We start from the raw sequence: 44,240 nt of genomic DNA, 5'->3' as shown, positions 1-44,240 counted from the left end.
CTATCGGCTTCGCGCAGGATCCGGACTATCTGCTCGTCGCTGTATCGCGTCTTCTTCATATGCCTCTCACTCTCTGAGAGGCCATTGTCTCAAGTTACCTTGGATCGAAAAAGCCGGGACAGGTCAGCCCAGCACGCCCGCGGCAACCCCCGTTTCCTCAATAACCCCGTTCTGGCTCAGGATTGCGCTGACCCACCGCAGATCGGCCTGTTCGGGTCGAATAGGGTTGCCCCCAAGTATCACCCCCGCATTTGCCGCGTTATCGGCAATGGTATCCAGCACGCTTCGTTGTCGCCCAGTGTCAGGATCCGTCATGAAAGCGCGTGAATCGATGATCTCGAGCGCAGGCACGACATACTGTGTGGCATCCAGTACGTCGAAGACCGACACGTTAGGGCCTTTCAACTGTTTTCCCAGGACAAAAGCGAGTTCCACTTCGAGACGGGGCCCAATAAATCGATCGGAGGGAATGGTTTCACCGCTCTCGAAAAACATGTCTTCCAGTAAAACACCATGATCAGGCTCGCTGATCCCCACGGCCATTTGCATCGCACGTGATGTCAGGCCAATCTTGAATCCCTTAATCGGATTGCCACTGGCTATTTTCATCTCCACCCAAGCGTTCTGGATAGCATAAGCATCAGCCATTGTCAGATCTGGATACCTGACAGACGGTGCACGCACTTGCACGCGACTCTGTTCGGCTTCGTAGAAATCACGCGCCAAAGCGTGAATGAGGTCATCGGATAACAAAGTAATTCTCCATCAGGACGCAGCGGTAAAGGAACTGTGTCGAGCGAACCGCCTTATGCTTCCGGCGGCATGATGCGACGGCTTTCCTTACGAAGAATGCGCCAGCCGCCCTCTTCCAGGCGCAGGTCATCAACGCAGTCACGCGTCCCCAAAAACTCGGGTTTCTCCAGACCAGAACGCATCTCATACGCCGTCATGTAGAAGCGAACCCTGGCTGTGGTCGGAGTCACGTTCTCGACCCACAGGTTGGTGACGATATGAGCCGTATAGCGTTGTGGGTCGCGGGTTTCCAGCGCCTTCTGGACGGCCGCCTGCCCTTGCAGCTCTGACCCTTGACGGACCCATACACCGTCGCGAGCCATCAGCGCCGCAACTGCTTTGTTATCGCGATTGTCCAGCCCTGCGAAGAACTGGTAGACAACCGACGCCAAGGTATTGATACCGGGGTTTGACATGAATTCTCCCTATTCTTTCTTGTAAGTGCTCAAAATCCGCCGCGGACGTCAAGCAACGCCCCCGTTACGTATGACGCCGCCGGCGATGCCAGCCACATCACCGCCTGGCTGATTTCATCTATTGTTCCCATTCGGCCCAAGGGAATCGCATTGATCATTGCCTGCAGTTCGGCTGGCTCGCGCGAATGATGAATTTCCGTATCCACCACGCCGGGACGGACAGCATTCACCCGGATGCCCTCCTTGGCCACCTCCTTGGACAAGCCCACGGTAAAGGTATCGATCGCGCCTTTGGATGCCGCGTAATGGACCCAGTTGTTCGGGGAACCCAGGACTGAAGCGCCGGAAGAGATATTCACAATGCAGCCCCCCGACCCTCCCGACCGGCTAGACATGCGACGGATCGCCTCGCGTGAAGCCAGAAACGGCCCCGTAATATTGGTTCGAAAAACTGCGTCCAATACATCAGCCCGAACATCTTTTACCCTCGATACGCCGCCCGTTATAGCGGCATTGTTCACCAGCACTTCGGGTCGACCCAGGTTGTCGATAAGCGTGAACGCCCTGACGACATCCTGCTCATCACCGATGTCCACCTGAATGCTATGCGCCTCACCACCGCTGGCGTTAATTTCCGCAACCATGGCCTGGGCCTGATAAATATCGGAGCGATACATCATGACCACCGGCCAAGACCGGGAAGCCATTCTGGCAATCGCGGCACCGATGCCCCGCGTGCCACCGGTAACGACGAATAAACCTTTTTGTGCCATACTCATCTTGTCCGGTTATACGCTCAAGTGCGTGCTCAGCACTGCCTCATTGCCTCGCAGAGAGTCCGAATCCCCGCAGAAACAGACTTCACCCTTAGACAGCACATAATGCATATCACCAAGCGCTAGCGCGAATTTCAGGTTCTGCTCGATCAGGAGAACGCCCAGCCCCTCGTCTTTGAGATGCTGCAGAATCGTGCCAATTTCGTCCACAATGAGAGGAGCGAGTCCTTCGGACGGTTCGTCAAGAATGATCATCGTGGGGTTGAGCATGAGCGCACGGGCGATGGCCACCATCTGCTGCTCCCCCCCCGACAGCTGAAACCCACTGTTCTGACGCCGCTCATACAGCCTGGGGAAAGTCTCATAGACACGCTCAAGCGTCCAGGCTCCATCTTTTCCGGGCCGTGCAGCGACGGTCAGGTTCTCTTCGACAGTCAGACTCGGGAATACTCCCCGTTCCTGTGGAACAAAGCCTACCCCCATACGGGATATTCGATGCGAAGGAAGGCTGTCCAGACGTTGATTGTTGTAATGAATAGAGCCCTGGCGCGGCTTCAGATAACCCATGATCGACAGGACGGTAGTTGTTTTCCCTGCACCGTTACGACCAAGAACGGACGTCACCTTTCCTGGTTCAACCGAGAGCGAGACGCCATGAAGAATATGGCTGTCATCGTAATAGGAATGAATATCTCTAACCTCGAGCATTAGTGCTTCCCTCCGAGATAGACCTCACGCACTTTCTCGTTGCTCTTGATTTCATCTGGCGTACCGCTGGCAAGCACCTCGCCGTAATACAAGACAGTGATCGTATCCGCCAGGGAAAAAACCACTTTCATATCGTGCTCTATCATGAGAATGGTGAGCGACTCGGGCAAGGTACGAACCAGGTCAATCATGCGATTGGTCTCTGCCGGAGACATACCCGAAGTCGGCTCATCCAACAGCAAAAGTTCCGGCTCTGCCGCCAACGCAATGGCGATCTCCAGTTGGCGCTGCTCGCCGTATGACAGGTTCGATACCCGTTGATCCGCAGAATCAGTCAATTGAATCTGATCAAGAATCTGGTAGCTCCGTTCCCAGTGCGCCGCCATCGAATCAATGTTGCGCAAAGCCTGATACCAACTACCTTGCTTGGCCTGCACCGCCAGACGCACATTCTCGGCAACGGACAAAGAGGGGAACAGCGTATTCTTCTGAAAGGTTCGGCCTATCCCCATCTGGCATATGGCCTCGGGTTCCATTCCGGTGATGTCCCGTTCCTTGAAAAGAATACGCCCGGAAGAGCATCGCAATTGTCCGGTCAGTTGGTGCACCAGGCTTGTCTTACCTGCGCCGTTGGGCCCGATGATGACATGCCGTTCCCCGGGGAAGACCGATAGTGAAACATTGGTTGTTACTTGCAGGTTTCCGAAGGACTTGCAGAGATTCTCTGTTCTCAGGAGGGTCATAATTGCTCTCCCGTGGTTACCGGCGCAACGACCGGTTTCCTAGATTCCCTCTTACGGAAGAATTGTTTTGAGAAGTTCTTCATGATCAAACCCCAAACACCTTCCCGGAGGAACATCACACAGAAGATGAAAGTAACGCCGACCCAGAATGCCCAGTACTCGTTGTACGAACTGATGTAGTTCTTGAGCAGCAGAAAAAGCGCGGCACCCAATGCAGGACCAAATACGGTTCCACTGCCACCCAGAATCACCATGATCATGGCATCGCCGGAAAGATGCCAGTGCAGAATATCCGAGGATACATAAGAGTTGAACAGTGCGTACAGCGAGCCCCCGATACCTGCCAGGCAACCGGATATCGTGAAGGCGATCAGCTTGAAACGTTGCACTGGGTAGCCGATCGCCCGCATGCGTTGCTCGTTATCTCGTATCCCGATAAAGATCGAACCCAGCGGAGAGCGCACCAGATACCAGAGGAACACCAACACTGAAAGAAAACCGATCACAATGACGATATAACGGGCAATCGCATCAGACCCCATGTTCCAACCGAAGAGATCCGGCGGCATGAAGCCGATCAATCCGTCCGTACCTCCAGTGACCGACCTCCATTTCAATGCTGTGGCAAACAACAACTGAGAGAAGGCCATGGTTAGCATGAGGAAAGGAATACCTTTGACCCGTATGCAGAACAGACCGATGAACGCCGCCAACGCGGTGGATGCAATGACGCCGGCAACAGCGCCAAGCCATCCGGAAATCCCGAGATGGACTCCGAGTCCGATTGCAACATAGGTTGCTACGCCAAAAAATGCGGAATGGCCAAATGACAACAATCCCGTGTACCCAACGAGCAGATTTAAGCTCATTGCAAAAATGGCGAAAATCAGAATCTCAGATACGATCCCAAGCAGATAATCTCCACCAAAAGGCGCGACAACAAGTAAAAGGATCAGGCCCAGAAAGCCAGGAAGATGAATAGATTTACTCATGTTTATCCTTTCACCATGCCAAACAACCCGTGCGGCCGCATCAACAACACAACCACCATCAACAGGTAAATGAGAAATAACGCGTAATCTGGAAAGTACGCTTTTCCGAAGGTATCTATCGCTCCGACGAGTAGACTGGCAACGAGCGCACCTTTCAAACTACCCATTCCGCCAACCACCGTAACAATAAACGCAGGAATAAGGATTTCGATATCCATTCCGAGATAGGTCCCCATAACCGGCCCAGCAACAATTCCGCCAATAGCCGCCAATGCCGCGCCAAGAGCAAAAATACAGCCAAAAAGAAACGGTACATTTATTCCAATACCAGCTGCGGTCGCTGCGTCGTCGACGCCCGCCCTGATCATTGCCCCAACCCGGCTGCGCTCCAGGAAAAACCAAAGCAGCACGGCAAGCGCCACCCCGAAAGCCACTAGAAACAATCGATACTTTGGCAACACTGCTCCCGCCACCATGATCGCGCCTTGCAATGCTTCAGGCGGAGCGATGTTACGGATATCCGGCCCCCACAAGTACTTGCAGATATCCCCGAAAACAAAGATAAAGCCGAAGGTAAGAAGCACTTGGTCGAGATGGCTGCGCGAGTACATCGGCCGGATGAACACACGTTCCATCAGTACGGCAGCAGCAGCCGCAGGAACCCAACCGGCGGCCAGTGCGATCCAGAAATTCCCCGACCACTGCGCAAGGGAGAAGGCAGTAAACGAGCCGATCATGAAGAACGAGCCGTGGGCAAGGTTTACCACGTTCATCAAGCCGAATATCAGGGACAAACCGGCCGACATCATGAAAAGCAGCATACCGAAGACAAGACTGTTCAGCAGCTGTGAGATTAGAAAATCCATGGCATCATCGAAGCGAAACAAAGGGCGCCGATCCAGCGAAAGCCGAATCGGCCGGAAGAGTCGTTCCGTCAGGTCGGCAACTTGTCCGGATCAGTGACGTCGTTAATAGTGTGAATCACTTTATTGGTGATACGACCATCCACCTCGGCCACTTCCCGGATGTAGACGTTATGGACTGGACCTTGGGTCTTCTGGTTGAACTTGAACGGTCCCCTTGGGGCATTCAGTTGCACCGCAAGCATTGCCTCACGCAACTTTCTTTTATCTGACGTATTGCCATCAACAGCTTCAACGGCGGCGTGAATAACCGCTGCGGCGACATAACCGTATTCAGCATAAACGCTGGGATACTCGTTATGTGCGGCGCGATAGGCTTCAACAAACTGCTTGTTGGCGTCATTTTGCAAGGTGTCGGCGTAGTGCAGTACATTACGTATCCCAAGCGCAGAGTGTCCTTGGGCAGGCAAAGTATCACTATCCAGCATGAAACCCGAACCGGTAATTGGAATGCGGTCCTTCAACCCGTACTCGGAATACTGGTTCACAAAACGCACCGCGTCCGTACCCGCATAGAAATGAAAAGTGGCAGCCGGATTGATGTTCCGCATGTCCGCAAAATATGGGCTGAAGTCGTTGTTGCCCAATGGGGGATAAATTTCCTTAATTATTTTCCCGCCGCGGTCCTGGAAGCCATCCTTGAACTCGTTCAACGAGCCACGACCGCCCGCAAAGTCGGATGCGCTGATCAGGACTTCCTTGCTGACGTTATCGTATACCCACTCGCCCATCGCCGCATGAACAGGATAGGTATTAACAGAGCTGCGGAAGAAGTATGGCAAGCCGGTAAATGCCAGGTTCACCAGGCCGGCGCCTGAGCACACCATGAAGGCTTGGCTCTGGCGCAGGTACTGGACAGCCGCCATCGCCACATTAGATGCCTGAATACCCGTCACCAGATCGCATTTGTCACTTTCGACAAGCTTCTTCAGCTTCTGCAGTCCGACCTGAGGGTTGATTTCATCATCCTCTCTGATGATTTCAATCGGTCGGCCTGCGATTGAGTTTCCGATCGAATTGAAATAAAGCGCCATCCCCTGGATATTGGCATTACCCAAGGCTGCGAACACCTTGGAATAGGAGTTCAACGCGCCGATCTTCAAAGGTGCCTTCGATTGTGCCAGCACGGCCGGTGCAGAGCCTCCAAGCATGGCGGCAGCGCCTGTCAATCCGGCCACTTTAATGAAACCCCTACGGGTGATGCCGTTACCGGCTGATAATTGTAATTTCTTCATTGTCTCCCCTGATGATTCAAGAATAAGGAACTCTTAATAAAACTGAACCAACTGTTTTCCAACATTCTTCCCTGCGAGCAAGCCTAAACAAGCATGCGGCGCAGCCTCAATCCCGAACGCACGAGTTTCTTCGGATCTGAGCAAACCACCGTCCATCAAATCGCTCAGTTCATCTACGGCACGGCCCCACTCACCCACGTGATCCCAAACGATGAAACCTTGCGCCGTAAGCCTTGAAAGCAAAAGAAAGTGATGCGATAACAGCTGCATCGACCTGTTTCCATAGCGGCCGATCATCCCACACAGGGCGATACGTCCACCCAGACTCATGGCCGGGAAGGCCGCATCAAGCACCCAACCATTGACGTTGTCGAAGAACGCATCCACCCCGTCGACGGCATGCTTGAAAATCTCCTCCGTCAACGCCTCTTTTGAGGCAAGCGGCCGGTAATCGATGCAGGCATTGGCTCCCAAGACGCGTGTCACGTAATGACATTTCTGTTCGCCTCCGGCAATGCCGATAACCTTGCAACCCTTGGCTTTTGCCAGTTGCACGGCGACGCCACCTACTGCCCCTGCAGCGGCACTGACCAGTACCGTGTCACCCTCGACCGGACGGCAGATTCTGTTTATGCCGTACCATGCGGTAACCCCCGTCATGCCGAGCATGCCCAGATACGCCGACAGCGGCGCCCGCTGTTCGTCAACCCTGCGCAGATTGGTGCCGTCAGACACACCGTACTCCTGCCATCCCAGGGCGCCGACCACTGCGTCCCCAATCTGGAAATCCGGATGCTGCGACGCAATTACATGCCCGGCCGTTTCGCCTACCATCGTTTCACCCAGCGCTTGAGCAGCTGCATAAGACTGCGTCGTGTACATGCGACCCACCATATAGGGGTCAATCGAAAGATAGCGATTTCGAACCAGAACCTGCCCCGCAGCCACGCCGGGCATCCCGACTTCCTCCAGCCGGAAATGCGTGGTGTCCGGCTTGTCTACGGGACGGGACGCGAGCACCATACGCCTGTATCGCTCAGGGACAAGCCCAGTGGCGGTGTGCGGCCCCATGTCAGAGTCCCATCAGCTCGCGGTAGTGCTTGTAGAAAGCCCGGATCAGCACTTCTGTGACCATGTGATCCTGCGGCTCAACGCCCCGCCCACCCATCTCAACGACCGCCGATCGATGTGCGTAATGGTGCGTACCCAGTTGAGACTCACTGAGCACTTCACCGTCTTCCATCGCAACGAACCCGGCCGGTCCGTACAGGTTGGCGTGACGTACACGCAGACGAGTCATCTCTTCGTCGTCGTCTTCATAGCCGAAGAATGTCCAGGCCAGTTCGAAAGAGTCGGGCCCCTTGGGAATCACATGGCGCATGCCGAATGTATTGGCTTGCTGATGGATCACAACACTTGGAAAGTGCGTCACGGCAACGACTTTGCCATCGTCGAACTCGTTTCGCGGTGTCACGGTATCTTTATCAAACAGTTCAAGCTCTTCCTTGAAACGCTTGATTTCGGAGGCAGCTTCAGTCTTCTTCTTACCCACGTTCCGGGACACCATGATGCTGTGTCCTGAATCAGTCGGAATCGACTCGGACTGCGTATCCGCACGCCAGAGGCCGAAGGTAATCAAGAAAGAATGCAGCAAGGTCGCATGATAAGGATCTTTCAGATTCTCGAAATACAGCTTCCAGTTGCTGGGGATACGCTGCCGGTTGTAGCCCAGCAAACGCAAGCCCTTGCCCGAAAACTGCCGGCGCAACGCTGTCAGGACTTCTGCGCCACAGAATGTTTCAAACGGCGGAGGGTCGTCATGAAAACTGGCCCAGATCGAGCCGCCTTCCACATGGACCCGCAGGCGCTTGAGCCCGTGATCCGCATTATCGAAATCTGACGGCATTCCGCCCTTGCGCAATACGCCACGTTTTAGCGGAACACCTTGCAGACTGCCGTCGAGCGCAAAATTCCATTGGTGATAAGGACAGGTAAAGGACTCTTCCTTGCCTTTGTTTTTCCAGCAGACGCGGGCACCGCGATGGGCACAACGATTCTCCCAGACAAAGATCTGGTCGTTCTCGCCCCGAACGACAATCACCTGCCGTTCGCCTATCCAACTACGTTTGTAGCAACCCTGCTCAGGGACTTCACAGTCCAGCGCGACATAGTTCCAACTGGGACCATAAAAAAAAGTGTCCAGCTCGCGCTGATAAATTTCCGGATCGGAATATACCCAATACGGAACGCGCGTCCACCCTTCTTCTGGCCAATGACGATTCTTGATAGGGCTGATGATCGTAGCTTGCTGCATATCCATTTCTCCTGTCCCTTATACCGGTGCGATGAGCGATCTCGATATATGATGGTTATCAAATACAGCAAGCCGTTGCTTGAATCTGAAACTATCGCCGTCTCGCACAACAATATCGAGATACGTCCCTACAAGAAAGACTGTTGGGTCGTTGTCCGATGTAGCCTCGGTAATCAGGAAATTGGCGCGCGCATGAATTTCATCTCCTTCAATGGCCGTGACCCGGACGCCGCTGATAAAATGTCGCCAGACCCGCGGGACATACACTTGAGTTTCGCGCAAGGCAATGACACGGTCGCGTACCATTGCCACGCCGTCACAATAGATTGCTGCTTGCGGAAGCTTCTCGGTGTAGTTCTCTCGCGAAACGACCTGGTATATGCAATCGTCCAGGAAATAGGCCGGAAACTCTTCCACCAAGTCCTGATCGAGCAATTCGGCGACCTCTTCATAGAAGTGGCGCAACTGGTTCTCAAGCAGCAGCAGCTCTGCGTCAGGCGCGAGCTTGCGCACAATGGGTTCGATACGATCTCGCACCTTCTACCCTCCAATAGCTGTCAGATTGGTCTCGATTCCCTGTTCCGAGCCGAGCTTGGTAATGGGAGATTTCAATGTTTCCTGCCACAACAGCGATTCCATCGCGATGTGCAGAGGATGGTCCTGAATCGTGAGCGCCATGAATCCTTGTTCACGCGAAGCATGGTTATGAATTGACCAGCCCGGTGCGGAAAAGTGCAGATCGCCTTCTTCCCATTCGATCCGCTCGCCGTTCACCACGCTCTTGCCGTGTCCCCACATGATGTAGTTGATCGCAGCAGAGGTATGGCGATGCGGCTTGTCGACCTTGCCCGGCGGCAGCTTTGCGATGGTGGCGAAGAAACTATGGGAGGTACCGATCCGGCGCTCTGTAGCCGGGTTATAGAGCACATATAAGTGCCGGCCCGTATAGCTAAGGTCCAGATTATGCACCTGGTCGAGATGAGGAGCGACATCCTTCCATGGCCAGTGCAGCACCTTCGAATCGATCGTGTCGATATCCACCAGCCACTCATAACCCATCAGCTGGGCGCCATCCTGCCCAATGGGAATCGGCACGGCAGCATCGCGGGCACTGCGTTGCACCACATGCGGCTCACTGGGGCGATCACCGTTCTGCCGAGCGCCCTCGACCGGGCTACTGTAATGTACATCGAGCCGCTCCAGCAACGGAGTATTGCTGTAGGAAAGCCTGACAAACAGGTCGTTGCCGTCGTTACGGTAAACAACCGGGTGCATCGACGGTGTATTCCATACGTCGTACTTCTCGACCTGAAACGGCATACCGCCGTTGGATACGGTCGCTGAACCGCGGATGCACATATCCACGGAACTGGAATTGCGCAATACAGGAACAGTCTCCTCACCCGGTTTGAGCACCACAATATGGACGTCGATTCCGGGAGCAAACGCAGGAACCGGACCGGTATTCATTGGATGGTTGACTGCCGCAGCACGCCGACCGTCTACTGGGCGATCGATACTTGCCAAGCGCTCGATCTCGGCTTCAATAATCGCTCTACGAAGCACTACCGTCGGCCAGAAAGTCTGCTCTCGCGCGGGTTGGCCGCTGACATCGATCAGGGTAATACCGTTATTCATTTCGTCTCCTTGTCTATCCTTGTCGTCTCTGTTCTGGCGGCGCTGAGATGGGCGCACGCTACGATTGCTGGGCAGGCGCGGCCCAGCGCACAGGTGCATTCTGCATCAGGGGAATGCGAAGACCGAGGTTGCTTTGCAAGGCGCGTTGATAAGCAAGCGCAGCCACCGAGAGATCGGAAATCCCCATACCCATGGATTTGAATAAGGACAAATCCCCGCCTGCCGGCTTACACTCATTCCCGGCAATCAGTTCGCCCAGAGGGCGAACTCTACCCCAGTCCCTACCCTCTACATCGAAGTGATCCATGAACTCTCGCGAAGCTTTCTTGGTGTTGGGTACATCGTCGACAGCCATGATGCTGACACGCTCGAAGACGTCCTGGTGGAATTCTGCATTCGAAGGCAGGATGGCGCCGACTGCATTGTAGTGCGCGCCTTTTGCCAACAGATTGCCGTGCAGAAAGGGGGTCCGGGCACGTGTGACCGTGGTGACGATCTCGGCACCATCAACTGCCTCTTCAAGAGAATTGGCATTGATGACTTCCATAGCAAACTGCTCGCGCACCTTCTCGCAGAAGGCAGATCGCCGCTCTGCCGTCGGGCTCCAGATACGTAGACGGCTTAAAGGACGCACAGCGTCCACCGCAGCAATCTGTGCAAGTGCCTGCCGACCTGAACCGATAACAGCCATGTCACTGACGTGTTCAGGGGCAAGCCACTTAGTACCCAAACCGGTCATGGCTGACGTGCGCAACTGCCCCAATGCATTCGCTTCCATGATTGCCAGCAAACGACCTTCATCGGCGTGGAACAGTATGAAAACCGCCTTTGCTCCGCGGGGCGTGTTCACCCAGTTCTTGTAGCCACAAAATCCAGCCTCTACCAGTGCAGACCCAAGCGAATGCATGGAGGCAGCTTCTCCAAGTGAGCCGAGCGCCTTTGGGATATTGAACGCCGTTCCTTGTCCCAACTGGCGCAAACCCGTCTCCAGTTCGCTGATCGTGTCATTGAGTGTGACCAAGGAAGTAATATCCTCTTCGCTTAGCCAGATTGCCGCATCCTGCATATCCATATCCTTCATCAATTACCCTGGGAGACGGTATTACTCAACCGCCCCACTCCTGAAATCTCCACTTCGAACCTGTCGCCCGGCTTTAGATAACGAGGTGGGTCATACGCCAGCCCGACGCCCGCCGGTGTTCCCATCGAGATCACGTCTCCCGGAAGCAACTCGGTGAAAGTCGACAAATAAGAAATCGTGTATGCAACGGAGAAAATCATGTTTGCGCCGGTATCTCGTTGCACCAGCTCTCCATTCAGCCAGCCGGAAATCACCATCTCCTCGGCAGGCCCCGACTCATCCGGCGTAACCAGCCAAGGGCCGAACGCCCCGGAGGACATGAAATTCTTCCCCGGTGTCGCCTGATTAGTATGGCGCTGCCAATCACGAATGGAATTCTCAGCGAGACAGGAATAACCCGCAATGTAATCCAGCGCTTCTTCCTCCGAAACCTGATAAGCAGGTTTGCCGATGATGACTGCCAGCTCAGCTTCGTAATCAAAATGATCGGAAACAGCAGGACGCACCACCGGAGTGTTATGTCCGACGAGTGAGGATCCGAAGCGCACAAAAATTGAAGGCCGAACCGGAACTGCCATACCGGCTTCCTCGGCATGCTTATAAAAATTCAGACCCACGCAGAGGATTTTGTCGGGATTCGGAACGGGGGAAAGCCAGGTAACTTCTTCGCCCTTGAGCCCATCTCCCTTCGCAATACGATCAACAGCGCGACGATTTAATCCATCCAGGCTTTCCCATTCCAACGCAGCTCGTAAATCAGGTAGCGCTGGCGTCGCCAAATCGAAAACAAACCCCTTATCAACGACACCATAGAGCGCCGCCTTCTTCTCACTACCAAACGGGATGTAGCTTCCGTATTGCATGCATGCCTCCGATTACAGCGCCATCCAGAATGACGCGATCTGTTTTTATGCCAGCAATCATAGACGCATGAAAAAAGCGTCACAACACAGAGAACGGAACAGCACTTGTTCCAAATGGGATCAGGCATCCGAACAAAAGCCCATCGTATCAACCAAATATTTCTTGAGCCCCTCCTTGCAAAACATGCCGCCCGTTTTGATAGATTGGAAATTCTGTACGGAACCGGCTTCGAGTCCTTTTCACAGGACGGCGAAGGTGTCAGCTTGCGCTGTCTTCGTCTTGCAAGCAATGAGCCGCTAACCATCAAGTGTCAGTTCATGATAGGTTGCGACGGCGGAAAGTCCGCGATCCGTAAACAAATAGGAGCCCGCTTTGAAGGAGACCCGGTCATACAGCGCTGTCAGTCGACCTATATACGCGCCCCGAAATTGTTGTCCATGATGCCGGAAGGCCCGGCCTGGGCGATTTTCTCGCTGAATCCGAAGCGATGCGGAAATATGTACGCCATCGATGGAAGCGAGCGCTGGCTTATCCATAACTATTTGAAAGACGATGAGCCGGACTTTGATTCCGTGAACCGGGACAAATGCATTCGGGATATTCTCGGTGTTGGAGCGGAATTTGAATATGAAGTGCTCAGCACCGAAGGGGGTATGGACGACGTTTGGTTGCAAACCGTTTCCGCAACAATCGAGTATTCCTGTGTGGGGACTCGGCGCACATCTGGGTTCCTTATGCGGGCTATGGCATGAATGCAGGCATTGCAGACGCCGCTAATCTTGCCTGGCTGATAGCGGCTTACCTGGATGGCTGGGGAGACGAAGGCATACTTGATGCCTACGAACGGGAGCGCCAGCCAATCACGCAGCAAGTATCACACTTCGTGATGAATCACTGCATTGAAATGGGGCGGCAACGCCGTGAGGTTCCCGGCACCATAGAAGAAGATAGTGCCGAGGGGGAAGCAGCGCGCAGTGCGCTAGGCAAAAAAGCTTACGAATTGAACGTGCAGCAGTACGCATGCAAGGGCCTCAACTTTGGGTACTTCTACGATAAGTCACCAATCATCGAATACGATGGCGCGGCTCAACCAGCCTATAGCATGGCCGAGTACACTCCTTCAACGGTACCCGGCTGCCGTACGCCTCACGTCTGGATGGCCGACGGTCGTTCACTTTACGATGCCATGGGCAACAATCATGCACTACTGCGCCTTGACCCGAAAATCGACGTTTCGCCTCTTTTGTCGGCGGCGAGTGGTAGAGGAATGCCTTTGAATGTGATCGATTTGGACCCTGACGAATCAAGCGGACTTTACGACTGCTCGCTGGTTCTATCCCGGCCAGATCAACATGTAGCTTGGCGGCTACGCGCAAGGCGTGCGCCATACCGTTCAGCCCGCCCTAAGCACTTGGCGCGCAGTTTACCCAGAACAGTGTCGGCATCGACATACCGTCCGGTCTGACGCGCCAGGAACTCCTCGTTTGCCTTGTGCAGGTCGACCTTGCTGCGTACGGCCTGCTCGATGAACTGAGACAAGCTTTCGCCTTCGCGCAGGACGCTTTCGGTGTCCCGGCGCAGCTGCGGATCCACCCTGGGCGGCGGGAACGTGGCGGTTTTCATGAGCAGGATCCTTGCATGGCATTTGCGATGCATTGCAGTCGAAAGCTGCCCATCGCATCAAAAGTGATCGAGCGGTCATCCAATAATCCCCAGGGGGGGGGCAGTATTACATCGGCGCCGTTGGCAACGCGGCCTTCAAAGCGCTGACGTAGGCATTCCGCGCCGTCTGCATGGCTGCCACCTGCGCTTGCAGGCGGGCGAGCTCCTGGTCGACGAACTGGATGCTCTGCAACTGTGCCTTGGCGTCGTCGGACAGGCTGTCCAGGTCGTAGTCGATGTTGTCGATCTTGATGGTTGGCATGATTTGTTTCTGGGTTGGTTGTCGTGTCGAGCGGGTTTCCCGGTGCCAGCGTACAAGCTGCAGGTTGATCTGGTGTGCCTCGTGGACGACTTGGGTGAGCTGTCCGAGCTCCAAGTGCCGGCGCTTGGCTCGTTGTTGGCGACACTGCTGCATGGCGAGTGTTCGGCCGTGTCCGGCGTTGCGGGGCAGGCGGTAGCCGGCATCCTTGAGGGCCAGACAGGCTTGCTCGAAGACCGCTGAGGGCATGGCGGCTTCGCTCAGGACGACCTCGCTGGCTGCAAAGCCGTGCCTGCGCGTCATCGCCAGCATGTATTGCGTCGCTTCATGCAGCGTGATCCGTCCCTGCGCGTTGACATGAATCAGCGGGCAATGCGGCGCGAGTGCGGGCAGCACATGGTTGGGATACACCGCGTGCTCCCAATAGCTGCCGGCAATCTGACGAAAATGCGCAAAGTCCTGAATGGGAATGAACTGCGCCTGGTGGAAGGGCAGGACTTCCACCTTGGGCTTGGTGGGGGTGACCGTGTCATTGGCCACGTCGATGTACAGCGTGCCGACCTGGTAGGCGTTTTGGAAGTATTGACCGCGCAGGTCGCCCCACACCTGACGGAAATCGCCGCCCGCGCGCTGAAATGCCCGCAGCGCTCGCAAACCGATGGCGGCGTCTGCCGGCAGGTCTGATTCCCCCACCGTGCGCAAACGCGCCTGCACAGCCTCGGCGATTTCCAGGCACTGACCCAGCGGATAGGGTTTTCCCAGCTTTACCGGCTGCAGCCGCTTCAGTTCGGCGTCCAGTTGACGGCGCACAGCCAGTAGACACGCCTCAAGCTCGGGCAACGCCGGCAGCAGATAACGCTCAGTCAGCGCGGCTTGCCGGACGGGATCGGAGATGCGTGGCTCGTTGGGCAGGAGCGGGGTGAGCCAGCTGCCGATGCTCTGCTGCGCCCCCTGGGTACCCTTCGCAGCCGGGAATACGGCACAGTCCATACGGAATTTTCGAATAAGGATTTTCTTTCGAGAGGGCATTCTACTCGAACACACTCAAGAAATGGCCGCGATGAGAGATCGTGCAGGCAGTGAAGCGGCTTCGGTGAATGCATTACGAATGCTGTACGCCACCTGCTAGTGCGGCGTTTCGCCCGGCCAGTCGCCCCGATGTAAACGCCCACGCCAAGTAATGCCCGTGACCGGCAACGATCAAACCGCCAAGCCCGACGTTTCCGACGGCGTACAGCCCTTCGATCCAGCTTCCATCGGCCCGAATCACTTTATGCTGACAGTCTACTGCCAGCCCGCCTTGTGTAACGACCAGCCAGCTATAAACGGGACCAAGCGCATGGAATGGCCCCTGGGTAAGGCCACCACCCTCCGCTTTTACGCGGTCTTCCGCGTTATATTGAGCAATGGTCTTGGCCAATGAGCCTTGAGGCAAATTCAACTTGTCCGAAAGCTCTTTGAGCGTAGCCGCCGAAGTATATATGTCCTTACGATATCGAGCGTAATCGGACATATAGGCATAAGCCACCCCAGGTGCGGTCGAAATATAGTATGGATACTTGCTGAACATGCGGGCTGTTTTGTCGTCCAGCACGATGTAGGCGCACTTGCCCGGTTGCTGGTGCAAGTCATGCTTGCGCGCGCTGCGTTCATCGATAAAGCGGGTTCCATCCCGGTTTATCAATATGGCTCCGGCCGAGAACAGGGATGGCTCCGGTGACAGATAGCTGGTAAGGGTGGGAAGCAACAATGGCCGCGACAGCCATTTCGGCGCCCAACGGAATGCGAAGCGCATGATCTTTGTAAGGACGGGGTATGCCGGCAGATTGGCCAGCATGCCCTTTGAGCATGGCGGCTTGAAGCGAAGCTTGGGACCGGCTGCAAGCTCTCCTTTACAAACAATGGCGTCCTCGTCGATGGCCATACGGTGGCCGTCTCCGGTGCTCAATGGGTTGATGGCATCGACGTGCCGCAGCGCCGGCATGAACCGCTCTTTAAGATCGTCTGCTGCAGAATAGTCGCCGGTTGCCAATATGATGCTGTTGGCGATGAACTCTCTTTTCTCGCCGTTTACAGTGGCTTGAACGCCTATCGCCTTGTTGTCGCGCATCAACAACCGTTCGGCCGTCGCCTCGGTAACCACTTCTATCGGCAATTCCCTGCAACGCCGTTCCAATAGAAAAACGAATGCCTTGGAGTTCGGAAGGACTACGTGCATTCTTGGAACTCGATGCGGCTCCTCGCTGAACGGACCTAGAAAAGTCAGTCCGAGCGACTCCAGCCACGCAATGACGTCCGGGACGTTTTCGGTGAGCACACGACGCAGCGCGAGATTATCATGTTGATGCTGGGCACCCAACAGGACCGTAATGTCATCAAAGTGCGCCTCCGGGGTATCCCCTTTTATCCCGTTGCTTCGCTGAAGCCGTGTTCCCGCCGCCGTGATGGATCCGACGGATAACGCCGTGGTTCCGCCTATCTTTGAGCCCTTTTCAATGAGGGTAACCGACGCGCCGTTCTCAGCCGCTGCAATGGCGGCTGCCAAGCCTGCTCCGCCTCCGCCCACCACAATGACATGCACGGACCTACCGGCAGGCTTCTTACTCGATTTCAAATTCATCTCCGCTGTTGAGAGCTATAAAGCTGGATAAGGCAATGGCGTCGATTGGGCGCCAAGCCGGCATTAAATGATGGACTCGCCGCCATCGACGAACATCGATATGCCGGTGATATGGCTTGCGTCGTCGGAAAGCAAAAATTTAATGGCGTTTGCGACTTCAACCGGTTCCGCTATCTTCCTCATAGGAATTCCGGGCCGAAAACGTTCAGCCGAGCCGTAGATTCGTTGTTTCAATAGGTCGCCGGAATCCTGTGACTGTGCCAGTTTGAACATTGCGGTATTTACCGTGCCTGGGCAGACGGAGTTCACCCGTATGCCAAATTCGGCCAATTCCAGCGCCAGGGCGCGGCTTAGCTGATTTGCCCCTGCCTTGCTGGAACAATAAGCAACCTGCCCAACTCTTGAAGAAAATGCGTTCAGCGACGATATGATGACCATGGCGCCCGATTTGTTTCGAACCATGATTCGAGCCGCCTCACGACAAGCGATGAAAACCCCGCTCAGGTTGACTCGAATGACTTTGTCCCATAATTCATCGGGAGTATCGATAAACGGAGTCAGCGGCACCCGAATTCCGGCATTGGCAACAAATTTGTCCAAAGCCCCGAAATGCTCGACTGTTTGACTGATCGCATTCGCCATTTGCCTGGAGTCCGTGATGTCCGCCGTAATGGTCAGAAGATTGTCCGCGTGATCTTCAAGGGACTCTTTGGCAGTATGGAGAGCATCCGCATTGATGTCGATCAAGGCAATTTTGTAGCCGGCTTGCGCAAGAACTTCTGCCGTGCCCAGACCGATGCCGCTGCCTCCTCCGGTAATTGCAACCACTTGGTTATTAGAACTGTTCATGTTGTCCTCAGACAAGTATATGAAATATGAATTTGTTAACTAGGCATGTGTCGCGATGCCTATCCCACCAGATCGCAGGGGCACCGATAGTGCCCCAACGGCGATGAGCGTCTACTTACTTGGCTTCATAGTTAATCGCCTTTACAACCTTTGCCCATTTCTCGATCTCTGCCGCCTGATAGCTGGCAAGTTCACCCGGCGTGCCACCGTAGGTGACCAGCCCGACCTTATTGAATACTTCCAGTAAGCTCGGTCGTTTCAGGCTTTTGTTGACGGCAGCGTTCAAGGTATTGATCACTGCTTCAGGCGTGTCCGCGGGGGCGTATAAGGCAAGCCAGGATTCAGAATCAAAATTCGGATAGCCGGCTTCTTTCAATGTAGGCACGTCAGGCGCAAGCGGAGACCGTGCCTTGCCCGTCACGGCCAACGCGCGAACCTTGCCCGCCTGCATAAGGGATACCGCGGAAGGCATGTTGTCCAGCATGACTTGCAAGCTTCCGCCCAATAGATCCGTCAACGCGGGGGAGCTTCCCTTGTATGGCACATGAACCATCTCGATACCCGCTTCAAGGGAAAAAAGCTCAGTGCTCAGGTGTATTGAGCCACCGGCGCCGGGTGTGCCATAGAAAACCTTGTCAGGACGGCCTTTGGCATATTTGACAAATTCCGACACCGTGCGTGCGGGCACCTTGTCGTTGACTATCATCATGAATGGTGACGCCGCAAGTAAAGCGACGGGCTCGAAATCCTTGGCCGGATCGTATTGCAGACTTTGTTGGGTGCTGGGATTGGTACCGTTCGTCGTGCTGGTTCCAACGAATAAGGTATAGCCATCCGGATTGGCGCGTGCGGCGGCAACCGCTCCAATGACACCGCTTGCCCCCACCCGATTGTCGACGACCACCGGCTGTCCAAGCTCCTGCGACAGCCCCTCTGCAATGGTGCGACCCACGATATCTGTAATTCCACCGGGCGGGTATGGCACGATGATTTTTACAGGCCTGGATGGAAAGGTCTGAGCATAGGCAAGTGTGGTAATGGTAAGTGCAGCGATCGCCATGATCGCATTAAATGTCTTCTTCATGTCGTTGTATCTCCGGTTAATGGTTCCTGCCGCCGGAACGGCGGCTCAAGATTTTTTGGTTTGAAAATTTCTTGATCTGAAAAAATAATTCCATTTATTGTGCCCGCCTCAGATCGCGGACGGCTCCCTCATTAAGTCACTAATCGCACTGGCCCGATAAACCTGCGCGTCAGAAGCAAATTCGACGCATGCGTTTCCGACGCCTTCGGGATGATGATGCAATTGAATCGAGCAAAACGGGACAGGCGCCGTGCTTGCCTGAATGGCGCTTGCAGGTGCCGTCAAAACTCGATCCGACGCGCCTATTTCTTGTGAATTACACAGGGCAAACAGCAGGATCGGGATTCGGCACTGGCTTTCAATTTGCTCCAGACCCATATCGAAAATGCAGGCAAGGCTTTGGGCCCTGTTCACAGCAGGCGAAGACTTCAGGCGTTCCGTCCCTCGTCGCGCGATAATTTCGGATACGGCACGCCCCACATCGCTCAACCCGTAAAATGCGGCAAATCGAGGCAAAGCGACGGCCGGCATCTTGCTCGATACGGAATATCGCCGTGCCAACGCCACGCCTGGCACTGCTAGGATGTCGGGAAGATGTCGGGTGTTGTACCAATGATGATATTCGTCCTCCATATCTCGATATGGCGCGGTAAAGACAACGTACAGTCCCTGCATGGCTCACCCAAACGTTAGTTGGCGCGGTCTTGAACACGTTTTGTGCTCTGAATTGGTTTTGATGCTCTCACTGGCCGGCACTGCGCGGGCCGCCAAGTAATCAAACGTCGATAGTGCTTTCTTTGAGCATTCCAGCCGTGATCAAAGCAGTCCTGATCGACGAGATTTCTTGTTCTTTCAGTTTCATTATTGGCGGCCGCACCGCAGCGCATTTGAAGCGCCCCAAGAGCACTTGCGCCTCTTTCATGCGATTGTGCTGATCAATAAACGGCGGGCGATAAAACACACGTGTAATAACGTTCATCCGTTCATTGATCTCGCGCGCAAGCAGCAAGTCACCATTCCGCATGGCGTCGAACAATTCCACCTGAAGAGAAGCGATCGTGCTGCCGGCACCCGACAGGATGCCGTCACACCCCAGAGCAAGCGACTGGAGAAGCCATGAACTGTGCGAGCTGAGCATCGCCACCTTGTGCGGGCGATTCCGCAGCTGACGCACCACTTCCTCATGCAATACCGGATCGCCGCAGTAGTCCTTGATTCCCGCAATGGCGGGGACTTCTTCGATCAGGCGCATCAAGGTATCGAGCGCATACCCCTGGCCGCCTCCCAGCGGGTACTGGAAGATGATGAGAGGAAGTGACGAAGCCCCAGCGATACGCCGATAGTGCTCGAGAACCATTTCCGGGCGCAGCTGCGCCCCTTTGCCGAATACCGAAGGAGGAAACACAAGCAACGCCGAAGCGCCTGCATCTTCCCAGCGCCGTGCCAGATCAGCGGCCATCAAGCTGCTTTCTGAACACACGCCTGAAACGATGGGCAACTTGTCTCCGACCGTCTCGCATGTCGTGGCCAGTATCTCGGCCTGCTCGTCTTCCGTGCAGGAGCTCACCTCAGAGGCATGCCCGTTCACGCACAACGCAGACACGCCCGGAACACCGGCAATATCCAATAAATGCTGACGCAGGCCCGACAAGTCCATCCCCAAATCGGGTGTCCAGGGCATCAAGGCGGCGGGGATGATGCCGCGGGCTTCGAACTTCATAATGAACTCCATTGTTAACTTACATGCAAGTAAGTATTTGGGCAAAAAAAAAATGGGTGACGATAACTATTTCCAAGTGATTGCATTGCTGTATGAAACGCTGGATAGCTCTAGCCTCCTTGTATTTCATACAGTTTTCAGCCTTGGTACTTGCTGTTCCAATCCAATCGAAAGGCCGATCTCCCGCAAAAACTGACTTACATGATAGTCAGTAAGCTGAAGTTGCGAAACTCAGTATTTACCCTTAGGATCACAGGCCGGACCACACAAGCCTGTGCACACCAACTGGACACATCCGAATTCATCCTTCATTCTTATCGCACATCACGGTTACCAACGACCTCGGTCTAAAGCTTGCTTGGACGCGCAAGCCCAAGCAGCGAAGCCGCAGCCTGTTTACTTTCGATTTACGGATCTTCCGTTAGCCTTTGAGCCATGAAAGAAGAGATCAAACGCCTCGCCATCAGACTGTTTACCCTGAAAGGTTACCGAGGCGTCAGTTTCGGCGACTTGACAGATGAATTGGGCACGACCCGGGCCAACATCCACTACCATTACGGCAGCAAGAGCGGCTTGGCGGAGGCTGTCCTGGATGCCGCCGCGGAAAACGTGGTGGAAACTTATAAAGCCATCTGGACAAACAAGAAAATCTCACTGCGCAAGAAGCTTGAGCGATCCTACGCCTTCAACGCTGGACGATATGGCGAGTACAACAGCGATGGCGAGGGGGTAATCTGGAGTCTGATAACACGCTTTCGCATCGACCGCGACGTCATACCGCCTCGCATGATTACGCGATTGAACAACGTCACCTTGTCCAACGAGGAATCGGTAGCCGAAGGCGTACGCATCGCCATAAGCCGCGGGGAACTGCGCGCCGATGCGCCCCTGGAGGAAATAGCGTGTCTGATCTCAAACGTGCTTCATTTCGCCCCGCTCATCAGCCAGGCACCCCACGACTTGAGCCGCCTCCAGCAAACATATGAGGCGCTGAGCAATGTGATCGAAAGGGCTTATTCGGCCAAACCAATGTGAGATCAAGAAGGCCGGCGCCATGGTCCGCCACGGGTGTGCTAATGCGCTGCGAGCGGCGAGGCGATGCTAGAATCCTTCGGCCCTTGCGGCCACGCATTCGTGCCCGCAAGGCCCAATGCCACGGAGTACTGATGCGCCGACTTCTCCAGTTCTTGTTGTGTTTCCCAATTGCGGCCCTGGCGGAAACCGTCCGCATTCCCGGCCCGCAGGGCCCGCTCGAAGCCGAGGCCATCCGGATGGACGGCGCCGCGCATGCGGTGGTGATCATTCCCGGCTCAGGCCCGACGAATCGGGATGGCAACTCGCCGCGGATGGGCCTGGCCTCCGATACCTACAAGCTGCTGGCCGAAGGCCTGGCGGCCTGGCGGCGCTGGTAACGGCGCGCAAGCCCCCGCCAGCGCTGTGCGGACTGCTGTTGCTGTCGACAGCGGGCCGCCCCGTCGGCGACCTGATGATCGAACAGCTCCGGGCGCAGCCCGGCAACGCCGCGATCCTGCCGGAGGTCGAGTCACTGGTGGCGGACCTGGCGGCGGGCAAGCCGCGTGATCCGGCAACGATATCGGAAGGGCTGCGGCCGCTGTTCAGCACCGGCCTGCAGCGCTACATGATGGACCTGTTCGCCTACGACCCTGTGGTCGAAGCCGGCCACTGGCCGGGCCCCGCGCTGATCGTTCAGGGCGACGCCGACGTACAGGTGTTGCCGCGCGACGCGAACCTGCTGCAACAGGCCATGCCCCAGGCGAAACGGGTGAACCTGCCCGGCGGCACGCACATGTTGAAGACCGGCGTGCCCAACGCGCCGCTTGCCACCTATACCGACCCAACGCTGCCGTTGCACCCGGCGCTGGTTCCAGCCCTGGTCGACTTCATGGACGCCCACCCGCCCAAGGCGCGGTGAGCATGCTGGGACTGCGGAGGATCGCCGCGTCGATCTTTAATGGCCGCATCCGGATGGTCAACGTGCTGGCCCATTCCAATTCCGTACGCTTCAGTGCCACACGCTTCAGGTGCCGCTCAGTATTTGCCGGAAAAAAGAGCGCCGTAGCCAGGGATGCCTGTCGGCAAACCCAGTTTCTTCAGCATTTGGTAAGTGGTTGCCACGGAAGAAGAGATGACTGGCAGGCCCGTCCGATCCTCAATAGGCTGCACGGACGGAAGCGACGGCATCTGCACACATGCGGAACAGACGATCGCATCGACGTTGGCCGTGTTCAACTTCTTCGTGATTTCAACGGGCGCCATTGGGTCTTGGCGGCCGACCTCGAGGTTATCCGGTATTTCAAGCGAAATGCTGTCGACCACCTCGATACCTTCATGCTCGATGTAGTCAATCACCAGCTTGGTCAGCGGCTTCATGTAGGGCGCAAGCAGCGAAACCTTCTTCGCCCCGATGATTTTTAGACCGTCGACCAGTGCGCCGGCACTTGTCACTACGGGAGCGGGCCCCCCGTTCTCCATCGTCCGCTGGTGAAGCCGTGCCTCGGAGACGCGATGATATCCGACGCCCATGCTCATGATCGCAACCAGGCAGGCATAGCCCAGCACGTCCACCCGCGCATCCGACAATTCGAGCGCGCAGCGGTCGCTGTCGGCATCCATTGCCGCGAGCTCCTCCTTCGTCACGTTCTTCATCCGCATCCGGCTGGAATGAAAGGTGAAGCGCTCCGGAGCGGTCATTTCGCGCGCTCTCAACATAGCGGGGATCTCTGTCTCCATCGTCGTATTCGACGATGGAACGATTTGCCCAATGCGGAAGATGCGTGGTTGAGTCATGCCTGAATTTCCTGTTCCAACTGAGCCATGGCGTCGCAGTTGAGGTCGTCCTCAGCAGCGAAATCCTCGAATCGCGCAGCCTGCAGCGGCTTGCGGTTTACTCGTAAGTCAAAAACATCAAAGCGGTTGTAGTGGCCGGTGATGTCATGCATCTGGCGTGGCTGGATGCAGCGCGACAGGTCAATGTCGGCGTATACGATGCCCTCGTCGTCGATCAGCGGTTCGCCTATCATGCGCCCGTCCGGCCCGATGAAGCCGGAGAACGCGCTGTTTTTCCGGACCAGAAGCTGCCTTGCCTCGGGAAAATCAAGCTCCAGGGCCGAGATGATTTCTTCGGAGATCGTTGAACAAGAGACGATGGTGAAGATTTTTCCTTCGAAACTATGGGCCGCGGCACGCACTTTAATGGCGTCCGCCATGTCATAGTCGGGAGGGGCGACCGGTAAAGAGATGTAGCTCGCGACATGCACCATCTCGCCTTGAGAAAGCAGCGCAAAGCGTGCGAGCGTGTTGGTGTTCTCTCCGCATGCCAGGGACCCCAATGGGCCGATCGAAGTGTTGTGGACGCGCAAGGCGGAGCCGTCACCAGGCGCCCAAATCAGCTTCTCGGCCCAGGTTGGCACCAGTTTGCGATGCCGTCCAAGAATCCGCCCTTCGTCAGAGATGGTAACCAAGGTGTTATAGAGCGTACCCACACTGTGTTTGCTGCGCTCATTGACGCCAACGACAACGTTGATTTTGTTGCGCCGCGCCGCCGCGGCGATTTTTCTAATCTCCGGCCCGGGAACTTCAATCGCCGAGCGAACCAGCCGCTCAAACCATGGAGATCCTTGTACGGGATTGCCGACCCAACTCCAGTATGGATATCCGGCGACAAAGACCTCGGGAAACGCTACCAGGCGGGCGCCATTGGATGCCGCCTCCTCGATGAGACGTAGGACCTTGTCGACGGTTGCGTCAGTATCCAGGAACACGGGAGCCGTCTGTACGGCCGCCGCTTTGAAGTTGTGAAGTTCTAACATGCGATTCTCCGGTTAAGATCGATACAGCTGATTTAGTAGGAAGGGTCATGATCGACCGCTTCAGCACGCGTGTTCGGCAGCAGCAGGCAGCCCAGCACACCCACGATTGCCGTCACAACGACCGGATACATCAAGCCTCCGAAAATGTTCCCGCTAGCTTGAGACAGATAGGTCGCCACGAAGGGCACGAGCCCGCCGAAGATGCCGGCGCCGATGTGATATGGGAAGGACAAGGCGGTATAGCGAATGCGCGGCGGGAACAGCTCCACCAGGTAAGCGGCCACTGGTCCGTAGATCATCGCCACCACCGCTGTCATCAGGATCAGGATCGCCACTATCGACACCCGATCGATGCGCGCCGGATCCGCTTTGGAGGGATAGCCGGCTTGGGCAAGGGCTTCCCCGTATGCCTTGGCATCAAAGCCATTGACCGTCACACCTCCTACGGACATGGCTATTGGCTGGCCGGGGAGCGGTGCGGCGTACTCGAAGTTAATGCCCTTTGAGACAAGGAATTTCTTTGCCTGAACGCAGACTTTCTTGTGGTCGGAGTGGGCGCTCACCAATGCGGCTTGAAGGCCAAAGTCGCAGCTGCCGCCACTTGCGTCAGCGTGGATGCTCACGGGCGTGGTCTTCATGGCCTCCGCCAGGGCCGGATTACCCGCCGACAGCAGAGCGCCGAACATGGCGTGATAGCCGAGCGCCGACGCGAACAGGCCCGCCATCATGAGCCATTTACGACCGATTCGGTCAGACAGCCATCCGAACAGCACAAACGTGGGCGCACCGATCACAAATCCAATAATCAAGAGCTGATACACCGTGGCCTGGCTGATCTGTACGGCCTGCTGCAAGAAGATCATTACGTAGAACTGGCCCGTGAAATAGGTCGAGCCCATGCCCGCGGTCGCCCCGACCAAGGCGATCAGCACCAGGCGCAGGCTTCGCCACTGGCCGAACGTTTCCTTCACGGGGTTCCGGGAAAGGCGCTTCTGCTGCTTCATGCGGGTGAACACCGGCGACTCGTTCAGCTTGGCCCGTACGTAGATGGAAATTGCGAGCATCACGATCGACAAGATGAAAGGAAGGCGCCAGCCCCAATGGCGGAAGTCCTCCGCGCTCATGCTGGCTTGCGTGATCAGAATCACAACGAGCGAAAGGATCAGCCCGGCCGATGAAGTGATCTGTATCCAGCCTGTCAGCAGCCCCCGGCGTTTCGGCTCACAATGTTCTGCGACGTAGATGACGGCCCCGCCGTACTCGCCTCCGACCGCCAGCCCCTGAATCACGCGCAGGGTCAAAAGCAAAATCCACGATAAGTGTCCGGCAGTTTCATACGTGGGCAGGCAACCAATCAGCAAAGTCGCTCCACCCATCATTACGACGGTGGTGAGAAACGTGATTTTTCGCCCAAGCTTGTCACCCAGGTACCCGAACAGGACCGCTCCGATCGGCCGGATGATGAATCCCACCGCCAATGCGCCGAGCGCCGCCAACAGCGAAACGGTGGGATTGTCTGGTGGAAAAAGGACCTGGCTCATGAACACCGCCAATGAGCCATAAATGAAAAAGTCATACCACTCGAAAAGCGTACCGACGGTGGACGCAACCACCACCTGCCGCTCTTCGCGGCGGGTCAATGTCGCCGGCTCCGCTTCGTAATTCGATTGGTTCGCTATCGCTCCCATCTCGCCATCTCCTCGATCAAGTTCACGTTGTTTTTGATAGGGTCAAATTATCACTACAGTATCAAACAATGTCAACTTGCTGACGGCCGCACACGGAATTGAAGCCGCAAGCGAACGTGCCGGCCAGGGTGTTAGGCGTTATGATCTCGACCTGCATTCCCAGACAGACGTTGATAGGTGATGAAGAAAAAGCCAACGACATCCGCGACAAAAGCGCCTGAACTACCCGAGAAGGCGAGGAAGGGCCACGGAGGTGGCGCGGCGCTCAAAGCCGCGTCTTCAGAGAAAACCGTTCGGCGCGGAATTCAGTCGATTGAGACGGGATTCACCATTCTGGACGCACTGCGGTCCGCGTCCGGCCCGGTCCCGCTTGGCAAGCTTGCCGAATTGACCGGACTGACCACTGCCAACACTCATTACTATCTCGTCAGCTTCCAAAGGGTGGGGATCGTTCAGCAAGACGCCGATACGGGCCATTACGGTCTTGGTCCATATGCCCTGAAGCTCGGCATTGCCGCCCTGGAGCAGTTTGATGTCTACAAGCTGGCGCGGCCCTCTATGCTGGACATCAGCACGCAAACAGGACACACCGTATTCCTGGGCGTTTGGGGAAACAAGGGCCCGACCATTGTTTATCGTGTCGAAGGCAGTAAAAGCCTGCCTTTGCTCGAATTGCGAGTCGGCAGCGTTCTACCGCTGCTGTCCTCCGCCCTTGGGCGGAACTTTCTCGCGCATCTGCCGGCTGCGGAGACCTCGGGAATGCTCGAACATGAGCTGAAGCTGCAGAGCTCGGGATACACCGTGCCGCATGCCGATATTCCACGCACGGCCGCTGCTGTCGACGAGATGAAATCGATTATCCGAGATCAAGGCTATAGCCGGTGCCAGAACACCCTCTTGCCCAATTTCACGTCCCTGTCTGCTCCAATTTTCGATTTGTCGGGCGGCATCGTTGCCGCTCTGACCATCATGGGGCCGGCCCACATGCTGACGGAAGAAAATGAGGCCGACGCCGTGCGGCTGCTCAAGCGGCACACCGCCGAAATTTCACAAACGGCGGGAATGTATGGCTAGAGGATTGCGGCGCCGTCCACCGCTTGCCAGGGACCTTGGCCGTCGCCATCAAAACCGATAGGTCAGCCCAAGTACCGGACCGCGCATGCGCACATCATAGACGTGTCCGCCACGGTCATAATCGACATTGAGCGTCTTGTAGCCCACTGAGGCGGACAGGCGGTCGGAAAAGACATAGTTGACCGCCGCGAGCGACGACCACGTGTGATTCGAACCCGCACCGAAGCCGCCGACATCCGCCTGCACATGCAGAAACAGCCTTTGCGTAATGGGGAGGAATGCGCGCACGGCGGCCAAAGGATCCACCCAATGGAAGCTTTCACCGTGTTTGGCTGTCAGGGACTTGATGGCGGGGTGGCTCGCCGTGACCGTGACGTCATTGGAAATATGCCAGATGCGCGCGCCGGCCAAGACGTCGAGCGTGAACGCGGGCGTGTCGACGACGCGGTATCCGCCTTGCAAGGCTGCCGTGAACTGCTTGCTGTCGACCTTTGCGTCGACGCTGGCTCCCGGCGGAATTGCGATCCCGATGCCGGGTAGCTGGAATGCCGGCAACGGCCCCTCGCCGTGGGCATCGGTCGTGCTCACGTACATGACATCGGCCGACAACACGAAGCGATCGCGGCGGGCCCATACATTGACGAAACCGCCGCCATTGAGGTCTCCGAGCACGTCGGAGAACGACTTCTCCACCCCCAGCGTCGGGGCTTTCTGGAATGGGGAAACCTTCCCGCTGAGCCCTGTGGCCCAGAGATAGGGCGTGATCTGCGCCGTCCATGCCGCCGCGTCTCTGGGAACGCGGGTCGGCTGTTCCGGCCGGCCCGCGGCGGCGCTTTCGGCATGGGCGATTTGGGCGCCGCAAAACAACAAGGCAAGGGCGCACGCGTGTTTACTCAAGACATATGCCCCCATGAAGGACTGCTCCTGTATATGTTTTTCATCCGCCCCGCAGCGCGCCGCCGAGACACCGGGCTGGGCCGCCGCGCCGGTTTCAAGCCGCCCCGTGTCGAGCCAGGGTAGGGATACTTTCTTTTCGCCGCTGCGTTCCACGCGGATTTTATCGAACCGCCCTCTGAATCTCAATGTTTCCGGCAACCCGATCGCAGGTCGAGTCCCACGCCTATAAATCCAGCACGATGGACGCGCCCTTCGACCTGGAGCAGCACGGCGTCATCTGCGTGTTCCGGGCCTGCTCTTCGGGCGTCAGGTATTGATCCCGGTGATCGATTTCGCCTTGCAGCACGCCGGTCAGGCAGGTGCCGCAGACGCCTTGCTCACAGGACACGGGAATGTCGATGCCATGCTCCGCAAGCACCTGGACAATCGATTTGCCGGCGGGCACAAGGAAGGTCTGGCCGGTGCTCTTCACCGTCACGCTGAACTCGGTGTCGGCGGATGCGTCGTCGCCCGCCGGTTCCGCGCTGAACCTCTCGAAATGCAGTGTATCGTCGGGCCATGCCAGGGATCGGGCGCCGGCCTGCACATGGTGAATGAAGCCGGGCGGGCCGCAAAAATAGACCGCCGATGCGCGCGGCGCCGCCGCCAGCACCTGGACGGGGTCGAGATGCTCGCCGGGCTGATCGTCGCGATGCAAAAAGACCTTGTCCCTGAAGGGGGCGGCGGCGAGCCTTTCCCGGAAGGCGGTTCTTGCCGCGCTGCGCGCGTAATAGTGCAATTCAAAGCCGCGGCCCTGGGCATGCAAGCTTTCGGCCATGGCCAGCAAGGGCGTGATGCCGATGCCGCCGGCCAGCAATATGCTGTGTTCCGCCCGGTTCAAACGGAAAAGATTGCGCGGTACACTAATCTGCAGCAGGTCGCCTTCGCGCACCTGTTCATGCATGTGGCGCGATCCGCCCCTCGAAGCCGGTTCGCGCAGCACCGCGATTTCATAGCGGCCGGCCTGCTCCGGCGCGTTGCACAGCGAATACTGGCGCAGCGCGTCGCCGGCCTGCACGTCGATGTGTGCGCCCGCTTCGAACGGAGGCAGCGGCCGCCCGTGCTGTTCAGCCTCCAGTTCGAACAAGGCGATGTCGTCGGTCAGCATCGTTTTGCGCTTCACGAGCACGTTGATGCGGTTCTGGGGTGTGGGTTGTTGCATGGTGTCTGGGCCATTCAAAGGGTATTGATGTTGAAAAACAAGCATTCACGGCCATCAAGCGCCGCGGCGGGGCGGCGGGTTCCGGTTCGAGCGCGCCGGCGGGCGGCCGGGCCCGCATGAATACTTCTCTTCGCCAGCTGCAGGGCTTCGTCCTGGTTGCAAAGCTGGGCAGCTTCACGCGCGCCGCCGAGCAGCTTCACATTACGCAGGCCGGCCTGAGCTCCATGATCCGCGATCTCGAAGCCCAGTTCGGCTGCCGCCTGTTCGACCGCACGACGCGCTCGGTGTCCTTGACGCCGGCAGGAGCCAATCTGGTGGCTTCCGCCAACCTGATCATCAGCGAGATGCTGCTCGCCAAGACCCGGGTGACGGCGGCCTCGGCGCAGGAAAGGCGGCTGCTCAAGGTGGCGGTCACCCAGGTCGTGGCCGCCAGCCTGATGCCGCACGTGGAGAACGCGTTCGCGCGCATCCAACCCATGGTGCAACTGCGCGTTTTCGATGTCGCGCAAGGCCAGATCCAGACGCTCGTGGAAACCGGCGAAGCCGACATCGGCTTCAGCATCTACCGCAAGCCGTCCACCAGCATAGAAACGCGGGAAGTGATCCGCTTTCCCATGCTGTACATAGCGCCCAAGGGCTTGCTGTCGGCGCCCGGCGGACCGCGCGGCGCGGCGCTCAGTCTTCATTGGAACGACATCCCCGATATTCCGCTCATTTCGCTTGCCGCCGAATTCCCCCTGCAGCAATCCATCGATGCCGCGCTGGGCGCGTCCGGCCGCTCCTTCACGCCGCGCGGCGCCTACAATTCGATGCAGACCATGATTGCCATGGTCGCCGCCGGCCATGGCGCCGCCCTGCTGCCCTCGGTGATCGAGCCGCTGTGCGACTTGCGCCGGGTCGACATCGCCCGTGTGGTGGAAGACTCCGTCATGCAGCCGTATTACCAGATATGGAAACGGGGCCGGCGCCTGCCTGACATCGTCACCCCGTTCGTCAATGCGTTCAAAGAAGTGGCCTACGAACTGTGCTCCAGGTGATCAGCTCACCGGATCCAGGCTGTCCCGCTCGACTTCGGCCAGGGGCGTGTTTTCGGGCTCATAAGAGAACAGCCATTCGTATCGGGCCCGCACCTTGTTTTCCTCCCATTCGCGCGCGATGTAGCGCTGGGCTCCTTCCGCGTCGGCGAGCTCCGGGTTGTGGAAGCGCTTGGTGTTCTCGGCGGAGCCGATGACGATGCGGGTGCTGCGCTCGATGCGCGTGGCCTGGTAGACCTGCAGGGCGCGCGGCAGATCGCCGCTGTGCGCCTGCACCGCGCGGGCAAGCACGCAAGCATCCTCGATGGCCATGCCCGCCCCTTGCGCCAGGAACGGCAAAGTGGGGTGGGCGGCGTCTCCCAGCAGGCTGATCCGGCGGTTCGTCCAGTTGCCCAGGGGATCGCGCAGCATCATGGCCCAGCGCATGGGGGTTCCCAACTGGTCGATCAAGACGTGCACGTCGGGGTGCCAGCCGGCGAAATCCTCATGGCATTCGTCCACCGATCCTTGTTCCGTCCAGGATTCCTTGAACCAGCCTTGCTTTTCGACGATGCCGGTGAAGCTGACGAGCCGGCCCCCATTGACCGGGTAGTGCACGATGTGCGCCCCTGGGCCCACCCAGTTCACCCCTGAATGCCCTTGCATGCTGGCCGGCAGGGTATGAATGGGAATGACGCCGCGCCAGGCGATGCATCCGGAAAACTTCGGGCTGTCCTTGGCGATGACGCTTTCCCGCGTGATCGAGTGCACGCCGTCGGCGCCGATCAGCGCATCGCCTTCCAGGCGGGTGCCGTCTTCCAGCTCGACGTATGCGTTTTCGGTGGTTTGTCCGACCGCGCGCACGCGCGCGTTCATTCGAATCGAGCCCGGGGCGCGCTGCCTCAGCGCTTCCAGCAGTATGTCGTGCAGATCGGGGCGGTACAGCATCATGTAGGGATAGCCGTAGCGCTGCACCGACTCGTTGCCCAGGTCGAACAGGTTCCACTGCTGCCCGGTGTTCCAGAGGCGTATGCATTTTTCGCTGGGCTTGATGGTGACGCCGGCCAGCGCGGGCCCCAGGCCCAGGCCGTGGAGCACGCGCGTGGCGTTCGGCGAAAGCTGCAGCCCGGCGCCCAGCGCCTTGAGCTCTTTCGCCTGCTCCAGGACCAGCGTGTCGATGCCGCGTTCGATCAGGCACAATGCGGCGGTCAGGCCGCCTATGCCTCCGCCTGAAATGAGGATGCGTGGTGATTTCTTCATCGGTGGGGTGTGTCAAACGTAGTAGAAGTCCAGCTTGGACTCGAGATAGTCGTTCATCAGTACGATGCGCTTGTGCAGGATCCGGAGACCGTCCGCCGTGGCCTGCAGCGTGTGTCCGTAATGGCCGAAATACGTAAGATGGCTTTTGCGCTTGTGGTCGTAGATATGGCTGGTCCAGCTCGATTCGACCTGGACGACGCCGTCGGCCGCCTGCGCGCGCAGGCCGGCGACCATGTGGCAGGTTCGCGGGTCGGGCATGGACGACACCGAAAGCCCCGAAGTAATCCGGCTGATGCGCTCCTTCAGGGCCGGCTTGCCTTCCAGGTAGATAAAAGACAGCTCCGTGTCCGGGTCTTCGGTAAGCTCGCGCTCATTGCGCCAGGTGGGCATCCACAGCACGGCCGTATCCGCATACAAGGCCAGCCAGTCGTCCCAGCGCTTTTCGTCCAGCAGGCGCGCTTCGGTCAGCACGATCCGGCATGCCTTTTCTTCAATGGTGCTCGCAGTCACGATTCGCTCCCCTGTGCGGCGTCGTTCATCAATCCTTGCTCGATCAGCGTCCGCCAGTAGCGGTAGGTTTCGTGCATGACGGTTTCGTCGCCCAGATTGAAGCCGCCCACGACGGACGATATGGGATGCACGCCCAGCTCCAGGGCTTCCGCGGGAGCCGCCGCGCGCTGGAAAGCCGTTCCCCTGGAATGGCCCTGCTGCCATGCGATGCCGGCGGCCTGCATGCCGCGCTGACAGTCTTCATAGTTGGTGATGTCGTCGGGAGTGGCCAGGCCGGTGGGGTTGAAGAATTCTTCATACTGGCGGATGCGCAGCCGGCGGGCTTCGGCCGGTTCGCCTACGGGCGCCAGGCAGAAGGTGCGCATTTCGGTCAAGTCGGGGGCAAGTGGACGCCAGATGCGGAGCTGCAGCGAGGCGTTTTCCGCAAACTGCGCGTTCGGAAACGCGGTGATGTTGCGCACATAGGCCATCCACTTGGCGCGCACGCTTCCCACGCGATCTTCCAGTTCGGCGCGCGAATGGCCGAGCGGCGTGGCCGCGTCGGACGGCGCCGGCCCCCACATCGCGTTATGTCCGTTTCCGAATGCGAACGTGCCACGCACCAGTTCGCTGCTTTTGAAATTGGAGTAGACCGATTTCGATTCGGCGCGCTTTTTCAGCACCTGGATGTAGGACGGGTGCGTGGACGAGAAATGATAGGGATCCACGCCGTTCTCCAGCTGCAGCTTCCAGTTGCCCTGGAAGGTGAATGCGCCGGTGCCCGCGACGCACTCGATTCCTTGCGGGCTTTGGTCCACGATGAGGTCGATCATGGTCTTGAGATCGCCCAGATACGTTTCAAGCTCGGGGACGTCCGGATTCAGGCTGCCGAACAGCACGCCCCGATACGATGCGAACCGGGGCACGGGCGCGAGGTCGTGCGAAGCGTTGTCGAAACAGGGCGGGTAGCCGCCCTCTTTCTTGTCCTTGATCAGTATGTTCTTGCCGGAGGCGTCGTAGGCCCAGCCGTGATACTGGCAGACGAAGTTGCGGCTATTGCCTTGCTGGGTATGGCACACCAGCGCCCCCTTGTGGCGGCAGCTGTTCACGACGCAATGGGCCGCGCCCTTGGCGTCGCGCGTCACGATGACCGGCGTGCGGCCGATATGCGTGGTGAAGTAGTCGAAGGCCTTGGGAATCTGCGATTCGAGGCCCAGCAGGTTCCAGGTGCCCTCGAAAATGTATTTCATCTCCCAGTCGAATACTTCCGGGTCCCTGTAGATGTCGCGATGGACCAGGAACTCGTCAGCCGACTTCTCGACGATCAGTGCGTGCTGTTTCATGGCTGTGGCTCAGTTGGTGATCTTGATTTTGGCGTTCTGGATCAGCTCCGCCCACAGCTTGGTGTCTTCGTCTATTTTCTTGGCGAATTCGGCGGGCGTGGTGCCGTCCACGAAGAAGCCGGATTTTTCCAGCTTGCCGCGGGTTTCGGGGTTGGCCAGCACCTTTTGAACGCTCTTGCTGATCAGCTCGATGCGGTCGGCGGGCGTACTGGCCGGCGCAAGCAGGCCGAACCAGGTGGTGGCGTCGAAGTCCTTGTAGCCGATCTCGTCCAGCGTCCGCACATCGGGCAGCGCCGGCCAGCGCTTGAGGCTGGTCACCGCCAGCGGAATGATGCGCTTGTCCTCGGCCAGGGGCACGATGCTGGTCGGGGTGTCGAAAGCGTAGTCCACATCGCCCGCCAGCAGGGCGTGCATCATGGGCGCGCCGCCGTTATAGGGCACGTGCACCGCTTCGATGCCGGCCTTCATGTTGAACAGCTCGCCTATCATGTGGGCCGTGCCTCCCGTGCCCGACGAGCTGTAATTCAACTCCATGGGCCGGGACTTGCCCAGCGCGACGAATTCTTCAATGGTCTTGACTTCCAGGCGCGGGCTTGCCGCGAACACGAAGGGCGCCGACAGCACCATGCTGATGGGCGCGAAGGATTTGCGCGCGTCGTACGACAAGGGCTTCAGATTGGGCAAAATGGAAAGCCCGCTGCCGGTGCCCCAAAGCAGCGTGTAGCCGTCGGGGCTGGCGGCTGCGGCCCGCGCCGTGCCGATGGAGCCGCCGGCGCCCGGGACGTTTTCGACCACGAAGCTTTTCCCCATTTCCTGGGCCAGCGCCGATGCGACGGCCCGCGCCGACGCGTCGGTCGGCCCACCGGCGGCAAACGGCACGATGACCGTGATGGGTTTCGACGGATAGGTATTGGCGTTTGCCGCCGAGCTCAGCCATGCAAGGCTGACCGTGGCGAATGAAGCAAGCAATACGTCAAGAAGCTTTCGACCGCGAAAAATCATTTTTGTGTCCCTTTGTTGATTCGAACCAGTCAATTGCAACTGGATGTCAATAGTTATGAGTGGGACAACTTTAATCTAGATCAATTTATAAATGAATAAACAAAATATTTTTATAAGACAAGTAAAACTTATGAATTGAAGCGAAGCCGCGGGCAGGATGCGGACGCGCCACAGTGCGGGGCGGGTCGAAGCGCCGCGCGCCGGTCACTCCATGCCCGGTGCCCGGCTGAGTTCGTTGTTCACGCTGACCAGCACGGCGAGCATTTCCATGAATTGCGCGCGCTGTTCCGGAGCCAGGGGCTCCAGCATGCGCTCCTGCGCCCGGAGCATCAGCGGCACCAGGCGGTCCAGCAGGGCCTCGCCTTCGTGGGTGATGTACAAGAGCTTGACTCGTCGATCATTGGGGGACAGCCGGCGGTCGACCAGGCCGCGCGCTTCGAGGCGATCTATGACCCCGCCCGTCGTCGACGCATCCAGCGCGATCAGCTTGGCCAATGTGCGCTGGTCCACGCCAGGATGGTTGCGCAGCGCCTGCAAGGCCGCGAACTGTACCTGCGTGACGCTTTTTTCGCCCACTTCCTGTGTGTAGATGCCCGCCGTGATCTGGTGCAGGCGGCGAATCAGATGGCCTGGCAGGGTATCGAGCTGCAGGGGTTCGACCTGCGATGGGCGCGCATTCCGGGTCATACGAACTCAGGGTTTTCCATAATAGGACAGTGAAAGATCATAACACTACACTTAATATAAGCATACTTATTATATGTACACATACAATATGTGAGCTTACCGAATGGCCGCAGAGACGCGGCCATATTGCATACACAAGGGTCAAGAATGACAACCAACACATCAGCATCACCAGTTCTGGTCGCCGGGGGCGGCATCGGCGGGCTGGCTGCCGCACTCGCTCTCGTGCGGCGCGGCTATGAAGTGAAAGTATTCGAACAAGCACCTGAAATCGGCGAAATCGGCGCCGGCATCCAGCTCGGGCCCAACGCTTTTCACGCTTTCGACGCGCTGGGCATTGGTGAAAAAGCGCGTGGCCGCGCCGTCTATACCGACTACATGGTCATGCACGACGCCGTCGACGGCCGGCAGGTGGCCCGGATCCCGACCGGCGCGGCGTTCCGCGAACGCTTCGGCAATCCCTATGCCGTCATCCATCGTGTCGACGTCCACACTTCGCTGCTCGAAGGCGCCCTGGAAACCGGAAAGGTCGAGTTCCATACCAACACGCGCATCGAGCGCGTCGAACAGTCCGCCGATGCCGTCACCGTCCATGACCAGAACGGCAAAAGCTGGCAAGGCACGGCGCTGATCGGCGCCGATGGCGTCAAGTCCGTGGTGCGCGAACAGTATGTGGGCGATCCGGCGCGCGTGACGGGCCACGTGGTGTATCGCGCCGTGGTCGACAAGGAAGACTTCCCCGAGGACTTGCGCTGGAACGCCGCCAGCATCTGGGTCGGGCCGAATTGCCATCTGGTCCACTACCCCTTGCGCGGCGGCGAGCAGTACAACGTCGTGGTCACCTTCCACAGCCGTCAGCAGGAAACCTGGGGCGTGACCGACGGCAGCAAGGAAGAGGTGCAGAGCTATTTCCAGGGCATCTGCGACCAGGCGCGCCAGCTCATCGACCTGCCCAAGAACTGGAGGCGCTGGGCCACGGCCGACCGCGATCCCATCGGCCAATGGACTTTCGGCCGGGCCACGCTGCTGGGCGACGCCGCCCACCCGACCACCCAATACCTCGCCCAGGGCGCCTGCATGGCCATGGAAGACGCCGTCACCCTCGGTGAAGCCCTGCGCCTGCACGACAACGACTGGAACCGGGCATTGAGCCTTTACGAGCGCTCGCGGGTCGCCCGCACCGCGCGCATCGTGCTGTCCAGCCGTGAAATGGGCCGGCTTTATCACGCCAAGGGCGTCGAGCGCCTGGTGCGCAACGACCTCTGGAAAGGCCGCTCCCCCGAGCGGTTCTTTGACGCCATGGAATGGCTCTATGGCTGGAACGTCGGCAATTGCCTGGCCGGCGACGCCTGAACACAAGGAGAACCAAAATGAGTACAGCCAATGATCTGGGCCGCCTGGAAGACCTGCCGCAGGACTACCGCGATGAATTGTCGAGCCTGAACCTGGTGCCGCTGTGGCCCAGCCTGCGCGCGGTGCTGCCGCCGGACATCCCCACCCGCCGCACCGCCACCACGCACTGGTCTTACGGCGCCCTGCGGCCCTTGCTGCTGAAAGCGGGCGAACTCACGCCCATAGAAAAAGCCGAGCGCCGGGTGCTGGTGCTGGCCAACCCCGGCCACGGCATCGAGAAAATGCAGGCCAGCGCCGCCATGTACCTGGGCATGCAGCTGCTGCTGCCCGGTGAATGGGCGCCGGCGCACAAGCACACGCCGAACGCGGTGCGCATGATCGTCGAAGGCGGCGGCGCATACACGACCGTCAATGGCGAAAAATGCCCCATGGAGCGCGGCGACCTCATTCTGACGCCCACCGGCCAGTGGCATGAACACGGCCACGATGGCGGCGAGCCCGTGGTGTGGCTCGACGTGCTCGACCTGCCCCTGGTGTATTACATGGAAGCCAGCTACCACAATGAAGGCGAGCGCCAGCACCTGAACCTCGGCCGGCTGGATCGCGCCTACCGCCCCGGCATCGTGCCCACGCCCGCCTTCGAGCGCAACGCCGCGGCTTACCCCATGCTGCGCTACCCGTGGTCCGAGGCGCGCGCCGCCCTGGCGGCCTATGCCGAAGACAATCCCGGCGAGCAGTTCATCCAGATCACCTACGTGAACCCGGAAACCATGTCGGACGCCCAAAACATCCTCGGTTTCTACGCGCTGATGCTGCGCCCCGGCCAGACCCTGCGCCTGCCGGCCCGCTCGCCGGCCCAGGTGCTGCACCAGATCGAAGGGCGCGCCGGCGTGCGCTGCGACGGGAAGGATTTCACGCTGGAAAATGCGGACACCTGCTGCCTGCCGGGCTATGCCGACGCAACCCTGACCAATCTTTCAAACGAGGAGCCCGCTTTCATTTTCATGGCGGACGAATCCCCTCTTCATCGCAAGCTCGGTGTCTACGAAAACCGTGGCTGAATTTTTTCCAGGAAACGACAATGACTGAATACCTCTGGGCGCCTCCCGCCGCGCCTTCCCTGCCGGTTCGCGGCCAGGCCGCCCGTTTGCCCGTCAACAGGCTGTTTTTCGTCGGGCGCAATTACCACGCCCACGCCCAGGAAATGGGCCGCCCCGTCGACAAAGCCACCGAAAGGCCGTTTTATTTCACCAAGTCGCCCCAGACGCTGCTTGCAAGCGGCTCGGTCATGCCTTATCCGCCGGAGACCGCCAATTTCCATTATGAAATGGAGCTGGTGGTGGTGATCGGCAAGCCGGGCTTCCGCATCCGCCAGGAAGATGCGCACGAGCACATCTACGGCTATGCCTGCGGCCTGGACATGACCCGCCGCGACCTGCAGCTGGCCGCGCGCGACAAGGGCCGGCCTTGGGACCTGGGCAAGGACACCGAACTCAGCTCCATTTGCGGCGAGGTCGTTGCCATGCCCGGGCGGGTGGTCGAGTCCGGCGCGCTGTCCCTGACCGTGAACAATGAAGTGAAGCAGCAATCCGACGTATCGCGCCTGATCTGGAACATCCGCGAAATCATCGCGGACCTCTCCCTGTTCTATCACCTGCAACCCGGCGACCTGATCTACACGGGCACGCCCGAAGGCGTCGGGCCCGTCGTACCCGACGACACGCTGCACGGCAAGGTCGAGGGCATAGGAGAGATCGCGCTAACCATCGGCGCGGCGGAATGAACTCCATGAAGATCTATAGTTTTTTCCGCAGCGGAACATCGCATCGCCTGCGCATCGCGTTGAATCTGAAGGGCCTGGACGCCGAGTACGTGGGCATCGACCTGCGCCGCGAAGAGCATCTGGCGCCCTCTTTTCAGGCGGTGAACCCGCAGCAGCTGGTGCCCGCCCTGGCGGTCGGCGGCAGGACGCTGATCCAGTCGCCCGCCATCCTCGAATGGCTGGAAGAAACCTGGCCCGAACCGGCCTTGCTGCCCAGCGATCCCTTCGATCGCACGCACGTGCGCGCGCTGGCGGCCATGATCGGATGCGACGTGCATCCGATCAACAACCGGCGCATCCTGAAGCGCTTGCGCTCGCAGTTCGGGGCGGACGACGCGGCCGTCGACGCCTGGTGCCAGACGTGGATAGACGCGGGCTTCGAGGCCTACGAGCAGATGCTGGCGCGCGACGCCACGCGCCGCGGCTTCAGTTTTGGCGGTTCGCCCACGCTGGCCGATGTCTATCTGATCCCGCAGGTCAATAGCGCACGGCGATTCAAGGTGGACTTGAGCCGGTATCCGCTGATACTGGAGGTGGAAGCCAATTGCGCGAAGCTGGACGCGTTCCGACGCGCCGAGCCGGCGGCGCAGCCGGACGCCGGCTAAGTGCTCGCTGGGGGGTTGCCTGGCGGATATGCGGTGCCCGCCGCTGAGCCGAGCAGCGCCCCAATCCCAGCATCACCCCTCAGTTCCGCCCCTCATCCGCAAACGCGGCGGTGCTGTGGAACAAATCGCCCCCGCTCGCATCGCGCCCCGTTTCCCTGATCGAATCGAGCGCCGCCTTCACAGCGATGCGATTGAGCGAATCCTCGCGCCAGTACACCGAAACGGCGCCCAGCACCCCCAGCGACAACGGAATCACCGACAAAAGATTCAAGCTCCCCCAGCGTATCGCCGGACGCTGCGACGTGACTCCTATCATGTCGCTATGCAGCAGCAGCGCCGTGTTCAGCGCCGCGGAATTCGACTCGACGTAATGGACGGGAAGTTTCTGCCCCGCGGTCTCGAGGGCCCGGTCAAAAGCCCTGCGCACCGGCGTGCCCTTGGCCCACAAAGCCCAGGGATACGCCAGCACATGCTGCCAGGTGATGGTGTCGAGCTCGAAAATCGGATGGTCCTTGCGCGCAACCGCGTGTATGGATTCCGCATACAGAGTTTCCGCGCGCACCCGCGGCGGCAGCGCGCTGAAATCGCTGGGGCCGACGACGATGTCCATTTCGCCCGAATTCAGCGCGCTCATGAGATTGCCCAGATTGTTCTCGAACAGCTTCACGTGGACGTTGGGAATCTTGCGCACGATGCGCAAGACCGCGATGGGGACGGTGTCCACGGCCGACACCCCGGCAAAGCCGATGGTGACGATGCCGGCGCCGCCGACCCGCATGGACAGCATGTCCTCTCTTGCGGCATCGAGATGGGCCTCGATGCGCCTGGCGTGTTCGATCAGGGCGTTTCCATACGCCGTCGGGCGCAGGCCCCGCGCATGGCGTTCGAACAGCGGCAGGCCGATTTCATCCTCGAGTTCCTTGAGCCATTTCGAGAGCCCGGGCTGGGTGGTGTGCAGGGCTTCCGCGCTGTGGCTCATGTTGCCGGTCTCGGCCAGGCTCAACAGCATTTGAAGGTTCCTAAGACGTAGCTTGTGCGTCCAGTCCACGCGCTCCCCTTTCAGGTATCCATTTTTTGATATGAATCATAATAACTAACCATTTTCCCAGACATACCTTCAGGCGGCAAACTGTCGCTCGCGGCCGTGTACGCATGACTCATAAATACATGCGTCCGCCCTCAGCGGACATACATCCAAGGAAACAACATGACAGACAGCACACACCTCCCAACACGTTTCGCGAACAGGATCGCGCTGGTCACCGGAGGGGCCTCGGGCATCGGGCGCGCGGCGGTCGACAGGCTGGTGCGTGAAGGGGCGGCCGTCGTCGTCTGGGACATCGACAAAGCCAAGCTGGACGCATGCGGCGCGTTGCATGGCCACAGCGTCCTCACCCGCGTCGTCGACGTCAGCCAGGCCGCCGATGTGGAAAACGCCATGGCCGAGTTGATCGAGGCTCGCGGCAAGCTCGACATCCTGGTCAACGGAGCGGGCATCGTCGGGCCCAACGGACCTTTCTGGGAAACCTCGCCGGAGCAATGGGATCGGGTCGTGCGCATCAATCTCACCGGACTGTTCCTGGTCAGCCGCGCGGCCACGCCTCATCTGGTGCGCAATGGCTGGGGGCGCATCGTCAACATCGCGTCGGTCACCGCCAACGAGGGACCGAAGAACCTGGGGCCGTATGCGGCAACCAAGGCGGGAGTGGTCGGGCTGACGAAGTCCATGGGCAAGGACCTGGCCGGCACCGGCGTTCTGGTCAATGCGGTCACACCGGCGCTGATCGCCACCGATCTGCTGCAGCAGCTGTCCGCCGAATATCTCGCCGCCGCCCTGTCGCGCATCCCGCTCGGCCGCGCCGGCACGCTGGATGAAGCGGCGGCCCTGATCACCTGGCTGTGCTCGGACGAATGCTCGTTTTCGACCGGCGCGGCTTTCGACCTTTCCGGCGGCCGCGGGGTTTGATCTCAAACGGAGAATTTTCATGAACAGTCCAACACGCTCCGCCACGGCCGCGCGCCTGCCGGTCCATGTCTTTGGCGCCGGCGCCATCGGGCGCATGCATATCGAACGCATTGTGCGGCATCCGGACGTCGTCCTGGCCGGCATTGCAGACCCCAGCGAGGCCGGACGCGATCTGGCCGCGGAACTCGGCGTGGCGTGGTCGGCCGACCCGATGGAACTGCTTGCCACGCAGCGCGCCGAAGCGGTGATCATCGCCACGCCGAACCGCACGCATACCGATCTCGGGATTGCCTGCATCGATCTGAAGCTGCCCGTGCTGGTCGAGAAACCCATTGCCGACACGGTCGAGGAAGGCATGCGGCTTTGCGAGGCCGCCGAAGCGGCCGGGGTTCCCCTGATGGTCGGGCATCAACGCCGGCACAATCCCATTCTGCGCCGCGCCAAAGAGCTCGTCGCGGCCGGCGTGCTGGGCCGGCCCGCGACGGCCAACGTCATGGCGACCTGGATGAAGCCGGATAGCTACTTCGACATGCAGTGGCGCCGTCAACCGGGCGGCGGGCCGGTCCTGATCAACATGATCCACGACATCGACCTGCTGCGTTTTCTTCTGGGCGAGGTGGCATCGGTGCAGGCGCAGTGCTCGAACGCCGTTCGCGGTTTCGCCGTCGAGGACACCGCCACCGCGCTGCTGCGATTCCGGAACGGCGCGCTGGCGACACTGGTCGTCAGCGACGCCGCGGCGGCCCCCTGGAACTGGGATCTGGCCGCCGGCGAAGCCGAGCACTACGCCAGGCAAGACGTCGATTCCATCTTCCTGACGGGCACCGACGCATCGCTCGCCCTGCCCCGGCTCCAGGTGTTCAAGTACCTGGGCAAACGCGGCTGGCACGAACCCCTGAGCATGGAGCGCACCCCGCTGCACAGGCAGGACCCTTACGTCGAACAGCTGCGCCACTTGCGCGCGGTGGCGGAAGGCCGCGAACAGCCCGTGTGCTCCGGCCGGGACGGCCTGCGCACGCTTCAGGCCACGCTGGCCGTGCACCAGGCGGCGGCCGACGGAAGCATCATCCATCTCGAAGGCGGCTGACGCCCGGCGCTTCGGGCCGGCGCCGCGCCGCGAACGGCGCCGGCCCTACATGCGGGCCAGCATCCCGCCGTCGATGGCCAGCAGCTGCCCGTTCACGAAACTGCCGCCCGGCGAAGCCAGGTACAGCACGGCCGGGGCGATGTCCTCCGGCACGGCCCAGCGGGCGCAAGGCACGGATTCCTGCAAGAATTGCTCGAAGCCCTCGCGCTGCTGCAGCCCGATGGTGAAGTCGGTGCGCACGAAACCGGGAGCCACGGCGTTGGCCGTGATCCCGTAGGGCCCGTATTCGACCGCAATGGCGCGCGCCATGGCGGCCAAAGACGCCTTGGCGGTGGAATACGCCGCGATGTTCGGCATGGTGGCCACCGCGGACACCGACGACATCATGATGACGCGGCCATAGCCGCGCGTGCACATGCCCCGCAGGAAGACCTGGGTGCAATTCAGGGTGCCCATCACATGCACGTTCATCAGGGACTGCCATTCCTCGGGCGGCATGTCGATGAAGGGCTTCCTGTTCTGGTTGCCCGCATTGCACACCAGGATGTCGATCTCCCAGCCCTCGCGCGCCAGGCTCTGGCGGGCCTGCGCCACGGCCTTGCGGTCGGAGACGTCGAACACGGCGACCTTCACCTGGATTCCGGCCTGGCGGAAGGCCTCGGCCGCCGATTGGCAGCGTTCCGCGCTCAAGTCGTTGATCACGACCCGCGCCCCCGCCTGCCCCAGTGCGTGGGCCACCTCGCGGCCGATACCGCCCGCCGAGCCGGTGACGAGCGCGGTGCGCTCCTGCAGGCCAAACACTTTTTTCAGATAGGAATCATTCATGCCATGCTCACTGTGCTGGATTGTTTCCGTGTCGCGGCCGATACCCCGGCCGCATGCCGCGCCACCCGGTAGCCGAACGTCAGGGCCGGCCCCAGGGTGGTACCCGGGCCGGGATACGTCCCCATCATGATCGACGCCATGTCGTTGCCGGCCACATACAGCCCGCCCACCGGCCGCCCCTGTCCGTCCAGGACCTGGCCGTCGGCGTCCGAGACCAGGCCCGTGCTGGTGCCGATCTCGGCGGGCCAGACCGCCAGCGCCACGAACGGCCCGTGCTCGATGGGACGCAGGCAGGGGTTGGGCTTCTGTTCGGGGTCGCCGTTGAACCGGTTCAATTCCGAGCCGCCCTTGCCGAATTCGAGGTCCGTGCCCAGGCGGGCCATTTCGTTGTAGCGCCTTACGGTTTCGGCAAAAGCCGGTTCCGGCACCTGGATGCGGCGCGCCAGCTCCTGCAGGGTCGGCGCCACCACGAGATAGCCGGAACGCTCGGCGCGGGAAAGGTCGGTCGTGCCGGGATAGACGGCGCCCAGGCCATAGCGGCGCACGAAGTCGGCTTCGCAAACCAGGTACGCCGGCATGGTGGGAACGCTTTTGTGCGACGCATAGATCCCTTCCACAAAATCATGATAGGAATCCGCTTCGTTGACGAAACGCCGGCCCGCGCCATTGACGGCGATCAGGCCGGGCTTGGCCCGGTCGAGCGAAAGATGGGGAAAGAGCCCTTTTGAGCCATCGGGCCGCCGGAGCACCGAAACCGGCGTCCAGAACGCGCCCGGACCCTGGGTTTCGGGCCGGATGGCGCCATCGCTCTGCAAGCCTAGCCGGATGCCGTCCCCGGTGTTGGCGGCGCACGCCAGGCTGTAGGGCGGCGTGGGCGCGGGCATGCAGCGCCGGCGCAATTCGGCATCATGGCCGTAGCCGCCGGTGGCGATGACCACGCCGCGGCGGGCACGCACGCGCAGGCTGCGGCCCGCCGACCGCAGCAAGGCCCCCGCGACCCGGCCGTCTTCCCTGAACAGGCTTTCGGCCTGGGTTTCGAACAGGACCGGCACCCCGTTCTTCTTGAGGCTGTAGTAGAGCCTTGCGGCCAGCGCGTTGCCCATCACCACTCGGGTGCCCCTGGAATACCGGAGCCGGTCTTTCAGATAGCGCAAGAACAGACCGCCGGAATAGAGGAAGTCGGAGACGGAGCGGAAGCGGTTGATCAGCCGGGGAATGTCGGACTTTCCGGCCATCATGCCGCCCAGCACCATGAATTCCGGAATCGGGGGCCGGACACGCTCGAAATCCTTCCCCAGCAAGCGGCCGTCGAAGGTGACGGGCGCCAGGCCCCGGCCGGCCACCGCGGCGCCGGCCATGTCGCGGTAATCGGGGTGCTTGCCGCAAGGCGCGAACTGCACGTCGCTGCGCCGGCGCAGGTAC

At 59.1% G+C, this 44,240-nt stretch carries 46 protein-coding genes and 1 pseudogene (1 of these 47 cut by a window edge); 13 read left to right on the top strand and 34 right to left on the bottom strand.

Annotation, left to right across the window (positions count from 1 at the left end; genetic code table 11):
• Positions 1 to 129: 129 nt before the first annotated feature.
• From H0A72_RS11965 to H0A72_RS11900, 14 genes and pseudogenes are all read right to left on the bottom strand, one after another.
• Positions 130 to 753: pseudogene (locus H0A72_RS11965) on the bottom strand (FAA hydrolase family protein); the annotation flags it as partial.
• Positions 754 to 806: 53 nt separating this feature from the next.
• Positions 807 to 1,208, bottom strand: a complete 402-nt coding sequence (locus H0A72_RS11960; protein ID WP_180155509.1) for a nuclear transport factor 2 family protein — start codon at positions 1,206 to 1,208, stop codon at positions 807 to 809.
• Positions 1,209 to 1,237: 29 nt separating this feature from the next.
• On the bottom strand, positions 1,238 to 1,981 hold the full coding sequence (locus H0A72_RS11955; protein WP_180155507.1) for an SDR family oxidoreductase: 744 nt from the start codon (positions 1,979 to 1,981) through the stop codon (positions 1,238 to 1,240).
• Between the two features lie 15 nt (positions 1,982 to 1,996).
• Positions 1,997 to 2,692 carry an ABC transporter ATP-binding protein gene (locus H0A72_RS11950; protein ID WP_180155505.1) on the bottom strand — a complete coding sequence of 232 codons (696 nt, stop codon included), beginning with the start codon at positions 2,690 to 2,692 and terminating at the stop codon, positions 1,997 to 1,999.
• Positions 2,692 to 3,435 carry an ABC transporter ATP-binding protein gene (locus H0A72_RS11945; protein WP_180155503.1) on the bottom strand — a complete coding sequence of 248 codons (744 nt, stop codon included), beginning with the start codon at positions 3,433 to 3,435 and terminating at the stop codon, positions 2,692 to 2,694. The genes H0A72_RS11950 and H0A72_RS11945 overlap by 1 nt, the downstream gene beginning before the upstream one ends.
• Entirely contained in the window at positions 3,432 to 4,427 is a 996-nt protein-coding gene (locus H0A72_RS11940; RefSeq protein WP_180155501.1) for a branched-chain amino acid ABC transporter permease, read from the bottom strand. Before H0A72_RS11940 ends, H0A72_RS11945 begins: the two co-directional genes overlap by 4 nt.
• Before the next feature lie 2 nt (positions 4,428 to 4,429).
• The gene (locus H0A72_RS11935) at positions 4,430 to 5,293 is read right to left on the bottom strand and encodes a branched-chain amino acid ABC transporter permease (RefSeq protein ID WP_180155581.1); all 864 of its coding nucleotides are present in this window, start codon (positions 5,291 to 5,293) and stop codon (positions 4,430 to 4,432) included.
• 68 nt (positions 5,294 to 5,361) lie between these two features.
• Positions 5,362 to 6,585 carry an ABC transporter substrate-binding protein gene (locus H0A72_RS11930; protein ID WP_180155499.1) on the bottom strand — a complete coding sequence of 408 codons (1,224 nt, stop codon included), beginning with the start codon at positions 6,583 to 6,585 and terminating at the stop codon, positions 5,362 to 5,364.
• Between the two features lie 33 nt (positions 6,586 to 6,618).
• Complete coding sequence (locus H0A72_RS11925) at positions 6,619 to 7,608, bottom strand: NADP-dependent oxidoreductase (RefSeq protein WP_246436927.1); 990 nt, start codon at positions 7,606 to 7,608, stop codon at positions 6,619 to 6,621.
• Positions 7,609 to 7,657: 49 nt separating this feature from the next.
• The gene (locus H0A72_RS11920; protein WP_180155495.1) at positions 7,658 to 8,899 is read right to left on the bottom strand and encodes an aromatic ring-hydroxylating dioxygenase subunit alpha; all 1,242 of its coding nucleotides are present in this window, start codon (positions 8,897 to 8,899) and stop codon (positions 7,658 to 7,660) included.
• Between the two features lie 18 nt (positions 8,900 to 8,917).
• On the bottom strand, positions 8,918 to 9,415 hold the full coding sequence (locus H0A72_RS11915; RefSeq protein ID WP_425502512.1) for an aromatic-ring-hydroxylating dioxygenase subunit beta: 498 nt from the start codon (positions 9,413 to 9,415) through the stop codon (positions 8,918 to 8,920).
• 24 nt (positions 9,416 to 9,439) lie between these two features.
• Positions 9,440 to 10,537: a cupin domain-containing protein gene (locus H0A72_RS11910; RefSeq protein WP_180155491.1), complete on the bottom strand. Its 1,098-nt coding sequence runs from the start codon at positions 10,535 to 10,537 to the stop codon at positions 9,440 to 9,442.
• Between the two features lie 58 nt (positions 10,538 to 10,595).
• Positions 10,596 to 11,618, bottom strand: coding sequence for an ornithine cyclodeaminase family protein (locus tag H0A72_RS11905; protein WP_246436928.1), 1,023 nt, complete (start codon positions 11,616 to 11,618; stop codon positions 10,596 to 10,598).
• On the bottom strand, positions 11,618 to 12,481 hold the full coding sequence (locus H0A72_RS11900) for a fumarylacetoacetate hydrolase family protein (RefSeq protein ID WP_180155489.1): 864 nt from the start codon (positions 12,479 to 12,481) through the stop codon (positions 11,618 to 11,620). Before H0A72_RS11900 ends, H0A72_RS11905 begins: the two co-directional genes overlap by 1 nt.
• 114 nt (positions 12,482 to 12,595) lie before the next feature.
• On the opposite strand from H0A72_RS11900, the gene H0A72_RS22345 reads away from it, so the two are divergent.
• Positions 12,596 to 13,234, top strand: coding sequence for an FAD-dependent monooxygenase (locus H0A72_RS22345; protein WP_281389290.1), 639 nt, complete (start codon positions 12,596 to 12,598; stop codon positions 13,232 to 13,234).
• A complete protein-coding gene (locus tag H0A72_RS22340) occupies positions 13,147 to 13,947 on the top strand; it encodes an FAD-dependent monooxygenase (RefSeq protein WP_281389281.1) in 801 nt (266 codons plus the stop codon). Before H0A72_RS22345 ends, H0A72_RS22340 begins: the two co-directional genes overlap by 88 nt.
• On the opposite strand, the gene H0A72_RS22175 is transcribed toward H0A72_RS22340, so the two are convergent.
• The 7 genes from H0A72_RS22175 to H0A72_RS11865 form a co-directional block, all read right to left on the bottom strand.
• Positions 13,830 to 14,105 (bottom strand): YlcI/YnfO family protein, encoded by a 276-nt coding sequence (locus H0A72_RS22175; protein WP_246436929.1) that lies wholly within the window; start codon positions 14,103 to 14,105, stop codon positions 13,830 to 13,832. The two genes, H0A72_RS22340 and H0A72_RS22175, sit on opposite strands and share 118 nt — an antisense overlap.
• A 106-nt stretch (positions 14,106 to 14,211) precedes the next feature.
• Positions 14,212 to 15,393: a DUF6447 family protein gene (locus tag H0A72_RS22170; RefSeq protein WP_246436930.1), complete on the bottom strand. Its 1,182-nt coding sequence runs from the start codon at positions 15,391 to 15,393 to the stop codon at positions 14,212 to 14,214.
• A 112-nt stretch (positions 15,394 to 15,505) separates the two neighbouring features.
• Entirely contained in the window at positions 15,506 to 17,023 is a 1,518-nt protein-coding gene (locus H0A72_RS11885) for an FAD-dependent oxidoreductase (RefSeq protein ID WP_180155487.1), read from the bottom strand.
• 63 nt (positions 17,024 to 17,086) lie between these two features.
• Positions 17,087 to 17,872, bottom strand: coding sequence for an SDR family NAD(P)-dependent oxidoreductase (locus H0A72_RS11880; RefSeq protein ID WP_180155485.1), 786 nt, complete (start codon positions 17,870 to 17,872; stop codon positions 17,087 to 17,089).
• A gap of 115 nt (positions 17,873 to 17,987) precedes the next feature.
• Entirely contained in the window at positions 17,988 to 18,956 is a 969-nt protein-coding gene (locus H0A72_RS11875) for a Bug family tripartite tricarboxylate transporter substrate binding protein (protein WP_246436932.1), read from the bottom strand.
• Positions 18,957 to 19,064: 108 nt separating this feature from the next.
• Complete coding sequence (locus H0A72_RS11870) at positions 19,065 to 19,631, bottom strand: DUF4286 family protein (RefSeq protein ID WP_180155483.1); 567 nt, start codon at positions 19,629 to 19,631, stop codon at positions 19,065 to 19,067.
• A gap of 100 nt (positions 19,632 to 19,731) precedes the next feature.
• Positions 19,732 to 20,676, bottom strand: coding sequence for a dihydrodipicolinate synthase family protein (locus H0A72_RS11865; protein ID WP_218953288.1), 945 nt, complete (start codon positions 20,674 to 20,676; stop codon positions 19,732 to 19,734).
• Positions 20,677 to 21,111: 435 nt separating this feature from the next.
• On the opposite strand from H0A72_RS11865, the gene H0A72_RS11860 reads away from it, so the two are divergent.
• The 3 genes from H0A72_RS11860 to H0A72_RS22005 all read left to right on the top strand — a co-directional run bounded on the left by H0A72_RS11860 (position 21,112) and on the right by H0A72_RS22005 (position 22,609).
• On the top strand, positions 21,112 to 21,711 hold the full coding sequence (locus H0A72_RS11860) for a TetR/AcrR family transcriptional regulator (protein ID WP_180155479.1): 600 nt from the start codon (positions 21,112 to 21,114) through the stop codon (positions 21,709 to 21,711).
• Between the two features lie 131 nt (positions 21,712 to 21,842).
• A complete protein-coding gene (locus H0A72_RS22010; RefSeq protein ID WP_218953287.1) occupies positions 21,843 to 22,088 on the top strand; it encodes a hypothetical protein in 246 nt (81 codons plus the stop codon).
• A 38-nt stretch (positions 22,089 to 22,126) separates the two neighbouring features.
• Positions 22,127 to 22,609, top strand: a complete 483-nt coding sequence (locus H0A72_RS22005; RefSeq protein WP_218953286.1) for an alpha/beta hydrolase family protein — start codon at positions 22,127 to 22,129, stop codon at positions 22,607 to 22,609.
• 116 nt (positions 22,610 to 22,725) lie between these two features.
• Here the strand turns inward: H0A72_RS22005 and H0A72_RS11850 are convergent, their stop codons facing one another.
• From H0A72_RS11850 to H0A72_RS11840, 3 genes are read right to left on the bottom strand one after another with little or no spacing between them, the layout of a single operon-like run.
• On the bottom strand, positions 22,726 to 23,484 hold the full coding sequence (locus tag H0A72_RS11850; RefSeq protein ID WP_281389282.1) for a maleate cis-trans isomerase family protein: 759 nt from the start codon (positions 23,482 to 23,484) through the stop codon (positions 22,726 to 22,728).
• Positions 23,481 to 24,506 (bottom strand): carbon-nitrogen hydrolase family protein, encoded by a 1,026-nt coding sequence (locus H0A72_RS11845; protein WP_180155477.1) that lies wholly within the window; start codon positions 24,504 to 24,506, stop codon positions 23,481 to 23,483. The genes H0A72_RS11850 and H0A72_RS11845 overlap by 4 nt, the downstream gene beginning before the upstream one ends.
• A 32-nt stretch (positions 24,507 to 24,538) precedes the next feature.
• The gene (locus H0A72_RS11840) at positions 24,539 to 26,194 is read right to left on the bottom strand and encodes an MFS transporter (RefSeq protein ID WP_180155475.1); all 1,656 of its coding nucleotides are present in this window, start codon (positions 26,192 to 26,194) and stop codon (positions 24,539 to 24,541) included.
• A gap of 180 nt (positions 26,195 to 26,374) precedes the next feature.
• Between H0A72_RS11840 and H0A72_RS11835 the strand changes: the two genes are divergently transcribed.
• Positions 26,375 to 27,268 carry an IclR family transcriptional regulator gene (locus H0A72_RS11835; protein WP_180155473.1) on the top strand — a complete coding sequence of 298 codons (894 nt, stop codon included), beginning with the start codon at positions 26,375 to 26,377 and terminating at the stop codon, positions 27,266 to 27,268.
• A gap of 48 nt (positions 27,269 to 27,316) precedes the next feature.
• Here H0A72_RS11835 and H0A72_RS11830 read toward each other — a convergent pair whose 3' ends face one another.
• Complete coding sequence (locus tag H0A72_RS11830; RefSeq protein WP_218953285.1) at positions 27,317 to 28,318, bottom strand: DUF481 domain-containing protein; 1,002 nt, start codon at positions 28,316 to 28,318, stop codon at positions 27,317 to 27,319.
• Positions 28,319 to 28,388: 70 nt separating this feature from the next.
• A complete protein-coding gene (locus H0A72_RS11825; RefSeq protein WP_218953283.1) occupies positions 28,389 to 29,366 on the bottom strand; it encodes a PDR/VanB family oxidoreductase in 978 nt (325 codons plus the stop codon).
• Positions 29,367 to 29,482: 116 nt separating this feature from the next.
• Here H0A72_RS11825 and H0A72_RS11820 point away from each other — a divergent pair, with 116 nt between their 5' ends.
• Positions 29,483 to 30,403, top strand: a complete 921-nt coding sequence (locus H0A72_RS11820; protein ID WP_180155471.1) for a LysR family transcriptional regulator — start codon at positions 29,483 to 29,485, stop codon at positions 30,401 to 30,403.
• Here the strand turns inward: H0A72_RS11820 and H0A72_RS11815 are convergent, their stop codons facing one another.
• The 5 genes from H0A72_RS11815 to H0A72_RS11795 all read right to left on the bottom strand — a co-directional run bounded on the left by H0A72_RS11815 (position 30,404) and on the right by H0A72_RS11795 (position 35,160).
• The gene (locus H0A72_RS11815) at positions 30,404 to 31,639 is read right to left on the bottom strand and encodes an FAD-dependent monooxygenase (RefSeq protein WP_180155469.1); all 1,236 of its coding nucleotides are present in this window, start codon (positions 31,637 to 31,639) and stop codon (positions 30,404 to 30,406) included. It lies immediately after the preceding gene.
• Between the two features lie 12 nt (positions 31,640 to 31,651).
• The gene (locus H0A72_RS11810; protein WP_180155467.1) at positions 31,652 to 32,149 is read right to left on the bottom strand and encodes an aromatic-ring-hydroxylating dioxygenase subunit beta; all 498 of its coding nucleotides are present in this window, start codon (positions 32,147 to 32,149) and stop codon (positions 31,652 to 31,654) included.
• Entirely contained in the window at positions 32,146 to 33,471 is a 1,326-nt protein-coding gene (locus H0A72_RS11805; RefSeq protein WP_180155465.1) for an aromatic ring-hydroxylating oxygenase subunit alpha, read from the bottom strand. The genes H0A72_RS11810 and H0A72_RS11805 overlap by 4 nt, the downstream gene beginning before the upstream one ends.
• A 9-nt stretch (positions 33,472 to 33,480) precedes the next feature.
• Positions 33,481 to 34,440 (bottom strand): Bug family tripartite tricarboxylate transporter substrate binding protein, encoded by a 960-nt coding sequence (locus tag H0A72_RS11800; RefSeq protein ID WP_180155463.1) that lies wholly within the window; start codon positions 34,438 to 34,440, stop codon positions 33,481 to 33,483.
• 237 nt (positions 34,441 to 34,677) lie between these two features.
• Complete coding sequence (locus H0A72_RS11795; protein ID WP_180155461.1) at positions 34,678 to 35,160, bottom strand: MarR family winged helix-turn-helix transcriptional regulator; 483 nt, start codon at positions 35,158 to 35,160, stop codon at positions 34,678 to 34,680.
• 147 nt (positions 35,161 to 35,307) lie between these two features.
• Between H0A72_RS11795 and H0A72_RS11790 the strand changes: the two genes are divergently transcribed.
• The 4 genes from H0A72_RS11790 to maiA are packed head-to-tail and all read left to right on the top strand — an operon-like array spanning position 35,308 to position 38,940.
• A complete protein-coding gene (locus H0A72_RS11790; protein ID WP_180155459.1) occupies positions 35,308 to 36,513 on the top strand; it encodes a 3-hydroxybenzoate 6-monooxygenase in 1,206 nt (401 codons plus the stop codon).
• A 17-nt stretch (positions 36,514 to 36,530) separates the two neighbouring features.
• Positions 36,531 to 37,574: a cupin domain-containing protein gene (locus H0A72_RS11785; RefSeq protein ID WP_180155457.1), complete on the top strand. Its 1,044-nt coding sequence runs from the start codon at positions 36,531 to 36,533 to the stop codon at positions 37,572 to 37,574.
• A gap of 20 nt (positions 37,575 to 37,594) precedes the next feature.
• Positions 37,595 to 38,296, top strand: a complete 702-nt coding sequence (locus H0A72_RS11780; protein ID WP_180155455.1) for a fumarylacetoacetate hydrolase family protein — start codon at positions 37,595 to 37,597, stop codon at positions 38,294 to 38,296.
• 5 nt (positions 38,297 to 38,301) lie between these two features.
• Positions 38,302 to 38,940: a maleylacetoacetate isomerase gene (gene maiA / locus H0A72_RS11775; protein WP_180155453.1), complete on the top strand. Its 639-nt coding sequence runs from the start codon at positions 38,302 to 38,304 to the stop codon at positions 38,938 to 38,940.
• A gap of 79 nt (positions 38,941 to 39,019) precedes the next feature.
• Here maiA and H0A72_RS11770 read toward each other — a convergent pair whose 3' ends face one another.
• Positions 39,020 to 39,988, bottom strand: coding sequence for a LysR substrate-binding domain-containing protein (locus tag H0A72_RS11770; protein WP_180155451.1), 969 nt, complete (start codon positions 39,986 to 39,988; stop codon positions 39,020 to 39,022).
• Between the two features lie 159 nt (positions 39,989 to 40,147).
• Between H0A72_RS11770 and H0A72_RS11765 the strand changes: the two genes are divergently transcribed.
• On the top strand, positions 40,148 to 40,906 hold the full coding sequence (locus H0A72_RS11765; RefSeq protein WP_180155449.1) for an SDR family NAD(P)-dependent oxidoreductase: 759 nt from the start codon (positions 40,148 to 40,150) through the stop codon (positions 40,904 to 40,906).
• Positions 40,907 to 40,925: 19 nt separating this feature from the next.
• Positions 40,926 to 41,993, top strand: a complete 1,068-nt coding sequence (locus H0A72_RS11760) for a Gfo/Idh/MocA family protein (protein WP_180155447.1) — start codon at positions 40,926 to 40,928, stop codon at positions 41,991 to 41,993.
• A 45-nt stretch (positions 41,994 to 42,038) separates the two neighbouring features.
• Here H0A72_RS11760 and H0A72_RS11755 read toward each other — a convergent pair whose 3' ends face one another.
• Both H0A72_RS11755 and H0A72_RS11750 read right to left on the bottom strand, forming a co-directional pair.
• Entirely contained in the window at positions 42,039 to 42,818 is a 780-nt protein-coding gene (locus tag H0A72_RS11755; protein WP_180155446.1) for an SDR family NAD(P)-dependent oxidoreductase, read from the bottom strand.
• Positions 42,815 to 44,240: the 3' portion of an FAD-dependent oxidoreductase gene (locus tag H0A72_RS11750; protein WP_180155444.1), read on the bottom strand. 314 nt of this gene lie beyond the right edge of the window; 1,426 of the gene's 1,740 nt are visible here — the last part of the coding sequence; the start codon falls outside the window, past its right edge; the stop codon is at positions 42,815 to 42,817. The genes H0A72_RS11755 and H0A72_RS11750 overlap by 4 nt, the downstream gene beginning before the upstream one ends.

Source organism: Parapusillimonas granuli (genome assembly GCF_013416525.1).
Taxonomy (GTDB): Bacteria; Pseudomonadota; Gammaproteobacteria; order Burkholderiales; family Burkholderiaceae_B; genus Parapusillimonas; species Parapusillimonas granuli.
Note: the sequence above shows the minus strand (reverse complement) of the source record. Positions and strands in the feature narration are given on the sequence as shown.

Excerpts from the sequence above, each read along its gene's own strand:
- maiA (WP_180155453.1), top strand. The coding sequence starts at position 38,302 with ATGAAGATCTATAGTTTTTTCCGCAGCGGAACATCGCATCGCCTGCGC.
- H0A72_RS11930 (WP_180155499.1), bottom strand. The coding sequence starts at position 6,585 with ATGAAGAAATTACAATTATCAGCCGGTAACGGCATCACCCGTAGGGGT.
- H0A72_RS11835 (WP_180155473.1), top strand. The coding sequence starts at position 26,375 with ATGAAGAAAAAGCCAACGACATCCGCGACAAAAGCGCCTGAACTACCC.
- H0A72_RS11865 (WP_218953288.1), bottom strand. The coding sequence starts at position 20,676 with ATGAAGTTCGAAGCCCGCGGCATCATCCCCGCCGCCTTGATGCCCTGG.
- H0A72_RS11905 (WP_246436928.1), bottom strand. The coding sequence starts at position 11,618 with ATGAAGGATATGGATATGCAGGATGCGGCAATCTGGCTAAGCGAAGAG.
- H0A72_RS11885 (WP_180155487.1), bottom strand. The coding sequence starts at position 17,023 with ATGAATTTGAAATCGAGTAAGAAGCCTGCCGGTAGGTCCGTGCATGTC.
- H0A72_RS11825 (WP_218953283.1), bottom strand. The coding sequence starts at position 29,366 with ATGCAACAACCCACACCCCAGAACCGCATCAACGTGCTCGTGAAGCGC.
- H0A72_RS11795 (WP_180155461.1), bottom strand. The coding sequence starts at position 35,160 with ATGACCCGGAATGCGCGCCCATCGCAGGTCGAACCCCTGCAGCTCGAT.
- H0A72_RS11910 (WP_180155491.1), bottom strand. The coding sequence starts at position 10,537 with ATGAATAACGGTATTACCCTGATCGATGTCAGCGGCCAACCCGCGCGA.
- H0A72_RS11955 (WP_180155507.1), bottom strand. The coding sequence starts at position 1,981 with ATGGCACAAAAAGGTTTATTCGTCGTTACCGGTGGCACGCGGGGCATC.
- H0A72_RS11920 (WP_180155495.1), bottom strand. The coding sequence starts at position 8,899 with ATGCAGCAAGCTACGATCATCAGCCCTATCAAGAATCGTCATTGGCCA.
- H0A72_RS22010 (WP_218953287.1), top strand. The coding sequence starts at position 21,843 with ATGCGCCGACTTCTCCAGTTCTTGTTGTGTTTCCCAATTGCGGCCCTG.
- H0A72_RS11900 (WP_180155489.1), bottom strand. The coding sequence starts at position 12,481 with ATGCAATACGGAAGCTACATCCCGTTTGGTAGTGAGAAGAAGGCGGCG.
- H0A72_RS11860 (WP_180155479.1), top strand. The coding sequence starts at position 21,112 with ATGAAAGAAGAGATCAAACGCCTCGCCATCAGACTGTTTACCCTGAAA.
- H0A72_RS11875 (WP_246436932.1), bottom strand. The coding sequence starts at position 18,956 with ATGAAGAAGACATTTAATGCGATCATGGCGATCGCTGCACTTACCATT.
- H0A72_RS11960 (WP_180155509.1), bottom strand. The coding sequence starts at position 1,208 with ATGTCAAACCCCGGTATCAATACCTTGGCGTCGGTTGTCTACCAGTTC.
- H0A72_RS11945 (WP_180155503.1), bottom strand. The coding sequence starts at position 3,435 with ATGACCCTCCTGAGAACAGAGAATCTCTGCAAGTCCTTCGGAAACCTG.
- H0A72_RS11935 (WP_180155581.1), bottom strand. The coding sequence starts at position 5,293 with ATGGATTTTCTAATCTCACAGCTGCTGAACAGTCTTGTCTTCGGTATG.
- H0A72_RS11840 (WP_180155475.1), bottom strand. The coding sequence starts at position 26,194 with ATGGGAGCGATAGCGAACCAATCGAATTACGAAGCGGAGCCGGCGACA.
- H0A72_RS11790 (WP_180155459.1), top strand. The coding sequence starts at position 35,308 with ATGACAACCAACACATCAGCATCACCAGTTCTGGTCGCCGGGGGCGGC.
- H0A72_RS22175 (WP_246436929.1), bottom strand. The coding sequence starts at position 14,105 with ATGAAAACCGCCACGTTCCCGCCGCCCAGGGTGGATCCGCAGCTGCGC.
- H0A72_RS11880 (WP_180155485.1), bottom strand. The coding sequence starts at position 17,872 with ATGAACAGTTCTAATAACCAAGTGGTTGCAATTACCGGAGGAGGCAGC.
- H0A72_RS11785 (WP_180155457.1), top strand. The coding sequence starts at position 36,531 with ATGAGTACAGCCAATGATCTGGGCCGCCTGGAAGACCTGCCGCAGGAC.
- H0A72_RS11950 (WP_180155505.1), bottom strand. The coding sequence starts at position 2,692 with ATGCTCGAGGTTAGAGATATTCATTCCTATTACGATGACAGCCATATT.
- H0A72_RS11870 (WP_180155483.1), bottom strand. The coding sequence starts at position 19,631 with ATGCAGGGACTGTACGTTGTCTTTACCGCGCCATATCGAGATATGGAG.
- H0A72_RS11940 (WP_180155501.1), bottom strand. The coding sequence starts at position 4,427 with ATGAGTAAATCTATTCATCTTCCTGGCTTTCTGGGCCTGATCCTTTTA.
- H0A72_RS22170 (WP_246436930.1), bottom strand. The coding sequence starts at position 15,393 with ATGGACTGTGCCGTATTCCCGGCTGCGAAGGGTACCCAGGGGGCGCAG.
- H0A72_RS11820 (WP_180155471.1), top strand. The coding sequence starts at position 29,483 with ATGAATACTTCTCTTCGCCAGCTGCAGGGCTTCGTCCTGGTTGCAAAG.
- H0A72_RS11780 (WP_180155455.1), top strand. The coding sequence starts at position 37,595 with ATGACTGAATACCTCTGGGCGCCTCCCGCCGCGCCTTCCCTGCCGGTT.
- H0A72_RS11760 (WP_180155447.1), top strand. The coding sequence starts at position 40,926 with ATGAACAGTCCAACACGCTCCGCCACGGCCGCGCGCCTGCCGGTCCAT.
- H0A72_RS11850 (WP_281389282.1), bottom strand. The coding sequence starts at position 23,484 with ATGACTCAACCACGCATCTTCCGCATTGGGCAAATCGTTCCATCGTCG.
- H0A72_RS11845 (WP_180155477.1), bottom strand. The coding sequence starts at position 24,506 with ATGTTAGAACTTCACAACTTCAAAGCGGCGGCCGTACAGACGGCTCCC.
- H0A72_RS11765 (WP_180155449.1), top strand. The coding sequence starts at position 40,148 with ATGACAGACAGCACACACCTCCCAACACGTTTCGCGAACAGGATCGCG.
- H0A72_RS11805 (WP_180155465.1), bottom strand. The coding sequence starts at position 33,471 with ATGAAACAGCACGCACTGATCGTCGAGAAGTCGGCTGACGAGTTCCTG.
- H0A72_RS11925 (WP_246436927.1), bottom strand. The coding sequence starts at position 7,608 with ATGGTGCTCGCGTCCCGTCCCGTAGACAAGCCGGACACCACGCATTTC.
- H0A72_RS11755 (WP_180155446.1), bottom strand. The coding sequence starts at position 42,818 with ATGAATGATTCCTATCTGAAAAAAGTGTTTGGCCTGCAGGAGCGCACC.
- H0A72_RS22345 (WP_281389290.1), top strand. The coding sequence starts at position 12,596 with ATGGGATCAGGCATCCGAACAAAAGCCCATCGTATCAACCAAATATTT.
- H0A72_RS11815 (WP_180155469.1), bottom strand. The coding sequence starts at position 31,639 with ATGAAGAAATCACCACGCATCCTCATTTCAGGCGGAGGCATAGGCGGC.